Below are 51,571 nucleotides of genomic sequence, written 5' to 3'. Positions count from 1 at the left end.
CAGCTGACTCCCTAACTATTCGCTTTTTATCGCACGTATATAATACGCGTTAGGGCCTCCCGGGGTAATTCACTAATCTTTCATCCCACAACCTCTTGATTTACTGTTTTGGTTTTACGTTTACCATTAGGACTTCAGTTTGATTTGCAACCTTATCCACTTACCATTTAGCCTCATCAAGTTTCTGTTCGTAGGCTCAAGGATTTTGCTACACCTCTTCCTTCACCCATAGGATTACTCCTAACGGCTTGAGGTTCGCTACACTTGGCGGTAAATACCCGTGACTGGACTTTCACCAGTAAGATTAGTGCCATGCCCGGCACACAAATAAAAAGGCCTTTGAAAAGGCCATTTTACTACTTAAATAAGCTCTTAAATTTTTCCCAAGGAGATTTCTTTTCCTTTTTCTCACATTGAGCAAGCTGACTAATTAAATCAGATTCTTCTTTAGAAAGATTTGTAGGAATTACTACATTACAAATAATATATTGGTCACCACGTGAAGATCCACCCTTTGGATTTTTAGTACCTCTACCTCTTAGACGAAGCTTTGTACCAGGCTGAGTACCTGCAGGAATTTTAACAGATACATTACCATCAATAGTTGGAACTTCAATATTATCACCTAAAGCGGCTTGACTGAAGGATAGTGGGATTTCAAGATAAATATCTTGTCCATCACGCTTAAACTGTGGATGGTCTGCAGCAAAAATCTTAAGGTATAAATCACCATTAGGTCCTCCGTTAAAGCCAGCCTCTCCAGCACCTGGTACACGAATAGACATACCAGATAGGATACCTGCTGGAATATTAACATCAACCTCTTTATTGATTCTTACACGGCCCTTACCATTACATTCAGGACACTTCTTACCAATAATTTTACCCTTACCACCACAATCAGGGCAGGCTGCCTCAACATTTGTATATCCGAATATTGTCTGTTGACGCATAATAACTCTACCACGTCCATTACACTTTGGACATGTTTTAATATCGCTTTTTGATGCAGCACCAGTACCACCACACTGGATACAATCATCCTCTACAGATACACGAATTCTCTTTGTGCAGCCAAATACTGCCTCCTCAAAGGTAATATTCATTTGTTTTTCTACATCTGCACCCTGGTGAGGAGCATTAGAAGATCTTCTTCCTCCACCACCAAAGAAGGAATTGATAATATCCTCAAATCCTCCGAATCCGCCTCCACCGAAGCCACCAAAGCCTCCTGCTTGAGCGCCACCAAATCCAGCGGTTGGATCATCAAAGCCATATTGGTCATATCTTGAACGCTTCTGAGGATCAGATAAGGTCTCATATGCCTCATTAATTTCCTTGAATTTTTCTTCGGCACCTGGTTCCTTATTTAAATCCGGATGGTATTTTTTTGCTAAAGAACGATATGCTTTTTTTATTTCATCATCTGAGGCTCCCTTTTGTAATCCTAAGACCTCATAGTAGTCACGCTTATTTGCCATAACTACACCTCCTCATATAATAACGATAATTGAAGGGCACAGTGGCCCTTCAACAATCTAAACTCTTTAAATTATATTACTGAACATCAGAGAAATCAGCATCTACTGTGCCATCATTTCCTGCTGCTCCACCCTGGTTTCCACCATTTGTTGGATTACCCTGGTTCTGCTGATATGCCTTAACTGCGATATCCTGTGCAACCTTTTCAAGTTCTTCCTTCTTAGTACGAACTAAGTTAAGATCATGGCTATCGATTGCCTTCTGTAATTCTTCACATAGGCTTTCAGCATTAGCCTTTTCAGTAGGATCTACATTCTGTAAATCATTTAATGCCTTCTTAGTCTGGAAGATTAACTGGTTAGCTTCATTTAATAAATCAGCCTCTTCCTTACGTCTCTTATCAGATTCAGCATTCTCTTCTGCTTCCTTAACCATACGCTCAATTTCAGCATCAGATAAGCCAGAACCAGACTGAATTGTAATCTTCTGTTCCTTACCAGTACCTAAGTTCTTTGCAGAAACATTAACGATACCATTTGCATCGATATCGAACTTAACCTCAATCTGTGGAACTCCACGAGGTGCAGCTGGAATATCAGCTAACTGGAATCTACCTAATGTCTTGTTATCTGCAGCCATTGGACGTTCACCCTGTAAAACATGGATATCTACAGCTGGCTGATTATCAGCAGCAGTGGAGAATACCTGGCTCTTAGAGCATGGAATAGTTGTATTTCTTGGAATCATTACTGTAGAAACACCACCTAATGTTTCAATACCTAAAGAAAGTGGAGTAACATCTAGTAATAATACGTCCTTAACATCACCTGTTAATACACCACCCTGAATTGCAGCACCCATTGCTACAACCTCATCTGGGTTAACGCTCTTATTAGGCTCCTTGCCTAATTCTTTCTTTACTAATTCCTGAACAGCTGGCATACGAGTTGAACCACCAACTAATAATACTTCGTCTAGATCCTTTGGAGTAAGCTTAGCATCCTTTAATGCTCTTCTTACTGGTCCTAAACAACGCTCAGTAAGTGGACGAGTTAAATCCTCAAACTTAGCTCTAGATAATGTTCTATTTAAATGTAATGGACCTGCTGTAGGTGACATAGAAATGAATGGCAATGAAATTTCAACAGAAGATACACCAGATAAGTCCTTCTTAGCCTTTTCTGCTGCGTCCTTTAATCTCTGAAGAGCCATCTTATCATTAGATAAATCTACACCAGACTCCTTCTTGAATTCAGCAACTAACCAATCCATAACTGCCTTATCGTAGTCATCACCACCAAGTACATTATCACCAGCAGTAGCTAATACTTCGAATGTACCATCAGCTAAAGATAGAATGGAAACATCGAATGTACCTCCACCTAAGTCGAATACTAATACAGTCTTTTCCTTATCCTGCTTATCAATACCATAAGCAAGTGCAGCTGCAGTTGGCTCGTTGATGATACGAAGTACATCTAAGCCTGCGATCTTACCTGCATCCTTAGTTGCCTGACGCTGTGCGTCATTGAAATATGCAGGAACTGTAATAACTGCCTTGTCAACAGTCTCACCTAAATATGCTTCTGCAGTCTTCTTTAAATTCTGAAGAATCATTGCAGAAATTTCCTGTGGAGTATATTTCTTACCTTCAATATCTACACGGTAAGCATTATCTCCCATATGTCTTTTAATTGAAGATACAGTGTTAGGATTTGTGATTGCCTGTCTCTTTGCAACATCACCAACCTGAATCTCACCATTCTTGAATGCTACAACAGATGGAGTAGTACGTGCTCCTTCTGGATTTGTAATAACCTTTGCGTCCTGTCCTTCCATAACAGATACACATGAATTTGTTGTACCTAAGTCGATACCAATAACCTTATTTGATGCCATAATTAATCCCTCTTTCTTTTTTAACTAACTATATTTTCTTCGGATTCAGCTTTTGCCTCTTCCTTCTTTTCTTCAATTTTTTTATTTACTAAAACCATAACTGGTCTTAATACTCTATCCTTATACATATAACCTGCTTGTTTAATTGCAAGTATTGTATTTTCCTTTTTATCCTCTTCGTATGCTGTATCAACTACCTGCATAACTCTAGGATCAAATTCATCTCCAACATTGGCTACAATTGGAGCTAATCCCTCAGCCTTTAAAATATCTACAAGCTGATTTGTAATCATCTGAAATCCAATTACATAATTTTGAACCTCAGGTGATGGAGCCGGCATATTAACAATCATTTGTAGCATATCTACTGGGTTGATCAATTCACCAACAACCTTTTGAGATGCATATTTACGATCCTTAATAGCTTCTTCCTTTAATCTCTTTTTTGTATTTTCAAGCTCAGCATAAGCCTTTAAATACTCATTCTTAAGATTCTTATAATCTTCTTCTAACTTTTTCTTTTCTTCTTCAAGCTTTGTAATGGTTTCCTTATATTTATCCTTTTTTTCTTTTTTGGATTCCTTCTTTTCTTCCTTTACTTCAGCTTGAGAATCCTCATCCTTTAAAGGAGTTTCCTTAATCTCTTCCTCTGTCAACTTCATCACTACCTTTTATCTAATTTTTTCATGCTGTTAGCTACATATTCAAGTAGTGGAATAGTAGCACGATAATTCATTCTTGTAGGACCTACAAATAATATAGTTCCCATCTCATTTTCATTAATTGCATATGGAATAGTTATGATAGAACATTCCTCAAGACCATTACACAAATTCTCAGATCCAATATGAATCTTAATTCCTTGGATTTCCTGAGTAGTAAAGCTTTTCATTACTTCACTATTAATTGCTGCAATAACCTTTTGGATTACTTCTCTATCTTGGAATTCTGGTTGACTAAATAATTTAGACAAGCCAGCATCATAGGTTTCACCCTTTAAGAAATTTTCAAAGCTCTTAATCATGAAGTTTAAGATATCATCTTGGAAATCTACCATTTGTCTTATTCTTGGCTTTGCAGCCTCTTTCGATAAGACATCTCTTATTTCATAAATGCTTCTTCCATACATTGCTGTATCAAACATAGAGATGATTCTCATTAAATCATCCATCTTATATCCTTGTGGAATATAAATCTTGTGGCTTTCAACATCACCTGTTGAAGTAACAATCAACAATACTGCCTCGCTTGTAGATTCAAGTGGAACAATTTCCATCTTTAAAACCTTCGCAAGCTCAGAAGATGTACCAATAATTGCTGTATAATATCCTGTTAAATCACTTAAGAAATTTGTAAGCTTCTTGATAGCCTCTTCCTTAGTAATTAATTTATTATCTAAGATATCATCTACATATTGGAAATATTCTGATACAACCTCATCTCTAATAACTAAATGATCTACATAATATCTATAGCCCATCTCCGATGGAACTCTACCTGAGGAGGTATGAGTTTTCTTTAGGTATCCTGTTTCCTCTAAATGCTGCATCTCATAGCGGATGGTTGCACTGGAATATGTTAAATAAGGCTTCTCTGTAAGACTCTTTGAACCTACAGGCTCATTTGTTGTTACGTATTCTTCAATAATTGCTTTTAAAATAAGCTTTTGTCTATCCGTTAGCACAAGCAACACTCCTTTTTAGCATTTGCACTCTCAATCTCTAAGTGCAACTATATTATAAAACTAATCTTTGGCACTGTCAATCAAAAAGTGCCAAACTTTATAATTAATTTTTAAAGTAAAAAAAGGTATATTTTAAAAATATACCTAATAAAAAATAGAATGTCAAAAGATTAGAAATCTTTCCGTCTTTTTACCAGTTTGAATATATAGCTTTCCGTCATAACAAAGAATAGTACCAAATATTCTAACTCTTGGTTGATCCCCTTCTACTGTTGCTAAAGAATAGGATTATACTTCATTTAAAAAAATTATAAACTCTTTCTATATTTGTCATTATTATTTTCCTTTCTGTTTTTAGATTAAATCCCTATTCAAAAAGCACTATAATAATGCTTCTAATTCTTTTCTTTTTTCTTCAATTAAAGAAACATATTTTGTATAATCTATATCCTCTTTATTCCTTAAATGCTCTGTTATATCTACAATAGGCTTTAATAATGGATCTAAAGATAAATTCGCTAAAATCCCCTTTAAGCCATGAGAAGCACTAAAGGCATTCTCATAATCCTTAAGCTTGATTGCTTCATATAATTTATTGAATCCAGGGTTGTTTGGTATCATGCCAACAAGCCTTATATACAAGGCTTCATTCTTAGCACATCTTAAAACACCCTCTTCTACATTCGCTCCATAATTCTTTAATTTTTCTTTAGTTAGCATTTATTTAAATTCCTTTCCAAAGAATTTTTCAAATTCAGTACTTGAAACAGGCTTTGAAAAATAATATCCCTGAATGATATCATATTTCAATTCCTTCAATTTTTCTAATTGATTCTTCTCTTCAACACCCTCAGCAATTAATTTTACATTCAAATATTTTGCAATATCGGATACAATTCCAACCATCTTTAATGTCTTATCATTTTTAAACATATCCTTAACGAATTTCATATCTAGTTTTAAAACATCAAAGGATAGGGTAGCTAAAGTATTTAAGGAGGAATAGCCACTACCAAAATCATCAATTTCAATCTTAAAGCCTTTACTTCTTAATTCATCAATAATTCCAATGATTTGACTGGTTTCATTATTATAGCCAGATTCTGTAATCTCTAAATATAAATCCTTTGGATCAATTTCATTTTCCTTTGCAATAGAGGTTATGATATCTACAATCTTTGGGTCAAACATATCAATTCTAGATACATTTATTGAAACCGGAAGCATGATATTATATTTCAAATACCATTCTCTCATCTTTCTTGCAGTTTCCCTCCATACATATTGATCTAATATTTTTATATTACCATTCTCCTCAAATAAAGGAATGAACATACCTGGAGAAATAAAGCCTAGCTCTGGGTGAATCCAGCGGACTAAGGCCTCTGCAGAGGACAATTTATAGTTATCTCCTTGAATGCTAATCTTAGGCTGGAAATATACACAGAATTCATGATTTTCAATTGCCTTTAGGAAATCGTAATTTAATCTTTCCTTAAATAATTGGTTTTTCTGATAATCCTCGCTATAAATATTATAAAATTTTGTGTTTGCACTTCTGATTTCATCACAAACCATCTTCGCTCTATCGATAATTGCATCAACAGATTCTTCCTTTTTATTTGAAGAATAAATACCTAAACGAACAGAAATGTTTGATGCATTATATTTTTCCTTTAGTTCCTTATGAATAAAAACAATAACCTTATCATAATCCTCTAAATGATTGACATATAATGCAAAATAATCTGCTTGTATTCTAGATACAATACCATCATTTTGTAATGCGATAGCCTTTAGGATATTGGAAATATATACTAAAGCCTTATCGCCCTCTTCTTTACCATAAAGCTCATTATATAAATGGAAATGAGAGATATTTAAAACAACCATATCCTTTGCCTCACCATTTCCGTATTTATCAATTCTTTCCACATATTCCATAAATACAGGCTTGTTGTAGCAATCTGTTAATTCATCCTTTTCTGCAGTACTTACGATAATTCTTTTTTCAGATAATTCGATAGAACGATTGACTCTAGCCATAATAATTTCATTTAAATCAAATGGCTTAGTAATAAAATCTACTGCACCTAGGGTTAGTGCCTCAAGCTCACTATCCTTATCCCCTGTAATTACAATAATAGGGATATCCTTATATACATCGCTTTCCTTTATTTTTCGGATTACCGTAAATCCATCCATAAATGGCATATTTAAATCCAGTAAAATAAGTGAAATTGGCTTTGGGCTTTCCTCTAGGGTACGCATTACCTCTAAACCATTATTTGCAATTAATACCTCGTATTCACTAGATAAAATTTCCTTTAATATTTCTTGATTGATATATTCATCATCTGCAATTAAAACATATCTTTTTAGCTTATTAATAATATTATTATTCATAAAATGAACCTCTATTTCCTTAAGTTTCCTGAAAGATAAATTCTAATATTTATATTATTATATAATATTTTACCCATTTAGAGCTATAAATTCTTCAATTTATAGTTATTTTTTTTACAAAATATGCAAAAATGTTACAAAAATAAAAACCATTCCTCAAAAGAAGAATGGTCTTATCTTTCTTAATCCTTGAAGCTACCGTAATTGCTTATAGCCTCATCAATCGTCATTTCTCCTCTTCCTACCTTGTAAGATGCAATTCTAAGCTGAACGGTTAGAGGATCCTTTATACCGATAACCTCCGGGAAAATAATTCTTGCCTTGGGAATGCTACCAAATGGCTCATATACAGAATCTAGTGGCATATCCTTTGTTGGAGTTACAAGCCTCTTAATCGATGCCATAGCGTTTAACTCCTTGCTTGAAATTAAGAATTTCATGAATTCATTGGTCATATCTAAATTCTTGCAATCCTTATTTACAGAAAATTCAACAGATGGACTGTCTATGAAATAGCCACCATCCTTTGTTAAAGGAATTGGATAGAAGGAATAATTAAATGGAGAAGCCTTAAATGCTTCAGATTCTGCTTCTCTTTTCTTAGTGCCAGATACTGTATCTGCCGTACATACCATCATTGGTACATCGCCCTCAAAGAAGCGTAATAATACCTTTTTATAATTTTCCTCAATCTTATCGCATTCCTCTAAATTAATACAGCCCTTATCTACTAAATCTGTAACAGCCTTTAAAGAATCTCTCATATATTCTCCTGCAGATGGATTTAAATCATTCGCAAGTGCTAAAGCACTAGGATTCTTTTCTAGTGCTGCAACAAATAGTGGATAGGCAATCGTATTCATAAAACAGCTTGAAGGCGTTAGGCTATAGCCCATAATTGGGCTTACATATCCTTTATCCTTGAAGGATAAGGATGTAGAAACTAAGGTATCCCATGTCGATGGTATTGTAATACCTTCCTTTTTAAATAAATCATTATTGACAAGCATGCCATAGGTTCTAGAGAAAACAGGTACCATATATACATTACCAGAAGAATCCTGATTAATAAGTCCCTTACGAATACAATCTAAATTGAATTTAAGATTTTTATTCGAAAGTTCCTCCATATGAGAAACTACAGAGCTATATTTATCATTTCCCATCATCCATGTGTAGGAAAAGAAAATATTAGGCTTATCGGAAGAATCTAATACCGTAGCTAAGGTATTATTATAATCATCTAGCTTTCTATAGCTTAGGCGAACATTAGGATAATAATCATTAAATTTATCAAATTCTGCCTCTAATGCTTCAAAATTATCATAGCTTCCTACAATATCGATATCACATTCCTTATTCCTATCTAAGGATGGAACAAATTCCTCACTTTGCTCGCCTTCAGTTGGGGAAGAATTACCCTGTCCGCAGGATAAAAGTGATACACCCATTAAAGCACCCAAAAACAAACCCATTACCTTTTTCATTTCTTTGCTTCCTCCTTTATTCTTCTTATTTCTTTAATTACAAGCTTTATGTCTACAGGCTTTGCGATATGTCCATTCATACCAGCATTTAAGCATTCTGTAACATTTTCAGAGAAGGCATCTGCCGTCATAGCGATGATTGGGATAGAGGATTGGTATTTGTCCTCAAGCTTTCTTATCTCTCTTGTTGCATCAAGTCCATTCATCTCTGGCATTTGAATATCCATGAAGATTAATGTATATTCATTAGGCTTTGCCGCCTTCATCTTTTCTAAGCAAACCTTACCATTTTCCGCTCTTTCTGCAGTAATTCCATACATAGAAAGTAAGGCAGAAATAATTTCCCAGTTGATATCATAATCCTCTGCAATTAAGACATTTACACCCTCTAAATCGGAATAATCACCATCAGGCTCAACTGCCTTTGCCTCAGTACCTAAAATCTCATTAATTTTATCGTATAAGGTGGATTTAAATAATGGCTTACTTAAGAAGCCGTTTACTCCAGCCTCCTTAGCCTCTCTTTCTACATCCTGCCATTCATATGCAGAAATAAGTAAAATTGGTGTATCGGAATCGATTTCCGCTCTTATTCTTCTTATAGTTTCTATACCATCAATATCAGGCATTTTTAAATCGATGATGACAATATTATAGCCCTTTGCAAGCTCATGCCTATGCTTAATCATTCCGATTGCCTCAAGACCACTTCTTGCCTCCTCCACGTTTAAGCCTAAGGAGGATAGGGTATCCTTAGCTGTCTCTAATAAAACCTCATCATCATCCGCAATTAAGACATCTAATGCCTCAAGCTTCATTTCTCCTCTTTGATAATCGGATAAAGGAATATCTAATACAACAGTGAATGTTGTACCCTTACCCTCTTCACTTTCACATTCAATTGTGCCCTCCATAAGGTCTACCATTTGTTTTGTGATGGCAAGACCTAAACCTGTACCCTGAATGCTGTTGATTCTACTATCGGTTTGACGGGAGAATGGCTGATACATGGTCTCCATGAAGCTTTTGCTCATACCTATACCTGTATCAGAAACCCTATAGGTAAGCTTAATACAGCCCTCCTTATTTGACTCCTCCTCCTTTAAATCTACACTAACCTTTCCATAAGGCTCTGTATATTTAATGGCATTCGATAGGATATTAATATAAATTTGATTTAATCTTAGCTGATCTGCATATAAATATTCCTTTTCTATACGGCTGATATGGAAGCTAAAATCGATATTCTTTGCTTTAATTAAAGGCTGAGATAAATTCATTAAATTTTCAGCAGTTAAAACGATAGAGAAGGTTTGTGGGGATAAATTCAATTTTCCACTTTCCACCTTAGAAATATCTAATATATCATTAATTAATGTCAACAAATGATTACTTGCAAGAGTAATCTTATGCAAGGCATCACTAACTGATTTTTTATCATCAATATTCTTTTGTGCGATGGTTGTAAGACCAATAATCGCATTCATTGGAGTTCTAATATCATGCGACATCGTCGATAGGAAATCTGTTTTAGCCTTACTTGCGGTTCTTGCCTCTCTTGCAGTAATTTGAAGCTTTTTATTAAAATACAGCATAACTACTAAATCGAAGACAAATAATATGATAAGGCCTATAGAAACAAATCCTATTAAAAGCCAGTTTTCTGTATTTACATTTAAATCCTTTAGTGGCATAAAGCTAAGTAAGGTCCATCCACCAGTTTGGGCAAATGGGGTATAGGAAAGGATACATTCCTCACCACGAGAATTAAGCATAATAAATGAGCCTGTCTTCGATGTTATTCCCTTAAAGAAGCTATCGGATTCCTGTGGGTCTATAGAATTATAGGATCTATAGAATTCAAAGAAGCTAGAATTCTTGAAGGAATGTCCTTTAATAATATAATCTCCATCACCATCAATAATGGATAGCTCCGCATTTACAAATTCCTCCTGAGGGAAGCTCCATTTTTCTTTTAATTCAGAAATCGGTAATACTCTAAGTAGGATCGCTCTTTTCATATCTAGGCCATCCTTAAGATTAATAAAATTACAGAACGCAATCGATTGCTCACCATTTACTGGATTCGTATACGCTCTAGATATATTAATGGATTCTCCCATTCCATAAATCCAGCTATCATCATTTAACAAGCCTAATCTTTCATAGGAAACAGAATAATCCGTTGGACTTGATGCTCTACCTCTTGTAGATAAGCCCACTAAGGAATCCTCAAATACGATATGTGCGGATGCATTCGCTAAAACATGGGAAACTCGAATAAAGGATATGGCATCCTCCATAGTCATTTCTTGGCTATTGATGTATCTTGCCCAAACATCACATATACGCTGCTCTCCTTCAAGATAATTCTCTGTAACAAGCTCCATAGAAATGGTTGTATTTTCAAAATGCTCTATTTGTCTTTTCGTATTTTCTTTTGTTTCAGCATTTGAAAATATAATGACAAAAAGCATCATCATAAGCATAATAAAGACGTTAACAATTATAATCCAAATTCTTTTCATCATAATGTCATTCGCCTCCTTATAAAATATATCTATACTTTTTTAAGCCAGTTTATACAAAAATATACTTTTATTTATTATACTACAGATTTGATACTTTTTAAATTCCTTTCATATGTTTCATTATATTTTCACCTCAAGTGTTAATAGACATCTAGAAGCAAAAACGGGGGAATTTTTCAAAAAAGATGAAAAACAGAATCATCGCTAGGATGATTCCTTTTTTGTGCAAAAAGAAAAGGAGTGTCCAATGACACTCCATAGGAAACTAGTTTCCTCCTCCACCTTCTTCAAAGCCTTGAGATAATTCTCTTTGCTCATCAACGAAGGAATCCATATTCTTATATTCATTTTGAGCATTATTTTCTTCACGCTCAGAAATAACAACCTGTGGGAATGGGAAGATAACTCTATTCTTATCAAAGATAATCTTAATTTCACGATTTAAATCTCTTTGAACCTGATACTTATCATCCTCGTTACATTTTGCAACTAACTTAATTGTAACTCCAGATTCACCTAATGCTTCAATTCCCTTATAATAAGGACCTTCAACAATAGTTGGAATTCTTTTTCTCATATAATCTAAGTTTGCTTCAATTACAGATTCTACTCTTTCAATAGATTCATCATAATCAATATCAATATTACAAATCGCAACAGATAGCTGCTTAGAGTTATTTACGATATCTGTAATATTTGAATTATTTACAATCTTAACATTACCAGCTAAATCAACAATCTTTGTTGTACGAAGACCAATGGCCTGAACTACACCTCTCCAATCATCAATTACAACTGTATCACCAACCTGGAAGTCACCTTCAAAAATAATGAATAATCCAGAAATGATATCTGCAATTAGAGACTGGCAGCCTAAACCTACAATTAAAGTTACAATACCTGCAGATGCAAGTAATGTAGTAGGATCTACACCCCATGCAGCTAATGTGAATAATAATACACAAATAAAGCTTGCGTATTTAATAATACTTTGAAGTAAGGAAATTGTAGTCATTAAGCGCTGATTCTTCTTCTTAGGTAAATCTAAGATAAATTTTAAAATTCTATAAGGAACAATAAATGCGAATATGATTACGATTGTCTTAATAATACGAACTAATACCTGAGTAGCTTGGTCTGTAAATGTAGCACCAAAGTCTTCATATAGGTTATAGAAAATAGAATCGTCAGGGAAGATGTTCTTACGGAAGAATATTACCGCAAGTAATGCAGCACCGATAACCCAAAAAACTATTTCTACAACGCTTATTTTTAATTTCTTGTTTTTCATTTTAAATATTCCTCCTAAATTTGAACAACATAAGAATAAGTTTCTTTTGTTCCATTACTATTAAATGATAATTCAAAATAAGCTTCTCCACCAGCTAAATGAATAATACTTATTCTTTGCTGGTCATGTAAATTATCTGTGAAGCTACATTTACTTATAACTCCATCAGAATCTTTAATAAATGCATCAAAATCTGTAAATATTCCATAGTCATCTTGGAAATCCATTTCAAATAGGAAGCATCCCGAATTTTCAAAATCACTCATATAGGATACACTTCTAAATACAGATTCATATTGATTAACCTCTAAAATCATAGAATCATAGGTTCTATTAACTAACCCTGTGTTACCACAAAGTCTAAATGTAAAGGATACAGAATCTTTTGTTTTAAGCTTTTCTTCAATATTTAAATCTAAGGTATCTAGTATACCACTATATGGACCATTTATAGTTTCTTCTACATCTGTAATGATTTCTTTTGTTGTAAGTGCATTCGATGCTGTTCCTTCATAGATTTCAAAATACATTGTATTTCCTTTTTCTACATCAGAAACATTTACCTCATAAACAATATGATTATCTTGGAATTCAAGCTTTTCAATTTTTCCATCCATATTAATATTAACTAAGCCAGATGTACCAATAACAATTAAGGATGCAACACCAACGACTGCAGCACCAGTGGCAAGCTTACCACCAGATGCCGCATCACGTTTAATTCTTTGAACCTTAGTTTCTACTGGATATTCCTTATTTAGATCATCAGATTCCGCTGCACTTATGTATTCCTTAGCGAATCTTTCCTCTTTGGGATCTTTATTAAATTCCTTCGAGCTTTTAAACTCTTCAGGGTCCCTATTATTCTCTAGATCCTGTCGCATAATGTGCCCTCCTCTTTATGATAATATGTCTTGCAACAATTACGCATACAAGCGCAAACACTGCAGATGCAAATACAAATACAACAATTACCTCTGTACTTGTTAGGTTTGAACTTACTGGTATGACAAGCTTAGCCTCTAAATTGCTAGAGAATGTAGAAATACAATCATCATAAGTCATATCATTGCCAGCTTCAATCATTTTTCTATATTCTAAGTAGAAAGTATCAAAATCAGAATATTGATCTACTAAATCTAAATATACATTCTTTAAGGACATTCTCTTAGTAAAATCTAAGTTTTCAATCTTAATAATATATATTCTATCTAAATCATTTAATACAATAACCTGCATATGAGCTACTACTGCAGCTTCTGCTGCCTTGAAGAAGATAGCATCATATTCCTCACGGTTAAATGTATAATCCTCATAAGTTTGTGATTGTAATAGAGTTACACACTTACTGATATTCTGTGTTACCATTTGACTATCCGTATGATGTACTTGCTTATTCACATCCTTCATTAGAATTACAGTATTTCCAATATATTCATCCTTAAATTCATTTAAATCTACATGAGAATAATTGGAATAATTGTATTCTAATAATTCATCAACCTTATTAATTACAAAGCTTGTTTGATTTTGGATATCTAATGAATTTGTATTAGTTAATGCAGTAAGCTTAATGGATTGCTTCTGATTTATAAGATCACTTAAGGAAATATTATATGTAGAAATAATAGAATCACTTACATTTAAAACATTGATGACATAATTCTTATATCTAGCTAAATTCTTTGTTGATGCATTACCATTGAATGCTAAATCAGAAAGCTCATCAATACACTTGTTTGCATAATCCATAATACGATTAGCATCTAGGTGAGATACAGGAATTCTTGCATCCTCAATTTCAGTTAAATAACCAATAACCTCAGTTAAGAATTCAACGAATTCTTGAGCTTCTACTCCATCCATTTCAACTGCATAATCTTTAGATAATTTTTCTTGGTATAAAGATAGATATCTTTGAACTGTTGGATTATCAAAATAGCTAACAGCAGCATCAATTACACTTAAGCCTAAGGCTTGTGAATTAATATATAGCATTTCATCAAAGCTTAGAGTTCTAACCTCAAATACATATGCATCGGATGCACAATAATCATCATCTGCCTTATAGCGATATGTAATTTTATATGTTGTATTTTCCTTTAGATTAGATACTTCAAAATCTCTACCTACTTGGTATGAACCATTTTCAAAATAGAATTCATATTTTTCATTAATATGTAAGGATATAGAATTATTTGTTCTAGAAATTAAATAAATATCATCTAAATCTCCATCATATTTTGGATTACATACCAAAATAGTCATTTCAAACTTATAAGGAGCTAGTGATATATCATTTGGTTGGAATAATACAACAAATGATTCTGTTGCGGATTCTACCTTTTTAACAACATGTGTTGAATCTTCAAATCTAAATTCACCTGGAATTATTTCATTTCCAATCTTGACTAAACCGCCAGTAAATACTGCCTTACCTAATGTTTCATTTTCATGAAGCATAGAAACATTTGGCATTGTAATTAAAGAATAGCTTGCGCCTTCTTGTCCATAAACTAAAACATCACTTGCTGGCATTACCTCAAATGGAATCGCACTCCAAGATACAAAATTGAAATCTCCATCATAAAGAGTTGGATCATATTCCCAAAGGATAATGTCATCGCCATAATAATATTCATCTTGGTAAACTAAAGTATCCTTAATGAAATAATATACATTATATTTACATTTTTCTTCTTGTAAATCAATTTCATAATCATTCTCTTTAGAAGAAATTAATAAGATATTACCAACCTTAGTTTCACTTGTAACATAGGTATAGCCTGGTTCTTTAGTAACCTCAACACCAACGATAGAATTTGTTAAATGATAGCCTAAATTGGAAACAGATAAATGATCTATTCCATCTGGAATTGTATATTTAACTAAATTAATCTCTGTAATAGAATCTAAGTCAACATTTAAATATCTAACTGTCTTAGTGATTGGATCAACCATCCACAAGAATCCATGATTTTCTTTATATGTGACTTCTATTCTATTATTATCTAGTACAACAGCTTCTGTGATAATTGTTCTTGCTGTAATTTCTTCTTTATTGTCGGCAATAAAGAACATTCCTTCTATAACAGTACCACTGAAGTTAATTGTATATTCCTTTGTAATACCATAAATAATACTTGCATATAAAGTTACATTTGCTGCTGGCATAGTATCTAATGTATCATTCCATTCCGATTTTCTATAGCCTTGTAATTGCTCATTGGATGGCTCCCAAATAGTAACACTATCGCCACAGTAATAATCATCTGTATGAACTAAATTACCATCTAAATAGTAATAAATATGATATTGTCTTCTTGCAACAGAAAGTGCAATTTCTAAGCTTCCAAGCTCATTAGAAATCTCTTGCATAGAGGCAATACGAATCGTATTGGAATTATAAATATTTACTAATCTAGCTAATTCTGCATCTGTAAAATATGCATAATACCCTTCTTCAATATCTAATGTTAATGTAACAACATCACCAAATAAATACCATCCTTCACCTGTAACCTCAATATGAGTTTCCTCGTCGCTTGGATCTGCATTTAGAGTAGCAACAGAAATATACTGTAATTCAAATTGTCCGCCACTTCCAACTTCATTTAATGTAGTAAAATAAATATATTCACTTGTCCTTGGAAGCTTTAAATAAACCTCTAAATTACCATTGTCGGAATCATCTGGGAAGAAATAGAATTGATATCTATAGAAATAGCCACCATCCATTACCTTAGATACAGATACCTTATATTGCATTGTATCAATATTATTTGCATCAAAGGATAACTGCTCCATTAATGTTTTTTCTGTTGTTACATTATCTACATAATATAACATGACAGATGATGCAGACATTTCTGTTTCTTCAAAGTCTAATTTTTCACGATTTGATTCATAATAAGTAATCTCAAAAGATGCTCTGCCTGCTTCAACCCAATCCCCATATACGATGACATGATGAGAAGGAATTGTACTTTCTGGAGAAACATACATATCAATCATATTCTCGCCATAATAAATTACATAGCCAGCCAAACGATATCCTTCTTTAGAAATTTCTGGATATGCAGGGAAACTTGATTCAAACTCACAAGTTGTATATGTTTCTGCATTAAAGGTAGGATCATCTAAATATACATCGTCATAATTGAAATCAGGATCATTTGTAATATCACTTCTATCAATATAGAAATATACACGATAGGAGCTCTTTTTATATCCAAAATCAACCATGAAGGTATATTCTTGATCAATATTCTCTACAACAATCTTATTCTTTTCAATTCCAAAAGAATTATCCTTTTGAGAATATTCATATCCTTCTTCACCATCGTATTGGAAGCGTGCTATAAAGGATTCTCCTTTAGATAAATAATATATTCTTGTATCTCCAGAATCACCCTCAGTAGTCATCATTCCATTTATACTTACATCATAGTTATAGCCAAAGCCATCGCCATCTTTATCTCCTATAGTTATAGAATAATAATCATAATTTAATACTTCATCATCTATGCTAACAGGACAAATTGCCTCATCATCTACAAATAACCATAAGTATCCCTCATCTGGTTCAAAATAATATAAGGTGCCATCCTTTACTGCTGCTGAACCTACATTCGTTTCTTCAAAATAGTATTCTAAGCTTGAATACTTAAAGGAATAATTTGCTTCTACTCCATTTAATTTGATAGTTCCAATTTCTTTTGAATAATAAGTAAGAGGCGAATCAGAAGCAAACGCTAAATCTATAATGACATAGACGTTTCCTACAAAAGGATGAAGCGGCTTAGAATCAAATTCAGTTGTATGAAGACTATCTTGATAGAAATGTATACCTGCAATAAGAACATCTTGTCTTACATCATCTTTTTCAAAGATAAACATTTTATTTACATTTAAATAATAATTTAAATATGCTTCTGTATCTTCAACAGTATATCTAAATCCATTATCTTGAGCAAATTGATAATTTGCATAAATCCAGCTACTATTAATTTCTGTAGCTTCTATATTCTCATCAAAAATGAATTTACCTTCTACATCCCATGAATAATTAATAGTATATTCTTTATATGACAAAGTAACATTTATAGATGTATTTTGAGTAACCTCAAGAGAGAATGTACTACCACCTGCTGCATAATTAGAAATTTCATGAACGTGAGCACTTTTACCAAGTTCATCATAATGAGATAGATCAAAAGAAATTGTATATCCTGAAATATAATATGCATATGCATCAAATACAATCGTTTTGGTTTCTTCGGTATTATTTCTAAGCTTAATGGTTGCCTCTATATCATCCGTAACACTATTTTGCGATGACCATATTCTATAAATTGTGAAATCTGAATCAATATCTTCTAAAATAGGAACCTTTGGTGATTCGCCATCTAATTTGGAATCATCAAGTAAAGCCCATAAATACATATTACCATCATAAAAATACGTACATGTTATAGTTGAATCTATACTATTTTCTTCTACACCATAGATTACTCTTACATTTTCATATTCCGTTGGTTTATTGAATTCCATTTTTTCCTTAGAGAAATCAAATGTGAATCCATCAGATGAATAATTATATGTATTTTCACCATATGTGATGCTATTAGGCATAGTATATTGCTTATAATGATAATATGTTAAATTATTATCATCAGATTCTGGAGCTGCGATAGTAAATACAACATAATAATCTCTACAATCGGATGGCGTTGGAGTTTGTCTATAATCAACACCAACATTTGACTCTATATTATACTGTGTATAAACATTCTTATAAATCAAGAATCCCTCAAATTCAATATCATTATATTTACAATGTCGAATTGTTCCTTCTTCTAATATGTATTTAATTGATGTGTCATTTATTGTATATAAAGCATAGAATCCTCTTAATTCTTCGTTAGAATAGGAAGACCAATGCTCAGCAATCGTGTCACTACTTATATTATTAACATAGAATGGACCTTCCTCATTAGAAAACTCTACTTCAATTTGATATCCACTAGTCCAATAATAATTAATGCGGTAGTAAACAAGACTCTTTTCTACAGTTAGATGAATATCATCTTCTAAAACACCCTCATATACACTATTGGTTAAGGTATATTCAGCTGTAGTATTTGCAATTTCATATCCTCTTTCAACATTAAAACGAATAGCATATGGTTTATTCGCTAAAGTGTAAGATAAAAATGCATTATTCTTTTCAAGAACTCCTGTAGATGTAGCTCCACATCCATATTCAAATACATAATCATAGGCAGCTGATTCTTCATCCGTAGTCACATAGAATGTTTTAAACTCTAAAATGGTATCCTCGTGTGTCGCAATATATTCAAGAGTTTGAGCAAAATAGTAATTTGAAACGGATTCGTGTGTTTCATCTTCGTAATGTATAATCCATAAATATGGTTCTAAACCATCTGGAATATATACGGACAAGTGTTTATAATTACCACTATCTGTTTGATTAATTAAAATTCCATCTACTACATCACCATAAGCCTCAGAGCTTGAACAAAATCCAAATTCAAAAGTATTTGCAGCATAATCTTCACCATACTTGAAGCCAAAGCTTTCATCATAATATGTATATTCATAATTCATAGATTCCGATTTTGACATTGCTAGAGTATATACACAATAAATATCTTGTTCTAAATCCTCTAAATTTCCTGTATATTCTATAGAATTTTCAGGATAATTAGGATCATATGTTGTATAATACTTGATTTCAATAATCATGAATCTCTTTGTTGTTTCTAAATCATTGTATAAATATAAATTCTTCTTATCAAAAACTTTAGGAATTCTATCTGTTCCTGCTTCCGTGTAGCAATAATTATTCTCATATAATCCTGCTTCTTCACAGTAGAAAAGATAATCAAAGAAATCATAATCGTGCTTTTCAAAATATTTACCGCCCATGGAATCAACTAAATCACAATTCCAATATTCAAATATTTTATATTGTCTATTTGTTTTGCTAATTATGATATTTACAGTCCAATTATATGATGAGAAAGCATTATGTAATACATTATTAACATTTAAATAGAATGTACTATTGCTTCTATCATATAAATATCCTCTTACACCCAAAGTATTATAATCAAATCGGAAAGTTTGATTTTCTGCTAAAGTGTAATCAGCTAATGGATTAAATGGATATCCATATTTATAAATTCTTTCAACTAGTGCTCCACCATTTTCTTCTACTACACTGTAATAATAATCTGTAGGGTCTGCAGAGCCTAGCATTGGATAGAAATAAATAATAGTTTTAAAATCTTCTTCTAACTCAGCTTCTAAACTATCATCTGCCGTAAAGTTTACATTTAAGATTACAGTATGTAAGCTATCATTATTACCTAAAAACTTAATAAAGCTATCTAAGGATGCAAGATTCTTATATTCTGCTACATCATTATTTAAGTAAGTAAATCTTACAAAAGTATTAGAGAAATTCAAACTAGAATCTGGAGTGATAGACATAGTATAGGATAAATCGGATTGTATTGTACAGCTTAAATAATCCGAAGTAATCGTTTGTCCATTTTGATTTACAAATACAATCTCTGGATCAGTTATATTTGTAGTATCCATTTGAATTGTTCCAGTGAAGGATAAATTACTTTGGTTAAAAATATAATATACAGTGAAATTCATATCTCCTATTACTATTTCTGTAGATAGAGTATCAATAGACTGAAAATCACTTATAGCTGTCTGTATAAATTGAGACTCACCCTCATCATAACGAGTATAAGAATAGGATAAGGTGTAACCAGTTTCCTTTGTTAAATTTAAATTACTATTAATACTGTAATTTACTGGTCTTTTCCCAGAAACCCAAATACGATTAGAAATTCTTACAGTATTTCCTTCATATAAAACATGAGATGCCTTATCATCTGTTTTATTACCATCTTTATCGTATGTTTCACATACATTGTTAATACTTCTATATATTTCATTAGCACCAGCAATTCGTGATAATTTAGATTGATCTTGGCTATCACAAATGAAATAATAAGCGCCTTCTAAAATTTCATATGGGTCAAATGTTGAATTGTAATAAACATTGTTTTTAACAGCTGCATCATAATATGCTAAATAGTATTTATCCCAAAGCTTACTATTGGCAGTAAATTCAAATATTATTTGTTCATCTTCTATAGTTATTCTCTTATAGATATTAGCTTCACTATATCCATTACTACTTTTTTCTACAGCTTTAAATAAATCATCACCTTGATTTATAAAATCATCATAATAAGTCTCATGTTTTAAATTAGTAGTATCAATCCTATATGCCTGATTAGAATATGCTTCAAAGCTATAAGTTACATGTTCATCATTATCATAATAAACCTTATAAGCCTTATATTCACTAGGATTCATTTCATCATAAATTGTTGAAAGAGTATATCCATGACAATGAGCAAAATTAACACTATTGCGCATATCATAAAAATCCATAGTTGTACTACCATCACCATTTAAAGATGGACTTGCAAGATATAATGGTGCTTCATGGGCAGTATAGGTTCTTATAGGAGTGCTTCCATCGGATACATCAATAAAATATTTATCATCTGCTTCATCAAGTGGTCGAACTACTACATTACAATGCTTAGTTTCTGAAGATGCACCATCACCTCTAACGATATTTTTAATAGAATTTGCTTTTGAAACTCCTTCAACATATGTTTGCTGAATAGAACCTTCAAACAAATTATAATCAATAGAACCACCGCTTGAGTAACCTACCATACCACCAATTCTTGTAGTACCACAAGAAGATGAAACAACAGCAACTTTGTCTTCGTCAGCTACTCCACATAATAAATAACCATTTTGGTTAAAGAAAACATTATTAACAACAGTGGAGTTTAATGATTTTCCTACTAATCCACCGACATAGTTTTCTAAAGTATCTTTCTGATACTCGGTTTGAATAAAAGCTGTTAATCCACTAATTAATAGTTCACTTGGAATTGTACCAACAAAGAAGGAATCTGCTAAACATGAAGTAATATAGCTACCATCTTGTTCTGCAACAATTCCACCTACATATTTATATCCATATACGATAGCACCATAGCCATCACATCTTTCAATATATGAACCATTCTTACCATAGGATGCAAATACAGATGCATGTTTATATCCATAAAAATAATTTTTTACTTCACTAAGAGAAGGATTCTCTGCTGCGCCTTTTTCTTCAGCCAAATAACAGTTACTAATTAAACCATTATTTTCTCCAACTAAAGCTGCATCATCATATCCATATGCATATACTTTACCCTCATTATAACCGCATCCTAAATAGATTCGATAAAATGTATTATTATAAAGCATAGCGCCACTATCTAGCTTATGAATAAAATGTACATAACCATTATCACCATAACCAACACTATTATGATGAGTTGGAGTAGTGATACCATCAATAGTTAAATTCTTAATAACTGCATCAGTATCAAGCTCTTCAATGAATGCATAAGAATCATCATTTCTTTCAACAAAAGATAAATTCAAAAGCTTTTTAGAATTACCATCTAAAGTACCAGAGAATTTAGCCATTTTGCTTAATGGCTTTCCTTGCATATCAATGTCTTCTTCTGCTGTGACTGTAAAAGTCATTCCCGAAGTATCATCATCAATATTAAAGAAGGCTAAAACATCATCACTATCTTTTATTTCGTAATTTTTAACACTAGAATCAAAATTACTTGTTTCATTTTCTGAATCATATAGCTTTACTGCATTCAACTGTGTTTGATAAGATTTAAAATTAGGCTTCATGATATTACCTAATACTAAAGCAATTGCTAGAAAAGAACTAATTAAAATTCCAAATATAATGATAATTCTCTTTTTCATACTTATGCACTCCTTTCTGTATAAGTTAATGTTCCTTCGTGAATATTAAATGTATAGTTTTCTGTTAAATCTACTGCATTTTCAAAGCTAGAGCTATAAACTCTAATTTTACCAATTGTATTAGATGCACTACCCACATAGAATAATTCACCAGTGATTTCAATCTCAATTACTTGTCCTGAAACTAGACCAGAAACGCTTGCCTCATCACAAGTTAAGACACCAAAATCATAACTCTTTGTAATAGATCCTGTAGTAATATTTACAACCCTTGGAGTAATTGTAAGACTACCAGAGGAAAATTCAATATTATAATAAGATGTTACTTCTTCATCATTTTCATTTTTTATAAATACATTATCTACTGTAACAGGAACAATTCTTGTTCCAACATCTAAAGCAGTAATGTTAGATGGAATAAAGGTAATGGAATCTGTTGATAATAATTCACCAGAAGAAATGTAGTAATCACTATCATTTACTTCAAGCTCATTACCATCATATATTTTACTTTTTGAAGATAAGGACACCTTAAGTGACTTTTTAAATATAGTAAATGTTCCTTTAACTATTGTAACATCATATAAATCATTATGAAGATTACTACCATCTAATATGGAAAAGTCTTGGATATCAATCTCATTGATTCCAATATTCATTGTATAATTATATGAACCGATATAGACTGTATCATTTTCAAGTAAGCCATCATTCTTTCCACACGCATAGGAGAATACAGGCGTATCTCCATAGGTAATATCCGTACCAAATACTTTTATTTTAAGCTTTCTTTTTGTAATTGTTAATAAACCAAAATCTTCTGTAATATTGTAACAGTAAGATACATCTTCTCCATTATGCATAATAGAAATTGTTGATGAATCAATTACTATCTCAGATATTCCTATTTCTGTAGCACTACAAGTCGATGTAAATGCTAGAGTATCTGATGAAACTAAGCCTTCTTGTTCATATTTATTTGTTTCAAAGGTAAGTCCATCATATTCCTTTATTGTACTTTTTGGCTTAATTGTTAAATCCTTTTTAACAATTTCAATATTTCCACTTTCAATTTCTAAATCAAAGGAATCAGATACATCTATACCATCCTTTGTTAATGTATAAGACTTATAGGTTATTTTGCCAACACCTACTTCTCTTATACTTGAATCAACTTTTATCTTAAGTTCACTATCAAATAGATTTCCACTATCTAATGTGTATGTATCATCAAATATGGTATTACCAGAATATTCAACTTCCATATCATCTAGCGTTACCTTCGCTTTTGCCTTATTAACAGCAATAAAGCCATATGTATATTCAACAATATAACAGTAAGATACATCTACTCCATCACTATTTATAAATTTAGGAGTAAGCTCATAGCTATATTTTCCAGCCAAATTCACTTCAATTGGATCTACTGTAACACTATCTGGAATATCTTCAGATAATTGATATTCATCAAATTCCTGTACCTCTCCATTATAAGTAGTAGCACAATCCTTTGTTTCAAATTCAATTGTCTTTTCTGTAACAGTTAGTAATCCACTTTCAAATACATAATCATAGGTTTCATAAGCATTGCCATCCTTATCCTTAATTGAAACATTTGTAACCTTATATTCACTTTCTCCAACTAAGGTTTGGCTTCCTTCTACTTCTAGATGTACTTCTTCATCTCCATTGATTAAGCCTCTAATTGTATAATCCTCTTCACCTTCATATTCTAAAGGTGTACCATCATATACCTTTTCTTTATCCTTAAGTGTAATAACTAAAGGAACTTTTACAAATGTTATTTCAGTTTTAGGGAATTCTAAATCATAATAATCTGTAATATCTACTCCTAAAGAATCTATAATTGTAACATCGGATACCCAAGCTTTGGTATTTAATTGATGCTTATCCTCATATTCAATAGTATAAGAGGATATTTTTTTATCATATGGAAGATTTGAAGTAATCTTTTTAGGTTCAAAGCCATAATCAACTGTAGTATCTTCAATAGAGATTGTTGCCTTACCCTTTTCAATTACAAATTCATAATCGGAAGAATACTTTGTAACTCCAAAAATATTGGTAGATGCAATTCTATAGCTATAACTACCAGGCTTTGTTGGTTGTTCCTCCTGATATTTTCCATCAACTAAGAATTCATATCTTGCTGATGCTAAGAAGGATTTTGGTGTATTTTGAATAGTATCACCAAATTTTAAATCCGAAATACCATATTCATATGGTGTTCCTGATGTAAAGAATAGTACTAAAATAGCAGAAAGGAGGATTACTAATCCAATCAATATGAAGGGTAATTTCTTTGTTAAGAATGCTCTTCTTTTCTTATATTTTATTACTTGTTCATTATAAAATTCTTCATAACGCATAGAGAATCCTCCTTTCTATAATTAATTCGTTAAAGATAATGTTCCATAATTATATGTAATATCATAATTATATGTAACATCTTCACCATTCTCATCTAAGATGATGATTGTAATAGCATTTTGTTTTGATCCTACATAATCTAGTGTAACTATAGATTGTTCAATATGATGATTATCACATAAATCTAATGTAGTCTCATCAATTGCACCAGATATATAAGACTCTGTTTGAATAGAGCTTGTAACAGATGATGTACTTACAGTAATTGCTTTTTGAGATATCTTAAGTGTACCTAAAGTAATATGGATATAATAATGATCCATTATATTATTTAGGTGTTCTGTATCTGTGATATCATATACACCATTAATCTTTATTTCATTCATGGATGTACCAACATTCTTTTGGCTTCCAACTACTTCATAATCGATAACTAAATTATCTGCGCCTGAAATTGTTGGAGCTAAAATAGTAGAATGGGCTAATCCATTATATTCTTCTGTTAAAGATGGAGTAATAATTGTAATTTCTTTTTCATAAATTTGTAATAAGCCAGTAAATAAATGATCATCATCAATTGTAAACTGGGCTGTTACATCCACATTTGAATTATCTTTAATACGAATAGAATCCTTAATAATACTTGATACAGATGTACCAATACCAGTTTGAGTTCCTGTTAATACATATTCAATTGAATAACCTAAAGAAGCATAATAATCAAATCCAATAATCTCTGTTGGAGTAATCGTTGTTTCATCATCAACATACTTACTATATACATCCTTTGGAGCTAAATAAACTGGTTTATTTTGTGCTTCATAAATAGAAAGTATTCCATTTAAAACTTTAATATCATAATTGTTTTGAGCTTGTGTTAGGATTTGACCATCCTTATTCACAATTTGATATGTTAAAATATTTCTTACAGTACCTACAGTAGAAAGTGGGAATTCAGGAGTGACAGTTACATCTAAATACTCATAATCTGCCATATTACCATTTACGATGTACCAAGAATTTGATACAATTGGATTTCCATCTTCTGCCTTAGAATAGCTAGATGCACGAAGAGTTAATTCTCTTTTATATATTGTTAAAGTACCAAGGTTTAATGTTATTTGATAATTTCTAGTAACATCACGGCCTTGGGCATTTTTAATTGTAATAGAGCAATAATTTTGTATCTCTCCTGCATTAACAATGCTACCATTAAATACTGCATATAATGTATGACCTATAAGTAATGGAGTAGAGATTGAAACTTCTGGGTCAGAAGTATTTTTAAGCTCTGTTCCATCATATACCTTATCATCGCTTTTTGTTGAAATTTCAATTAAACGAGGCTTAATAGTGATTGTTCCAAAAATATTCTTTGCATTATAATTGTTTGAAACATTTTCTCCTTCTGCATTATAAATTGCAGTATAGAAGGTATTATCATAAGAACCAGCTTGAGTTGCAACTTGAGTGAAATTTACCTTAAGTAAATCTCCATCCGCCAAAGTACCATCTAAAGTGTAATTAGAATTTCCTTGAGCAACATAGGTCTCATCATCATATTCCTTTTCAATGTTTTCTGATGCAACAATGATATCTCTTCTTAAAATAGATATCTCACCATAAAGCATTGTAATGGCATAATTCTTTGTTACATCATTACCTAAACTATCTAAGATTACTACTTCATAATCATTACTATAATTTCCTACATTCTTTTCATTAGTTAAAGATGTATAAGAAATAGTATCACCTAAAGCTAAATGCTCTGTATGAGTAGAATCTGTATCATCTTCACTAACCTTTAGCTTTGGTGTTGTATATGTATCAACACTATGATATTTACCATCATATTCATAGCTTGCACCATCGCTCTTAATTGTAAGAGGAATTGCAGATTTCGTTAAAATACCATCTTCTGCAAGAACCTTATAATTTGAAGTTACATTAATCTTCTCTCCATTTTTCATGGAGTATATTGCATAAACTAAGGAAGCCTTTGCTTCGCCAATTTCTTTAATAGAACCAGTTAATGTAACATCTAGGATGTCTCCTTCAGCTAAAGAGCCCTTACCTTCAACAATTTCATAATCAGTTGCTTTTAGTTCTTTACCATCATATTCTTCTTCTTCAGATTTTACTCTTAAAGTTAATTCTCTTTTGGTGATGGTAACAGTACCATAATTTTTTGTGATATTATAGGATTCTGTTACATCCTTATCATCCTTATTCAATATCTTGGCTTCAAAATAGGTTGTGTAAGTACCTACATTACAAGATGTATCATAAAATTCAATAGAAACTCTATCTCCTTCATATAGCTTGCCAAGTACATCATAACGATTGACATCAATTCCTTCTCCATCATATTCCTTTTCATAGGATTCTGATGTAATCGTAATTGAGTTTTTAAGTAATGATATACTTCCAGTTAAGGTTAATACCATGAATACAACACCAATGAAGGTAATAAATCCTGCCACACCAGCAAGTATACCAACAATTAATTTCTTACTCATAGCTTACCTCACTAGTCTTAAAATGATTTCCTTACACAAAACCATTTTATTTTGTCCAAATAATTCATCAAGCTTATCTAAAAGCTCACCAGATTTTCTCTTTAAATATAGGGAGTTTCCACCAACAAGCTTTCTAAATACCTTTTTAGATAAAATATCATCTAATGCTTCAAGCTCATCTCCGCCGCAAGCAACATATACAGATGTATATTCCTCAATCTGACGATTAATACGGTTACCGAAGGATAATCTAAATGTATCCTGCATATATAAATCTAATCTTTCAAGCTTATTCTTATATTTATATCTCAAGCGGTATTCTGCCATAGCCTGTCTTGCCATCTTTTGGAAGTCATAAGCATTCATACGAATATGACGCCAATTATCTACAGTAAATGCTTCTGCCTTATGGTCTAAATTTAATACCATAGAACGGTCATATACCTTATCGGATATTGCAAATGTTGAATCATCATTATTTGCTGTACCGATAAACCAAATATTATCTGGTAATTTAATTTGACCATTCTTCATTTTAACTGGGTCATGAATTGATGTAGATGAAATAATCTCTAAATATCTAGAATTCGATGGGATTTCCATTAAGGATAAGAATTCCGCAAAATAATACTCAACTCTTGCGATATTCATCTCATCTAAAATTGTAACAAACATATCATTTCTCCAGTTTGCTTGATAAATGGTCTCTAAAAATTGAGTCTCATTAAATCTTTTAGAGAATTCATTATAATATCCAAGTAAATCTGTTCTTTCCTTCCACATTGGCTGAATTGGTATAATTGTTGAATCTCTTTCAATAAATTTACCAAATGCGTAAGCCAAAGATGTCTTACCTGTACCAGACATACCCTGTAATATTAGAATATGAGATACAGCTAAGCCTGCAATAAATCTTCTTATATCATCAATAGAATAATATAGACCTAATTCTCCTGCAGAGAAATTTCTAAACTCATTACAGAATTCCTCTAAGCTTACCTTATCATAAGGAAGTGGAGGATTCTTTTTCATTTCATCATCAATTCTTTCTAAGGCAGGGAATGCATGAGCGGCATCCTTACCTCTTTTCTTTTGGTCCTTCATTAGTAAGCTTACTAGTACAATTGCTGTTAAAAGACCAACTAAAACAAGGGATAAAAGTAGCATAACAACTATGCCTGATGAACCTTCAACAGTATAACCAGCCGAATAGAAGCTTAGGATTCCTCCAATTAAGAGTCCTACAACTACTATGACTAAGCCAAAGGTTACAAATATCCATGTTTTATAGGATTTCATATTATCCCTTCTTTCTCTTAATCTCTTTTATAATCTCTTTCTTTGTTTTTTTCCAAACCTCTTCATAATAGCTTGTGAATGCATTATATTCATTCTCAAGCTCATCAAATGCTTCCTTAGAGGTTTCTGCATTTTCTGAATTTATTTCTCCAGCCATTGCCTGGATGCCTTTAAATCTTCCTTCATTTAATCTCTTGAAATCTAAAAGCTCATTAATTTCTTTATCCTTAGATTCAATTTCCAAATCAGATGTTCTCTTAAGCTCATCATATTTTTTTCTTTCATTGGATAAATCTTCTTTTAACTTATCTGTTTTAGAAATAGCATTTTGTTTTTGAATTAAGGCTTCCTGAAGCTCATTTGTTTTCTTTTCTAATGCTTCTTTTAATTCTTCAATTTCTTTATTCTTTTCTTTGAGCTTATCTTCATACTGAGTACGGATTAAATCTTCACTAGCATTAACATCCTTTAATCTAGCCTCTAAATCTCTTAATTTACTTAAAAGATTATCAATATCCATTCTTAAGGCTTTATTATCCTTATCTAAGCCTTCCTTTACTAAGACAATCTTATCTAGATTATCTCTTAATACCTGCATCTGCATATTTTCAGATTCAAGTAAATTAATCTTATCCTCAAGTATTGCAACATAACTTGAAGGATCTGCTTGATATTTTTCTTTAATCTTATCAATTCTTTTTGAAAGCTCATCAATTGCCTTTTTCTTTTCATCTGCGATGATTTCATTTTTCTTGATTTCATAATCATCTGTTTTTGATTCTTTTAGTAAGGAAACTAAAAGCTCAAGGCCAAGCATTGGGAATGCTAGACTAGATGAAATAGGAACTACCTCAGTAACCTTATTCACGTGATAGCATTTTTTATCATAGTTTAATAAATACTCATATAGCTCTAATGAATTCGAGAAATTCTCATTCATTGTTAAAACATTTGTTTTTGTAATATTTGATGAAATTACAGGCTCTTTTGAAACAATTTGCATCAAAGGAGTCGCAAGTAGAGCTCCAACTCTTTCTCTTAAGGCTTCCATACGAGTAAGCTTTTTAGCTTCATGCTCTGTAAGCTTTTCTTCTAAAGTAGCATTTCTAAATTCAAGTCTTAAGGATAGCTCAATATCATCACCTAAGATTTCATTTCTTCTTCTAATTTGGAATACTCCATTTTCACCTTTAACGCTAGACATTACATCTTCTCTGATACGGAAGATAAAATCAGATAATGTTAAAAGCAATAAATAAATGAATTTATTTTCATATACACCATAATCTGTATCCTTGTTTACGGTATAAAGCTTAGATGGAGTGATATCTTCTCCTTCTGTATATTTTTCAATATAATCGGAATGCTTCGCTAAATGAGAAACAGAGGAAGGAGAAACCTTACGGATTCTTTCAATTGGTAATACCTCTCCTTCTTCACGAATAAACTGACGGTTTTCAAATACTGCAGCCTCTACATATTTAATCTTAGATTCTGTAAAGGTAATCCAATCATCTTCAATTATTATTTCGTTTTTAATTCTTTGGAAAATATCTTTATCACTATATCTTGTTAAATCCTTAATAATAGGATCTAATTCCTTAATATCCTTTATGCTTTGGATATAATCTGAAATTTTCCAATAGACCTTATTCATTTGGTCCATAGTTTCACCTCAAAATCTAAAATTTATCTTGCAGTCTGAGAAATACGGGCAATTGCATGACGGCACTCAGGCATAGAGCCTGAACCAAATAATTCATCAAGCTTATCATATAAGCTATCAATTTCCTTTTTAACTAAGGCAGCACTACCATTACCTAGCTTTCTAAATACCTTTTTAGCTAAGATATCATCGAGTGCTTCCATTTCCTCTCCACCGCAAGCAATATAGCAAGCTAGGTATTGCTTAATCTGGCGATTAATACGGTTACCAAAGGAAATATAGAAATTCTCTTGTAAATAAATATCAAGCTTTGTTAATAGGTCTGTTAATTCTTCTCTTACTTGGTAATTATTTCCAGTTTCCTTTGCAAGATTTAAGAAATCCTCTGCAGAGATTTTCATAGAACCTGGGTTTTGTGCATCAAATGGAGTAGCACGCTTATCCAAATTCATAATCATCGCACGGTCATATACCTTATCTGAAATAGAGAAAGTAGAGTCATCGTTATTAACTGTACCGATAAACCACATATTATCTGGTAATTTAATTTGACCCTCCTTAAGCTTAATTGGATCTCCAGGTAATGCGGCAGATACTACATCAATATATCTAGATTCAGGATCTGGAATTTCAAGTAAAGATAAGAATTCTGCAAAATAATACTCAACTCTTGCAATATTCATCTCATCTAGGATTGTAATAAACATATCTTTAGAATAATTTGCTTTATACAAGGATTCTAGGAATGGAGTTTCATTAAACTTCTTTGTGAATTCATTGTAATAACCAATTAAGTCTGTTCTTTCCTTCCACATTGGCTGAACAGGAATAATGGATGAATCATTTTCTGTAAATCTACCAAATGCGTAGGCTAAGGAAGTTTTTCCTGTACCAGACATACCCTGTAAAATCATAATATGGCTTGTTGCAAGACCTGTAATGAATCTTCTGATATCTTGCTCAGAATAATATAGACCTAAAGCACTTGCGGAATAATTTCTAAAATTATCACATAGCTCTTTAAAGGTAATTGGGCTATATACTTCAGGCTCTTTATTTTCATTTGCTTTATCAATATCAATTAAAGAGGTAAATCTAGATGCTCCAACTTCTTTTTTAGAATCATCCTTTGGATTTTTTGTATATAAAAAGAATAGGATTCCAAGTGCTAAAATTCCAACAAATAGAATGCCTAATAAAATTGTTAAAAATACTGGGTTTTGAAATAAATTCATTATAAGTTCTCCCTTCCCTTAGCATATATTCCTGCTTCAGTTAACCTTCTTTTAAATTCCTCTAGGTCTAAATATTTAGAAACCATAGGGAATAAGCGATAATCACATAAATACTTTAATGCCTTATCATTATTGATTCCTTGATTTACTAAAGTAACTAAGAAGTCATCTAAATGATTACAATCCTTGTTTTCTAAAGTAACACTCATAGAATCTAATACTTCTTCTATACCACTCATTTTTGTCCATAACTGGTCATTAATTGGATCCATAACCTTATGCATATTCTTAAATGAATTCATAGAAATTGTTTTATAGCCTGTATTTTCCTTTTCAACTCTTTTAAGTCTAGGATTCCAAATTGTATATTGTCTATTTAGTCTCTTATCTAAATAGTTACTATTTCCATAGGCAATAACGAAGATGTTATCTGGAAGCTTTGCCTTACCAACATAAGCATCATTGATATATTCATTCATTACCATTTCAATACCAGATGCTGGAAGCTCTATATAACGAATTAAAAATTCAGGCATTGGTACTTTATCCTTTATTGGCCAAAGTAAAAAGTGTGCAACTAAAGGATTTCTACATGCGCTATAGCAGCATTTTAATAAGGCTGCATCATATGCGCCCTTACAAACGAATGTATTATCACAAAAATATTCACTTATTTTAGATGTATATTCTAAGCAATCGGCATCATCGATTACGATTAACCTTGATGTTAGGCTAGAGATGAATACTTTTAATTCATCCTCTTTAATTTCCATTCCAAAATTCTTTAAATATTTGGAAATTTCTTCTGCCATATTTCTTAAGGCAACAGAGGTTAGTGTAAGATTGGGCATCTTAACATGGAAGCCCTTCTTTTCTTCCTTTTTAGCTACGTCAAACTTTAGGATGACTGGCTCATCCTCAGCTTCTTTTCCTTCCGCAACAAATATAGGCTCTGGTCCCTCATCCCTCTTATAGCTTGATACAACGACAGGCTCGTCTTTCTCTGGCATATTAACCCTCCTCAATGAAATTATTTATAAAATAAATAATCCCTAGAAACAATCAGTTTATTATAACATAGTTTTAAGCCCATTCAAACAATTTTCACACAACAACTTCATCGTTTTATCGATTTTTTTACAAAAAAGTGAAGCATACTTTGCATATGCTTCACCTTGTTTCTTTTCTTTTTTTATTACAATAAGATAATATTGTGTTTCCTTAATTCTTCTAAATCATTATCATCCCATACGGATGCTTGAACCTCACCGATATGAGCCTTCCTTAGCATGAACATACATAATCTAGACTGACCAATACCTCCACCGATAGTAAGTGGTAATCTAGAATTTAAGATATCCTGTACATATGGGTTTTCCATTTTAAATTCTTCCTTCTTTTCCTTTAGCTGAGTAAGAATAGATTTTTCATCGACACGAATACCCATAGAAGAAATTTCAAATGCGATATCAAGTACATCATAATATAGTAAAATATCACCATTTAAAGCCCAATCATCATAGTCTGCAGCTCTACCATCGTGTGGCATACCATTAGAAAGCTTACCACCAATGCCAAGTATGAATACTGCCTTCTTTTCTTTACAAATTAAATATTCTCTTTCTTGAGGAGTTTTATTAGGATACATCTGTAATAATTCTTCTGAAGTAATAAAATAAATATCCTCTGGTAATTCATTATATAAATGAGGGTGTACCTTAGATACCTTATGCTCAAGCTCTAAAATAACAGAATAAATATCTTTAACAGTCTTTCTTAAGAATATTTCATTTCTATCTTCACGAGTAATAATCTTTTCCCAGTCCCACTGATCTACATATGCAGAATGCATTGTATCTAAATCCTCGTCTCTTCTTATCGCATTCATATCCGTATATAGTCCTGTATGAGGTAAGAAGGCATATCTAGCTAAGGCATTTCTTTTCCACTTTGCTAAGGACTGTACAATTTCAACTTCAGAATCAATATTCTTAATATCGAAATTAACTCTTCTTTCATATCCATTTAGGTTATCATTTAAGCCTGTTTTTGGAAATACAAATAGTGGCGCAGAAACACGTGTTAGATTTAATTTATCTGCTAAATCTCTTTCAAATGTATCTTTGACAAATTTAATTGCAATCTCAGTATCCAAAAGTCCAAGCTCGGATTTATAATTTTCAGGTAAAATTAGCTTTTTCATAGTAATCCTCCAAAAAAACAATTTGTAAATATTTTATCATAATCTAAGAAAAGAAAAAAGGAAAAGATAATAAAAATGTGAATAATATACGGATTTTATATAAAATATTAAAAGAAAAAATCCTGATTTAAAACCAGGAAATCTTCATTATTCCTTTATAAGAGCTCTAGCTTCCATATATGCTTCATACATATAATGAGCTCTTTTTTCTTTTGTAATTATAGTAAATTCTTTAATTAATTCTTTACTTTCAGATAATATTTTTACTAAATCTGGATTATATCTAGTACCACTATCACTAATAAATTCTTCAATTACTGTTAATACATCCTTAGAGCTTTTATAATTTCTACCTAAGTCATCTGTTGCAGCATCCATACAATCGGCAATAGATACAATATCTATAATAATTCTATATGGGGATTTTGTATTCATATCTCCTTTAGGATACCCCTTTGTACCATCATACCATTTATGATGATATAAGATGATATCCATATATTTTCTTAAATCTGGATCATCCTTTACTAAGTCAATACCAAATTCTGGATGCAAAGAAATACCCTTAAATTCCATATCGGATAATCTTCTTCCTTGCTTGTTGATAACATTTGTAATTTTAACTTTACCAATATCGTGTAAAAGGGCGCTCTTTTTGACAAATTCCCTCAAATCATCATATTCTAGTGGGATATTATCAAATAAGCTCTTATTCTCCTTATATGCTACCTCAAATAGCTTTTTAGATAGCTTCATAACCATTACAGAATGCAAATATGTTGGAATTTGATTTTTGACAATCAAATTAAATATAGCTTCTTCCTTTTCCTTAGAATCTACTAAATATTTAATCGAGCATTCACACCATTCTGCAAGTACTGAATAAATAAATGGAGTTGGTACAACACCAAAGTAATGCTTATACTTAGACATAAAGGCTTCATTAATTTCATTGAATACCTTTCTTCTAAAGCTATTATCTAAACTTTGTGATAGCCATCTTTCAATTGCGATGGGGCTTTCCATAAATGTATAATAATTCTCTTGATTATATTCTCCATCAAAAGTATTTAAATTATATCTATAATACTCTAAATATCTATTGATACATTCCTCTAGAGTAATATGATTTAATAATCTTTCCTTTTCTAAATTAGAACTAAAAACAAAGGAATCCATCTCAAATTCATTCCCATTTAGAAGTTCCTCTTTATATAGCTTATCAATTACTTTAAATACTTCTTCTCTACCTTCACTTGATAATTCATTTGCCCTATCAATAACTGCAATCCAGTCATATTCAATCGTTTCAAATAATTCAACAATTCTATCGGTATCCTTATCGATAGACTGAACTAAATCAGAATAAAAGAAATCACGAGCCTCCTTATACCATTTAATGGATTCTTCTGGTGTTACAGTAGAATTCATTCCTAAGCATACACTAGATAAATTATAATAAACTAAAAAGAATTTTCTTCTAGAGATAAGTGGTAATTCCTGATAATGATCTTTTAAAGCTAATATCTTATATTGATACGTTAAATCAGCATCTAAATTAGCACTTCTTCTTTCACTTTCATTTAATAAATAGAAAGCAACATAATAAAGCTCAATAAGCTTTTCTATGTTGTTTTTTTCTTCATAATAATGAATTAGCTTTAACAAAATAGGATATAAGAAGGATGCATCCATTACATAATCATCATAAAGCTTATCTATTCCTTCTTCTAGTGCTTTAGCTTCTTCCTCATTTAAAATTTCTTCTTTGCTATAATTACATATTTCATCTAGCAATTGATTATCTATAGAATAAAACTCCTGAAGCTTTAAAGCTCTAGTTCTCATATTGGATAGCCAAGAATCAAAATCACTAGAGGAATCTAACAATTCATCAAGCTTTTTAATATTAAAATAATTCTCTTCATACTTCTCCATTATTTCTTTAAAATTCATAATGTCCCCTACCTTTGGATATATGGATTATACTTCTTTTCTATTTCAATGGTTGTTTCATTTCCATGTCCTGGATATACCTTTGTATCACCAGGATATGTATTTATAATTCTATTTAAGGATTTTAGCATTTCACTATAGGATCCTGTTGGGAAATCACATCTTCCACAGGAGCCTTGAAATAATGTATCTCCACTAAATAAACATTTATCAAAGGAAAAACAAATAGAGCCCTTGGTATGACCTGGGGTATGTAATACCTTAAATTTATATCCAATTAAATTTATTTCATCTAAATCAGATACTAAATGTATATTTAAGCTTCCCTTTGTATATGGAGTAATTCTTGCAAGCATTGGATATAAGGAATTTTCCATATCATATAAGGAATCCTCTTCTACCCTATGAATATAAACTGGTAAATCTAAAAAATACTGTATGCCATCGATATGGTCCATATGCGCATGAGTAATAAATATCGCAACTGGCTTATATTTTTCTTTAATGTATTTTGAGGCATTCTTATAATCTAGACCTGGATCTACAATAATACATTCCTTATTATCATTGGAAATAATATAGCTATTTGTATAAAAGCTTCCTGTAGTTATTACTTCTATCATAAAAATGCACCTCTTTTTATTTATCATAACATAAAAAAAACCATCTTTCGATGGCTTTTCTATTAATCTTTAATTTCATGGAATTTTAATGAAATGTCTAATGCCTTAACCGAATGAGTAATTGCACCTACACTGATAAAATCAACACCAGTTAAGGATACCTCTTCAACTCTATCTAAGCTCATATTACCAGATGCCTCTAGCATCTTCTTATGGTTATTTAGCTTAACACATTCTGCCATTAAATCTAGGCTCATGTTATCAAGCATTATAATATCGCATTCTGTATTTAATGCTTCCTTAAATTGATCTAAAGTTTCAACCTCTACTTCAATTTTAACATTTACCTTTGGCTTAATTTGACGTACTGCTTCAGTAATTCCTCCTGCAGCATCAATATGGTTATCCTTAAGCATTACCATATCGGATAAGGAATATCTATGGTTTGTACCTCCACCATGAGTTACAGCAAGCTTATCTAAATAGCGTAGTCCTGGCATAGTTTTTCTTGTATCTAAAATCTTTGTATTACCTTTAACCTTAGCTACATATTTAGATGTTTCTGTTGCAATACCACACATTCTTTGGATTAGGTTTAAAGCAACTCTTTCACCCTTAAGGATTGTTTTTGTATCACCCTCTAAAAGAGCAATTTTTTCCATTCTTGAAACCTTATCGCCATTTTTCTTATAGAATTTGATATTACATCTTCCACCAATAAGCTCAAATACTCTTCTAAATACTTCAACACCAGAAATAACTCCATTTGCCTTAGCAATAAGCATTGCCTTAGATTGATGTCCGTCTGGAATTAAATTATCTGTTGTAACATCACCATTTGGCATATCCTCAGCTAACGCATCCTTAATAATCTTATCTACCTTAATCATATCAAGGCTAGAGCTAATCATATAATGACAACCAATAGATTTAGGTCTAGATAATGCAGCATTAATGATAATCATTGCAATAGTTACCATATTTAATGTTTCATAATAATATCTAGACATAACCTCTAATGTTACTAAGTTCTTATAATGCTTTTCAATGATTCTTTTTGCAATATCTAAGCCTTCCTTAGTTCTTACAATGGATACATACTTATCCATAATTTCTCTAATTTCTGTACGAATCGCTTTAAAATTATATTTCTTAAAGTCTTCGTTCATTAAAGGATATACCTTATCTAGCTTCGTTCCATTTGTTATATTTTCATTAATGTCTTTAGCAACTCTATTACCATAAACTAAGCACTCAAGTAAGGAATTCGATGCAAGTCTATTTGCTCCATGTACACCAGTAGATGCACATTCACCTACAGCATATACATTACCTAAGGTAGTGTGACCAAGTAAATCTGTTGTAATACCACCACATAGGAAATGCTCAATTGGAGCAACAGGAATTAAATCCTTAGACATATCTACACCAATAGATAAGCACTTCTCATAAATTGTTGGGAATCTTTTCATTAAGAATTCCTTTGGCTTTGCAGTAATGTCTAAATATACATGGTCACTCCATGTATCAAACATTTCTCTATAAATCGCTTGGCTTACAACATCTCTTGGAGCAAGCTCCATACGCTCTTTATCGTATTTAGCCATAAAGCGTTCGCCTTCAATATTCTTTAATATTGCACCCTCACCACGAACAGCCTCACTAATTAAGAATCTTTGGCCTTGCTTTTCTTCTTCATATAATCCTGTAGGATGGAATTGTACAAATTCCATATTAGAAATATTAATACCAGCTCTATAAGCTAAGGCAATACCATCACCAACAGCGAATTTTTCATTCGTAGAATTCTTATAAATTCCACCAACGCCACCAGTTGCGATAACAATTTTTTGACAGAAGAAATAAACAGGCTCATTTGCTTGATTAATCGCAATTAAACCAATTGCCTTTTTATTCTTTTTAATAATTTCAAAGGCCATTTCATCTTCATATACTGTGATATTTTCTTGTTTTGCTAGGGTTTCTCTTAAATCTGCCATAACCTTAGCACCAGTAGCATCTCCACCAGCATGTAAGATTCTTCTTGATCTATGAGCACCCTCTAATGTTTTAACTAATTCGCCATTAGAATCTCTATCAAAATTAACACCAAGGCTAATTAAATTCTTAATATTATAGCCAGCCTCTTCAACTAATACTCTAGTTGCAGCCTTATCATTTAAATAAGAGCCAGCCTTTAGGGTATCCTCATAATGCTCTTCAATTTTATCTGGATCAAATTCAACCTCAGCAGCAATTCCACCTTGGGCTAAATTAGAAGATCCCTTTTCAATTTTATCCTTTACAAGGATAGCTATTTTTAAATTCTTATTTAGGTTTAAGGCAGTATAAATACCTGCTAAGCCTCCACCTAATATTACAACATCATATTCGAATGTTTTTTTCATCTTTACACCTACTTACTTAATTCAAGCATCTTATCGACGCACTTTACAGCCTTTTTAGCTACTTCTTCATCAATAAAAATTTCATTTGTCTCATTCTTAAGACAATTATATAAATCCTCTAAACGAGTAAGCTTCATTTCATAGCATTTTAATCTAGGTGATACTAAATAGAATTTCTTATCTGGATTTTTCTTCTCCATTTCATGAATTACACCCATTTCTGTACCAATAATGAATTCCTTTTTATCACTTTTAGTAACATATTCAATCAATTGCTTTGTTGAACCTATATAAGAAGCTTTAGAAAGTACATCTAAATTACATTCTGGATGAGCAATAAATTCTGCATTAGGATGTAACTTCATGGCATCTTCTACATCAGAAACCTTAACTCCATTATGGATTCCACAAAAGCCATTCCATAAATCAAGCTGAACATTAGAATTTTTCATCGCATAGGATCCTAAATTCTTATCAGGCCCATATAGAATTTTCTTTCCTTCTTTAGCATAATAATCAATAATACCTAAAGCATTAGAGGATGTAACGCAGCAATCTGCATATTGCTTACAAGCAGCAGTTGAATTTACATACATTAAAATAATCGTATCAGGATTTTCTTCTCTATACTTTTTAATATCCTTTTCATTCATCATATCTGCCATCACACAGCCAGCTTCCATTACAGGTAACAATACCTTCTTTTTAGGAGATAATAGCTTTGCAGTTTCTGCCATAAAATGTACACCACAGAATACGATGATTTTGGCATCAGTTTTTGAAGCCTTTTGTGCTAAAGCTAGGGAATCACCTACATAATCTGCAATATCTTGAATATCACCATCCTGGTAATAATGTGCTAGAATAATTGCATTCTTCTCTTTTTTCCATTTATTGATGTCTAAATACATTTCTTCTTTAGTCATTTTATAACCTCCAAATATCCTATAAATTCATTTATAGATTTCATTGTTATTCTATTATAGTATAATATTGTTCTTTTGAAAACTAATAAAATAATACAAACGTTTTTAATCGAGAAAAAGAAAAAAAGGCCTAAGGCCTTATTCTCTATATAAATTATTATTACTTCTTTTCTTTATGAACAGTATGCTTACGGCAATGAGGACAATATTTCTTAATCTCCATTCTTTCAGGAGTTGTCTTCTTGTTCTTGTCTGTATAATAATTCTCGTTCTTGCAATCAGAACAAATTAACTTTACTAAGTCACGCATATTTTTCCCCTCCAGACCTAAAGATTAACTTCCTAACGTATTATATCAAAAGGCAAGTTAGATTGCAACAAGATTTTATAAATTTTTAAAGCTTTTAATTTATTAAAGAGCGCTAATGTCTTTTTTCAAATTTTAATGTATAATATGTTTTGGGTGATAAGTATGTTTTTAAGAAATCAAACTAGAGTGGTAAAGGTTGGAAATCGTTATTTAGGTGGAGATAATCCAATCCTTATTCAAAGTATGTGTAACACAAAAACAAAGGATGTAGAAGCAACTATAAATCAAATCCTAGCGCTTGAAAAGCTTGGATGTGATATCATAAGAGTTGCTGTATTAGATAAAGAGGATGCCTATTCTATCCATAAAATAAAAGAAGGTATCCATATCCCATTGGTCGCTGATATTCATTTTGACCCAGAACTAGCTATTATAGCTATTAAAGAGGGCGTCGATAAAATAAGATTAAACCCTGGTAATATTAGAGATAAGGATAAAATTAAAGAGATTGTAGAATTATGTAAAGAAAGAAAAATCCCTATCCGTATTGGTGTAAATGCTGGTTCCTTACCAAAGGGATGGGAAGTGAATGCTTCCAATATGATTAAAGCCGCAAAAGAGCATATTGAAATATTAGAGGATTTAGGATTTTATGATATTGTCCTATCGATTAAGGCTTCTAATATTAAATTATCTTTAGAAGCATATAAGCTTGCAAGTGAAACATTCCCATATCCTTTACATATAGGAATCACAGAAGCAGGAACTGCATTTAAAGGATTAATTACTTCTTCTATTGGATTATCTAAATTATTAGAATTAGGTATCGGTAATACTATAAGAGTATCTCTAACAGGAGATCCTCTTGATGAGGTAAAAGCAGCAAAGGTAATTCTAAATGAAGAAGGCTTAATTGAAAATATGCCAATTTTAACCTCTTGTCCTACCTGTGGTAGAACACAAATTGATTTAATTCCTTTAGCAAAAAAGGTTGAAGAATACCTATATACTGTAAATAAACCAATTCATGTTGCTGTAATGGGCTGTGTTGTAAATGGTATTGGTGAAGGCAAGGAAGCGGATTTAGGTATTGCAGGCGGAAAGGGCACTGCAGTAATATTTAAAAAGGGAGAAATCGTTCGTACCATTAAGGAAGAAGATATTCTAGAGGAGTTAAAAAAAGAAATAGATTCTATGTAGAAAAAAAGTCTGGTCCATTTATGAACCAGACATTTTTTATGGCATTAAGCTTTTAGTAATTAAGAAATAAACACCACACATAACTAAAGGTATAAATACAACTATAATTTTTACAATAAATAAAGCATCTCCCTTAAAATATGTAAACGACATTGCATAGCTCATTGCAGCAACACCATTTACAAATGTTGCAATTAAGAAATTTCCTAAAACCCAAATAAGCATATTAGAAATAAAAGGTTGAACTATGTTTGTAACTTGTTCAGCATCTTCTATTCCAACAATTTGATTTTTACAATTTACATATCCAATAATAAAATATATAGTTCCACCTATAAACATCAAAGCTCCAACAATGGATAAAATGATGGATAATTTTCTTGCAGTCATTTTAAATCCTCCTAGCGAAAATACACTACTTATAATATCACAATTAATCATAAAAATAAAACTTAATTATTCAATAATCCTAACGTTAGTTGTTATTTTTATATGATTTAGAAATAAAACATTATTTTAATAATGAATTCACAGTTCAAATATATGTCCTATTTCCTCTTAATACTTTCAATTTTGTTGCTTTTAAGGGAAAATAACTTTATAATCAAGGTGAGAGATTACGATTATTATTTTTTAATATATTTATGAGAGGGGGTCATATTATGACACTACCGCCTTTATTTCAAAGACAGCACAAGCTTTTGACAACAAATCAGAGATTGAAGCAAGTTAAATCTAAATTTATTGCTTTCTTAATTATTTTCTCTTCTATTATTATTGCAATAATAATAGTATTTGCTATTGAGTTCAATAGAGTATCCCACTTAACATATGATTCTATTGCTGAAGAAAGAATTAAGAATACTGGATATCAAAGGTCTTCATTAGTTAGTTATTATTTAAAAAGCAGTTTTTTGGATATGGAGACATTCTCTACAATTGTTGACAATGCCGATATAACAGATAGTAATGGTGATATAGTAGATGAAAAATTATATCAGTTATTAGATAATAAAAATGTTCCACGTTCCATAGAGGATTCAGGTATAATCTATAACGGAAAAGCAATTTTTAGATCAGATTATTCTTTTGATTTAAAGGATGATTTCCATACAATCACAAATAATAGTTTATATACTGATGTTGATATTAAACAAGGGGATAACATAAAAAATGAAACCGTCTATTTCTTAATCCCTGCACCACTAAATACTACGCATCCAGAAATAACTGGCTATATTGGAAAATTCTGCTATGAACACTTTGATGAGCTAGTATCAACTCCTATTTATAACCAAGAATCAACAACATTAATTGTTAGAAAAAATGGAGATATTATTTATTATACTTCAATGCTTCATAAATGGAGATTTGATGGTACAGGTCCTTATGGATGGCCAGAATTTACGAATCTTTCAATTGCTATGAGAGATTATTGGGTTAGTTCTACTGATTATAATAGATACGTAGAATTCATGGAAAATGATGAAGCTATTATATTTAATGCAGGTAAAGAGGATAGAGATGGTATGTTCTATAAAGCAATTCTTTCCTATGGAGATGAAGATAACCCAATTTATTTAATATTTATGGCTCCTAAAGCATATTTAATAACCAAGACAGAAACATTAACTAAAATTGCTGTTTCATGCTTCTATAGCTCTTTAGTTATTTCTGCTACCTCAATCATATTACTTACTTTATTAATACTGATTCAATTTGTTAAGAAGAAAAAAATTGAATCCTTTGATTTTGAAACAGGATTGCATCATGAAAATGCATTCTACCATGACACTCAAGCAGTCCTATTACAACATCCAAAAAACCAGTTTGGTCTTGTTCACGTTAACATTCAAAACTTTAAACGAATCAATGCAAGCTTTGGTTCTGAAACTGGTGATATAATCATCAAACAGGTTGGAGCTCTTCTTCAATCCAAAATGGAAGGTGAACCTAACGAACTTGCAGGATATCAACATGGAGTTGGATTCATGATTCTATTAGAAGGTAATCAAGATGACATTTTATATAAATTAAATGATCTTAATTATTCCTTGACAAATAAGCACTATGAATATGAACAAAAATTATCATTCTCTTATGGAATCAAAATGACAGACGCTCAATATTCCTTAGACCTTCATACAGAATTCGATCATGCAAAGCATGCAAATCAAAATAGAAAAAAAGATGTTATTTATACTTTCTATGATGATAACATGGTTAAAATGCAAAAGGAACAAGATGATTTAAATGGTAGATTTGAAGAAGCATTAGCGAATGAGGAATTTGAAGTATTCTTACAGCTTAAGTGGGATTTAAAGAAAAATGACTGGGCTGGAGCTGAGGCTTTATGTAGATGGAGAGACCCAATAAAAGGATTAATTTCTCCTGGCAAATTCATTCCATTATTCGAACAAAATGGTAGAATCGTTAAACTAGATGAATATATGTTTGAACAAACATGTAAGATTATTTCTAAAATGATGGCAAATGGAGAAAGATGTGTTCCTGTATCCTTTAACCTTTCTAAGAGAAATTTCCAGGATTTATCTTTTATCGATAGATACCAAGAAATTATTGAAAAATATAATATTCCTCATGAATTAATAGAAATCGAAATCACTGAAGGATTATTAGTAGATAATGTTGAAGCATTTACAAGTTTCATTAAGATTTTCCACGAAAATGATTTCCATATTTCTATGGATGACTTTGGTACTGGTTATTCTTCTTTAAATATGATTCACCAATTAGATTTTGATGTAATCAAGATTGATGCAAAATTCTTCCGTGGTGGATTTGATGAAGCAAATCAAACCATTGTATCTTCTATTATTAAGCTATGCCATAAGCTTAATAAGCTTGTTGTTGCAGAAGGTGTAGAACAAGCAAATGAGGTTGAATTCCTAAAGGATGCTGAATGTGATATCGTTCAAGGTTACTATTTTGCTAAACCTCTTCCTGTAGAAGAATTCAAAGCATTATTATTCTCTAAACCAGAAAATAAATAATGACCAAAAGCCCTGAAATCAGGGCTTTTCTTATGCATAGAAAAAAGCATGCGAGTCGCATGCTTAATCCTCTAAGAAATTAACGATTCTATCGCCTGCTTGGCTAGATCCAAAGCTTTCAGCGATAACATCAACAATACTTAATTCTTCATCTATAATAATTGGCTTAATATACTCTTTCATATTAGAACTCTCCTAACGCACCAATAATTGCGGAATCTGTAATTCCTAATTCACTAGCGTTTTTAATATAGTATTCAGCTAAAGAATGCATACTATAAACTGTACCCATTGTATAGAACTTAACACCATCAATACATACATAGCTTCTAGCAGAAATCCATGTGTTATAATTCTTTGCACTTACTGGGATAAGAACTGCATACTGAACATAAGCTCCATTTGGATCTTCTTCTTTTGCACCCATCTTAGATACAAACACAGGATTTAATTCAAACTCTTTATATCCACCATTTGGATCATATGGATCTAATGCAAGTTCAACACCAAATGTAACCTTTGTTCCTCTTGTAAGTAATTCTTCATAAACGCTTCTTTCCATAAATTCGCCAAAACGAATATATGCGTTTGATACTGTATATGAAGCTTCAACTCCACCAGTTTTCTTAAAGAAGCAAACTTCTTCAACACTACCTGAAGAGCTTGGATATGTAGTAAATCTTGGTGAACTTGTATTGTACTTTAATATTAATTCATTAGAAACCATACTAACTACACCAGAATATACACTAATTGTCCATTCTTGTGCACTATCCTTAGATAAAGCATAAGAAATGTTCTTTTTACCACTAGTAATTAAATATCCATTGGAATTCTTGAAATAGAATTTATCAACTGCACTTCCTTGTTCTAAAGTTAGAGAAACAGCTGAACCAATGCTTGTCAATTGTGTTCCATCAGTGCTTGCAGTTACATTTTCTACAGCTGAAATACCCTTATCAACTGCACCAAATGCTGAATCTAGTGCCTGGTTAGTAATGATGACTTCTGCTCCATCAGCAATATCTGATAGAGATTCAACCTTAGTATATGCTGTTACACCAGACTGAGTAATTGTAGCAGAATAATCAAACATTAAAGATGATTTAATATTATCGTTTCTAAATGCATCAACAGGAGCAAATAATGCTTCATATGCTGCTTCAGCCTCTAATAATTTATCATAATTTGTTACATATGCCTGAGTATCAGGAGATATACCATTATAGGATTCTCTTGCTTCTTTACAGCAACCCTCATTTAATAATGTGATATTCGATGGAATTGCATCAATTGCTTCAATTGTAGGCTCTGCATAATGCATCTTAGTTAATTCAATAACTTCTAAATCTGCATTTCGTAACACATCATAATTTGTCACTTCTGCTCTTTCTAAAGTATTTAGTGCAGCATATGCAGTAAATATTTCTGAAATTAATTCACTATCTGTATAGGATAATGGGTTAGGTAAATTATTAATCATATCAATTACTTTATTTACCTTTTCCTCATTAACTGTCATACCAGCTGTAGTATATTTGAATAATGCAAGTGTATAATCACCAGTTACTGTTTCATAGCTTGTAAAATCATAATGAGAAGTATCATAAGCCATAATACCATTTTTAGCTTTAGGAGATACTAAATTTGCAACACCATCATTAATAGTTACTGTATAAGAGCTATATTCAGTAATAGTTGCTTCTGTAACTAGATTTTTATACTTATCCTCTTTAGAAGGAACTAAATAACCATCACCAGTATTAAATGCGTAAGTGCCAGAAGTAAGACCTGCTTCTACAGTTAAAATAGTAGCCTCACTGTTTTCAGGAAGAGCAATTTCATCATCCTTAATTGTTACGCCAACACCAGCTCTATAATACTTAGAAACAAGCCCACCTAAGGCATAGCTGCTCTTAGGGCAAACAATTAATACCTTATCGCCAACTTCTAATTCATCTAAGTTCTTTATTTGTTTATAAATAGTTGATTCAAGTGCAGAAATCATTTGAAGTGCTAAAGTAAGCTTTTCTGCATTTGTAACATTACATCTTTCATCAAAGCTTAATGCCATAAATGCATTATCTGCATTATATACAGCATCCTTATCATCTAATGTAATTGTATCTGGTAATGCATTAATCATTGCAATAACATTATTAACTCTTTCTTCGCTTTCTAGTGCATTAATTGTATCAATTGCTTTAGAAAGCTTAGAATAATTTGTTACTAATGTTCTTTCTGTATAATTTAAGCCTGCATAAGCCTGCTGTACAGAACGTACATTTTGAGTATCTTCCATCGTAATTGTTAAAGGAAGCTTATCAATGCTTGCAATTACACTATCAACCTTATCTTGATCAACTACTGTAGTATTTGTATTTCTTTCAATAATTTCAGACCAATAGTTAGATAAATCCATAGATGTACCACTCTTAGATTTTACTTTTGTGAATAAAGCCTCAGAGTTTGTTACTAATAATTTATCACTTGTATTTAATCTACAATATTTAGCATATGCATTATAAACATCTGCATCTGTTGAAGAAGTTTGTAATGCATCTACTGCATTTATTACATCTAAAGCAGAATATGCTGTTTTTGTAGGAGTATCTACATAGCTATTATTCCAAATAGTATCTACCCATTCTGGGTGATCAATAAATGGATTTCTATTTCCCTGTTCCGCTTCTATCGCATCATTACGAATAAGCTCTTTATCAGATACAGGGTCTAAATGAGACCATTTTGTAAATAAGTCTAATGCATAATCGGATAGATAAGGATATGTAGACTTAAATACATCCTTTGCACCACTAGTCCAAGAACCACACTGGTCTTTATAGCGGATAGCCATATAAAAATAGCCTCTAGCGATATCTCCTTTGTATTCATCAATTGGCTCAAATACAGTTCCAGAATAACCAGATAGATTACTTGATCCTAGCTTTGAACCATTTTTTGAAGTATAAGTTGCATTTTTTACTTCTCCATATAAATAGCTACCTCTTCGATTATTTACATAGCCATCTGTAGCAAGTACATGGAATGCATCGCCTTTCATAGGTAGGTTTTCATTAAACCAAGACTGAGGAACGGTATGCTCTCTATTATAAGCATCGCCTTCTTTTTGATATGAACCAGCTTGGTCAGAACCCTTATTAAATAAGACCTCGGAATAAGTATCCCAAATCTTATTTGTTCCAGGATAAACATCGGAAGTTCCATATAAACTCCATAGATTGTCATAAGACAATTTGTGAGTATGTGTACTTGTAACTAATGTATTTAATGCATCAGCTAAAGTAGTTCCACTAACTCCACCATCAATACTTTGGTAATAATCTGCAGTAGATGCCGCACTAACGCCAATAGTTGAAGCTAGTGCAATTCCAAATAGTGAAACCCCCACTAAATTCTTTATTTTTTTGCCCATTATTAACTCTCCTTTTAGACAAATACCCCTTTGTCTATTATTTCTTATAGCGAACACATTATACTTTGAAAAACACTATTATTCAACTGTTATTAGAAACATTTTTGATAAAAATGTGAATTTACTAAACAAAAATAAAATATATGTCTAAATCGTTTTAGAAAAACAGCATCTAACTAAAAAGAAAAAGCATGCGGTTGCATGCTTAATCCTCTAAGAAATTAACTATCTTATCGCCTGCTTGGCTAGTTCCAAAGCTTTCAGCAATAACATCTACAATTTTGATTTCTTCTTCTATAATTATTGGTTTATTATACTTTTTCATTTAAAACTCTCCTAAAGCACCTAAAACTGTAGGATCTGTAATTCCTAGGGTTGATGCATTATTAATATAGTATTGTGCTAGAGTATGTAAGCTATAGGATGCACTTTCCATAAAATACTTAGTACCATTAATTTCTACATAACATTTAGCATAAATTGTTGTGGAATAATTTTCTTCGGATACAGGAATTAATGCAGAATACTGAACATATGAGCCATTTACATTTGAAGTGGTTGCTCCAATAGATTCAACATATACAGGATTACATGTGTAATAAGAATATGTTGTTCCATTCTTAGATAATGCAACGCCAAAGGTAGCATTTGAATCTAATTCTAATAAATTCTCATATAAGCTCTTATCCATTCCTCCACCAAAACGAATATAAGCATTGGATACAGAATATGTAGTAGTTGTTGTACTTCCACTAGAATACTTATATATTTTAACGTCGATCTGCCCAGAACTATAGCAAGCAAATATACCACTATTCGCAGTATTATATTTTAATATGTTTCTAGTATTCGCGCCTTGAGCAGTAATGGTAGCCACTCCTGAGGAAGTTATAGAAATTGCCCAGGAAGCATTGTCATCCTTTGATGATTGTGTTTTTAAATAATTACTACTAGAACTAGCAGCGTATAAATATCCGTCCCCAACATTAAATGCGAATGTGTTTGCCTTTGTACCAGCCTCTAAAGTGATAATTTGAGGAGTTGAAGTACTATCATATGTTAATGTAGTTCCAGATTTAGTTATTGAAACGGAACCTCGATTATTGGGGTTTTGAGTAGTACTTAACGCCTTATCTTCACTTGATGCAGCAATGATTATATTATCTCCAGCTGCAAGAGTGCTTGCATCAGTAACTAAATTATATCCTTCTACTCCAGTTATAGTTTCTTCTTGTGATGAGTAAGAGAACTTTGCTGAAGTCTTAGTAGTTAAATTTTCAAAAGATGTAATACTTACACGTAAAGTGTTTAAGCTACTTCTTGCTTGAGTTAATAAAGAATAATTTGTAACTAATTCTTTTTCAGAACTATTTAATGCACCATATGCATTCTCTGCTGCAACAATACTTACTTCATCAGATAATGTAATGTTTTCTGGTAATGCATTAATTAAATTAATAACAGTATTTACTTCTTCTTGATTAATAGTGTCATCAACTATGTGCTTATAAATTTGAAGTGAAAAATACTCTGAATCATCTATAGTACTATTACTTGTAAACTCGGTATATTTACTATTTTTTAAAAATGCCATAGTTCCATTTGTATAGCTGCCGCTTGATGCTATTGTAGCAATACCTGAAGAAATTGAAATATTATATGAACTATTTACACTAATAGTCGTTTCCGTAAGCAAACTCTTATGGTCAGAAGTTGGAACTAAATATCCATCTCCTGTATTAAATGCGAATGTGTTAGATGTCGTTCCTTGAGCTAATGTTAAAACAGTAACTCTAGAATCTTCAGCTAAACGAATAATATTATCTGCCTTTTCAATAGATACAGCCTCTCTATAATAATTACTATATGTTGGTCCTAGTGCATAATTATAATTTGCAGCTGCAATTATAACACTATCACCAACAGATAAATCACTAGGATTTGTAACTAATGTAAAAGGTGTTTTGGATAAATTATCTAAAGTAGTAAGTGCTGCATCTAAAATAGCATAATTTGTAACTAATGCCTTTTCACTACTATTTAGAGCATTATATGCTGTATTTGCTTGATTCACTGCTGTTGCATCAGATGCTGTTACAGGTGATGGTAGGGCATTGATTAATGCGATAACATTATCTACTTTTGTTTGATCTACTGTGACGTCATGAGTATTTCTTGCAATAATTTCAGGCCAATATGTATCCAAATCTATAGATGAATTAGCTTTAGATTCAACTAAGCTAAATAATGTTGATACATTTGTAACTAAAGATTTATCACTTGTATTTAATCTACAATATTTTGCGTAGGCACTATAGACATCCTCATTTGAAGATGATTGAGTTAAAGTATTAATTGCGCTTACAACATTAGAAGCCGAATATTTAGTATTACTTGCTGAATCTGTATAACTATTTGTCCAAATGGTATCAATCCATTCTGGATGATCAATGAATGGATTTCTATTTCCTTGAACAGCTTCTATCGCATCATTACGAATAATCTCCTTATCAGATACAGGGTCCTCATGCGACCATTTCGTAAATAGATTTAAGGCATAGCTTGTTAGGTAAGGATAGCTTGAGGTGAAGGCAACTTCTGCACCATCTCCCCAATTCGCTAGCTTATCACTATATCTGATTGCCATATAGAAATAGCCTCTTGCAATATCTCCTTTATATTCATCGATAGGCTCAAATACTTTTCCTGAATAACTAGATAGTTTACTAGATCCTAGCTTTGAACCATTTCCGGAAGTATATTTTGCGCTTCCTACTTCGCCATAAGGCCAATTAGACCTTTGCCCATTTACATAAGCATCTGTAGCTAAAATATGATGTGTATCGGCAACCATAGGAGATGCTTTAGTAAACCAGGACTGAGGAACAGTATGTTCTCTATTATATTTTTGTCCTTCTGCGTCATGGCTCCCCTCATCTTGATCATCACCAACAGTATAAAGCTTTTCAGAATAAGTATCCCATATTATACCTGTGCCAGGTAAGACATCTGTAGTGTAATATGCAGTCCACAAACCAGAATAGCCAATTTGATTTGTATGCTTACTCTCACTTAGAGTATGTAGGCTTGATGCTAGTGATGTACCACTGGAGGTATTAGTAATTGCCCCATAATAATCTGCAGCATAGCTAGTAACACCTAAGGTTGAAGCAAGTGCCACTCCCATTAGTGGTATCCCAACTAGATTTCTCCATTTTCTTTTCATTTTTTATATCTCCTTTTTTTATAGAAAGTACTTATCAAGTACCTTTAACCTAGGAGTATTATTATACTTTAAATTTATAATTTAATAAATAGTCATTTGTTATATTATTTTGAGTTTCCCCATTTTTAAATTCATACGAAATTTTGTCAATTTTAGGAGATGTCAAATCTGACTCCCATTACAGTCCACAAATCTCGTCTTCGTTTATTTCTTTTAGGGTAAATTATTGAAATTAAGTCCTTGCTAAAAAATGAAATAACCCCTTTTATTCCATCGCTTATTCTATATAACCAGAATAGCACCTTTTCCCTTATTTGATTTTTGATTTTTCTTATTGCTTTTCCTACAGCCTTCATATTTATGACATTGCTAAAAAACATTACATATGTTAGTAATGTATTTAAGGCTTGAATTCTTTTATATCTTCTAACCTTTATCTTTTCAAAAGAAAACTGTTGTTTCTT

General features: G+C 31.7%; 29 protein-coding genes and 1 pseudogene. 2 read left to right on the top strand and 28 right to left on the bottom strand.

Going from position 1 to position 51,571, the window contains the following annotated elements; genetic code table 11:
• Positions 1 to 356 precede the first annotated feature (356 nt).
• From dnaJ to rpmG, 24 genes and pseudogenes are all read right to left on the bottom strand, one after another.
• On the bottom strand, positions 357 to 1,481 hold the full coding sequence (gene dnaJ, locus EI71_RS06055; RefSeq protein ID WP_119016360.1) for a molecular chaperone DnaJ: 1,125 nt from the start codon (positions 1,479 to 1,481) through the stop codon (positions 357 to 359).
• Between the two features lie 76 nt (positions 1,482 to 1,557).
• Positions 1,558 to 3,381 carry a molecular chaperone DnaK gene (gene dnaK, locus EI71_RS06050; protein ID WP_119016359.1) on the bottom strand — a complete coding sequence of 608 codons (1,824 nt, stop codon included), beginning with the start codon at positions 3,379 to 3,381 and terminating at the stop codon, positions 1,558 to 1,560.
• A gap of 20 nt (positions 3,382 to 3,401) precedes the next feature.
• Positions 3,402 to 4,043 carry a nucleotide exchange factor GrpE gene (locus tag EI71_RS06045; protein WP_119016358.1) on the bottom strand — a complete coding sequence of 214 codons (642 nt, stop codon included), beginning with the start codon at positions 4,041 to 4,043 and terminating at the stop codon, positions 3,402 to 3,404.
• A 2-nt stretch (positions 4,044 to 4,045) separates the two neighbouring features.
• Positions 4,046 to 5,065 carry a heat-inducible transcriptional repressor HrcA gene (hrcA, locus tag EI71_RS06040; RefSeq protein WP_162849819.1) on the bottom strand — a complete coding sequence of 340 codons (1,020 nt, stop codon included), beginning with the start codon at positions 5,063 to 5,065 and terminating at the stop codon, positions 4,046 to 4,048.
• 186 nt (positions 5,066 to 5,251) lie between these two features.
• A pseudogene (locus EI71_RS10545) lies at positions 5,252 to 5,353 on the bottom strand (pyridoxamine 5'-phosphate oxidase family protein); the annotation flags it as partial.
• Between the two features lie 93 nt (positions 5,354 to 5,446).
• A complete protein-coding gene (locus EI71_RS06030; RefSeq protein ID WP_119016356.1) occupies positions 5,447 to 5,785 on the bottom strand; it encodes a hypothetical protein in 339 nt (112 codons plus the stop codon).
• Positions 5,786 to 7,471 carry a two-component system response regulator gene (locus EI71_RS06025; protein ID WP_119016355.1) on the bottom strand — a complete coding sequence of 562 codons (1,686 nt, stop codon included), beginning with the start codon at positions 7,469 to 7,471 and terminating at the stop codon, positions 5,786 to 5,788. It abuts the gene before it with no gap.
• Positions 7,472 to 7,653: 182 nt separating this feature from the next.
• Positions 7,654 to 8,958: an ABC transporter substrate-binding protein gene (locus EI71_RS06020; RefSeq protein ID WP_119016354.1), complete on the bottom strand. Its 1,305-nt coding sequence runs from the start codon at positions 8,956 to 8,958 to the stop codon at positions 7,654 to 7,656.
• Positions 8,955 to 11,489, bottom strand: a complete 2,535-nt coding sequence (locus tag EI71_RS06015; protein WP_162849818.1) for a response regulator — start codon at positions 11,487 to 11,489, stop codon at positions 8,955 to 8,957. The genes EI71_RS06020 and EI71_RS06015 overlap by 4 nt, the downstream gene beginning before the upstream one ends.
• A 265-nt stretch (positions 11,490 to 11,754) precedes the next feature.
• Positions 11,755 to 12,780, bottom strand: a complete 1,026-nt coding sequence (locus EI71_RS06010) for a mechanosensitive ion channel family protein (RefSeq protein ID WP_119016352.1) — start codon at positions 12,778 to 12,780, stop codon at positions 11,755 to 11,757.
• 14 nt (positions 12,781 to 12,794) lie between these two features.
• Positions 12,795 to 13,664, bottom strand: a complete 870-nt coding sequence (locus EI71_RS06005; protein WP_119016351.1) for a hypothetical protein — start codon at positions 13,662 to 13,664, stop codon at positions 12,795 to 12,797.
• The gene (locus tag EI71_RS06000) at positions 13,642 to 22,695 is read right to left on the bottom strand and encodes a hypothetical protein (protein ID WP_119016350.1); all 9,054 of its coding nucleotides are present in this window, start codon (positions 22,693 to 22,695) and stop codon (positions 13,642 to 13,644) included. The genes EI71_RS06005 and EI71_RS06000 overlap by 23 nt, the downstream gene beginning before the upstream one ends.
• Positions 22,696 to 22,697: 2 nt before the next feature.
• A complete protein-coding gene (locus EI71_RS05995; protein ID WP_119016349.1) occupies positions 22,698 to 25,085 on the bottom strand; it encodes a hypothetical protein in 2,388 nt (795 codons plus the stop codon).
• Positions 25,086 to 25,106: 21 nt separating this feature from the next.
• Positions 25,107 to 27,605 (bottom strand): hypothetical protein, encoded by a 2,499-nt coding sequence (locus EI71_RS05990; protein WP_119016348.1) that lies wholly within the window; start codon positions 27,603 to 27,605, stop codon positions 25,107 to 25,109.
• A gap of 3 nt (positions 27,606 to 27,608) precedes the next feature.
• Entirely contained in the window at positions 27,609 to 28,904 is a 1,296-nt protein-coding gene (locus tag EI71_RS05985) for a hypothetical protein (RefSeq protein ID WP_119016347.1), read from the bottom strand.
• Between the two features lies 1 nt (position 28,905).
• Positions 28,906 to 30,570: a hypothetical protein gene (locus EI71_RS05980; RefSeq protein ID WP_119016346.1), complete on the bottom strand. Its 1,665-nt coding sequence runs from the start codon at positions 30,568 to 30,570 to the stop codon at positions 28,906 to 28,908.
• A 23-nt stretch (positions 30,571 to 30,593) separates the two neighbouring features.
• Positions 30,594 to 31,805, bottom strand: coding sequence for a hypothetical protein (locus EI71_RS05975; protein WP_119016345.1), 1,212 nt, complete (start codon positions 31,803 to 31,805; stop codon positions 30,594 to 30,596).
• Positions 31,805 to 32,815, bottom strand: a complete 1,011-nt coding sequence (locus EI71_RS05970) for a hypothetical protein (RefSeq protein ID WP_119016344.1) — start codon at positions 32,813 to 32,815, stop codon at positions 31,805 to 31,807. Before EI71_RS05970 ends, EI71_RS05975 begins: the two co-directional genes overlap by 1 nt.
• A gap of 185 nt (positions 32,816 to 33,000) precedes the next feature.
• Positions 33,001 to 34,008, bottom strand: a complete 1,008-nt coding sequence (gene asnA / locus EI71_RS05965) for an aspartate--ammonia ligase (protein WP_119016343.1) — start codon at positions 34,006 to 34,008, stop codon at positions 33,001 to 33,003.
• 147 nt (positions 34,009 to 34,155) lie between these two features.
• Positions 34,156 to 35,964, bottom strand: a complete 1,809-nt coding sequence (locus EI71_RS05960) for an HD-GYP domain-containing protein (RefSeq protein WP_119016342.1) — start codon at positions 35,962 to 35,964, stop codon at positions 34,156 to 34,158.
• A gap of 8 nt (positions 35,965 to 35,972) precedes the next feature.
• Positions 35,973 to 36,587, bottom strand: coding sequence for an MBL fold metallo-hydrolase (locus EI71_RS05955; RefSeq protein ID WP_162849817.1), 615 nt, complete (start codon positions 36,585 to 36,587; stop codon positions 35,973 to 35,975).
• Positions 36,588 to 36,649: 62 nt separating this feature from the next.
• Positions 36,650 to 38,995 (bottom strand): L-aspartate oxidase, encoded by a 2,346-nt coding sequence (gene nadB / locus EI71_RS10370; protein WP_162849816.1) that lies wholly within the window; start codon positions 38,993 to 38,995, stop codon positions 36,650 to 36,652.
• An 8-nt stretch (positions 38,996 to 39,003) separates the two neighbouring features.
• The gene (gene nadA, locus EI71_RS05945; protein WP_119016340.1) at positions 39,004 to 39,921 is read right to left on the bottom strand and encodes a quinolinate synthase NadA; all 918 of its coding nucleotides are present in this window, start codon (positions 39,919 to 39,921) and stop codon (positions 39,004 to 39,006) included.
• Between the two features lie 160 nt (positions 39,922 to 40,081).
• A complete protein-coding gene (gene rpmG, locus EI71_RS05940) occupies positions 40,082 to 40,231 on the bottom strand; it encodes a 50S ribosomal protein L33 (RefSeq protein ID WP_119016339.1) in 150 nt (49 codons plus the stop codon).
• Positions 40,232 to 40,393: 162 nt separating this feature from the next.
• Between rpmG and ispG the strand changes: the two genes are divergently transcribed.
• On the top strand, positions 40,394 to 41,431 hold the full coding sequence (gene ispG / locus EI71_RS05935; protein WP_119016338.1) for a flavodoxin-dependent (E)-4-hydroxy-3-methylbut-2-enyl-diphosphate synthase: 1,038 nt from the start codon (positions 40,394 to 40,396) through the stop codon (positions 41,429 to 41,431).
• Positions 41,432 to 41,467: 36 nt separating this feature from the next.
• Here the strand turns inward: ispG and EI71_RS05930 are convergent, their stop codons facing one another.
• Entirely contained in the window at positions 41,468 to 41,821 is a 354-nt protein-coding gene (locus EI71_RS05930) for a hypothetical protein (RefSeq protein WP_119016337.1), read from the bottom strand.
• Positions 41,822 to 42,093: 272 nt separating this feature from the next.
• Here EI71_RS05930 and EI71_RS05925 point away from each other — a divergent pair, with 272 nt between their 5' ends.
• Complete coding sequence (locus EI71_RS05925) at positions 42,094 to 44,445, top strand: bifunctional diguanylate cyclase/phosphodiesterase (protein ID WP_162849815.1); 2,352 nt, start codon at positions 42,094 to 42,096, stop codon at positions 44,443 to 44,445.
• Between the two features lie 184 nt (positions 44,446 to 44,629).
• Here the strand turns inward: EI71_RS05925 and EI71_RS05920 are convergent, their stop codons facing one another.
• The 3 genes from EI71_RS05920 to EI71_RS10365 all read right to left on the bottom strand — a co-directional run.
• Positions 44,630 to 47,881, bottom strand: coding sequence for an HNH endonuclease signature motif containing protein (locus tag EI71_RS05920; protein WP_119016335.1), 3,252 nt, complete (start codon positions 47,879 to 47,881; stop codon positions 44,630 to 44,632).
• Between the two features lie 325 nt (positions 47,882 to 48,206).
• Positions 48,207 to 51,107 (bottom strand): HNH endonuclease signature motif containing protein, encoded by a 2,901-nt coding sequence (locus EI71_RS05915; protein ID WP_119016334.1) that lies wholly within the window; start codon positions 51,105 to 51,107, stop codon positions 48,207 to 48,209.
• 152 nt (positions 51,108 to 51,259) lie between these two features.
• A partial coding sequence (locus EI71_RS10365; protein WP_211321057.1) for a hypothetical protein occupies positions 51,260 to 51,571 on the bottom strand: 312 nt, incomplete at its 5' end.

The sequence above is a fragment of the Anaeroplasma bactoclasticum genome, from assembly GCF_003550015.1.
In the GTDB taxonomy this organism is placed as follows: Bacteria; Bacillota_I; Bacilli_A; order Acholeplasmatales; family Anaeroplasmataceae; genus Anaeroplasma; species Anaeroplasma bactoclasticum.
This window is presented reverse-complemented; position numbering and strand designations above follow the sequence as displayed.

Bases quoted from the DNA above. Each gene is read 5' to 3' on its own strand.
- EI71_RS06045 (WP_119016358.1), bottom strand. From the start codon at position 4,043: ATGAAGTTGACAGAGGAAGAGATTAAGGAAACTCCTTTAAAGGATGAG.
- EI71_RS06005 (WP_119016351.1), bottom strand. From the start codon at position 13,664: ATGCGACAGGATCTAGAGAATAATAGGGACCCTGAAGAGTTTAAAAGC.
- EI71_RS06025 (WP_119016355.1), bottom strand. From the start codon at position 7,471: ATGAATAATAATATTATTAATAAGCTAAAAAGATATGTTTTAATTGCA.
- dnaJ (WP_119016360.1), bottom strand. From the start codon at position 1,481: ATGGCAAATAAGCGTGACTACTATGAGGTCTTAGGATTACAAAAGGGA.
- ispG (WP_119016338.1), top strand. From the start codon at position 40,394: ATGTTTTTAAGAAATCAAACTAGAGTGGTAAAGGTTGGAAATCGTTAT.
- rpmG (WP_119016339.1), bottom strand. From the start codon at position 40,231: ATGCGTGACTTAGTAAAGTTAATTTGTTCTGATTGCAAGAACGAGAAT.
- EI71_RS05980 (WP_119016346.1), bottom strand. From the start codon at position 30,570: ATGGACCAAATGAATAAGGTCTATTGGAAAATTTCAGATTATATCCAA.
- EI71_RS05985 (WP_119016347.1), bottom strand. From the start codon at position 28,904: ATGAAATCCTATAAAACATGGATATTTGTAACCTTTGGCTTAGTCATA.
- EI71_RS06000 (WP_119016350.1), bottom strand. From the start codon at position 22,695: ATGAAAAAGAGAATTATCATTATATTTGGAATTTTAATTAGTTCTTTT.
- EI71_RS05970 (WP_119016344.1), bottom strand. From the start codon at position 32,815: ATGCCAGAGAAAGACGAGCCTGTCGTTGTATCAAGCTATAAGAGGGAT.
- EI71_RS05915 (WP_119016334.1), bottom strand. From the start codon at position 51,107: ATGAAAAGAAAATGGAGAAATCTAGTTGGGATACCACTAATGGGAGTG.
- nadA (WP_119016340.1), bottom strand. From the start codon at position 39,921: ATGACTAAAGAAGAAATGTATTTAGACATCAATAAATGGAAAAAAGAG.
- EI71_RS05920 (WP_119016335.1), bottom strand. From the start codon at position 47,881: ATGGGCAAAAAAATAAAGAATTTAGTGGGGGTTTCACTATTTGGAATT.
- EI71_RS06020 (WP_119016354.1), bottom strand. From the start codon at position 8,958: ATGAAAAAGGTAATGGGTTTGTTTTTGGGTGCTTTAATGGGTGTATCA.
- EI71_RS05930 (WP_119016337.1), bottom strand. From the start codon at position 41,821: ATGACTGCAAGAAAATTATCCATCATTTTATCCATTGTTGGAGCTTTG.
- EI71_RS05925 (WP_162849815.1), top strand. From the start codon at position 42,094: ATGACACTACCGCCTTTATTTCAAAGACAGCACAAGCTTTTGACAACA.
- EI71_RS05990 (WP_119016348.1), bottom strand. From the start codon at position 27,605: ATGAGTAAGAAATTAATTGTTGGTATACTTGCTGGTGTGGCAGGATTT.
- dnaK (WP_119016359.1), bottom strand. From the start codon at position 3,381: ATGGCATCAAATAAGGTTATTGGTATCGACTTAGGTACAACAAATTCA.
- EI71_RS05955 (WP_162849817.1), bottom strand. From the start codon at position 36,587: ATGATAGAAGTAATAACTACAGGAAGCTTTTATACAAATAGCTATATT.
- EI71_RS05975 (WP_119016345.1), bottom strand. From the start codon at position 31,805: ATGAATTTATTTCAAAACCCAGTATTTTTAACAATTTTATTAGGCATT.
- nadB (WP_162849816.1), bottom strand. From the start codon at position 38,995: ATGAAAAAAACATTCGAATATGATGTTGTAATATTAGGTGGAGGCTTA.
- EI71_RS06030 (WP_119016356.1), bottom strand. From the start codon at position 5,785: ATGCTAACTAAAGAAAAATTAAAGAATTATGGAGCGAATGTAGAAGAG.
- EI71_RS05995 (WP_119016349.1), bottom strand. From the start codon at position 25,085: ATGCGTTATGAAGAATTTTATAATGAACAAGTAATAAAATATAAGAAA.
- asnA (WP_119016343.1), bottom strand. From the start codon at position 34,008: ATGAAAAAGCTAATTTTACCTGAAAATTATAAATCCGAGCTTGGACTT.
- EI71_RS05960 (WP_119016342.1), bottom strand. From the start codon at position 35,964: ATGAATTTTAAAGAAATAATGGAGAAGTATGAAGAGAATTATTTTAAT.
- EI71_RS06015 (WP_162849818.1), bottom strand. From the start codon at position 11,489: ATGATGAAAAGAATTTGGATTATAATTGTTAACGTCTTTATTATGCTT.
- EI71_RS06010 (WP_119016352.1), bottom strand. From the start codon at position 12,780: ATGAAAAACAAGAAATTAAAAATAAGCGTTGTAGAAATAGTTTTTTGG.